Raw genomic sequence first — 57671 nt, 5'->3', positions numbered from 1 at the left:
CCCACGAGGGCACCGGCCGCAGTGCCGCCGCGCTGCCGCTCTACCGGGCCGTGCACCGGGTCGACCCCGCGTTCATGGACACCTCGGCCCGGCTGGCGGCCATCGCCGAGGGCGACGGCTACGACGAGGGCGACGAGTTCGGGGCCATGGGGGCCTCCCTCGGGGGCGACCTCGACGGGTTGGACGGGCTCGACCCGCTCTTCGGCACCGAGGAGCGCGATCTGAAGCTCTCCGGCACCGGCCCCTCCCCCGTGCCCGCGGCCCCGCCCGCCGGGCCGCCGGTGCGCGCCAAGGACGACGGCCCCGATCCGGCGCTGCCCACCGGCCCGACCGATCCCGCTCTGCTGGAGGACGCCCTCGCCCAACTGGAGCGCATGGTCGGGCTGGAGCCGGTGAAGCGCCAGGTCAAGGCGCTCTCCGCGCAGTTGAACATGGCGCGGCTGCGGGCCGGGCAGGGCCTTCCGGTCCAGCCGCCCAAGCGGCACTTCGTCTTCTCCGGCCCCTCCGGCACCGGGAAGACCACCGTGGCCCGCATCCTGGGCAAGGTCTTCTACGCCCTCGGTCTGCTCGGCGGCGACCACCTCGTGGAGGCGCAGCGGGCCGATCTGGTCGGCGAGTACCTCGGGCAGACCGCGGTGAAGGCCAACGAGCTGATCGACTCGGCGCTGGGCGGCGTGCTCTTCGTCGACGAGGCGTACTCCCTGTCCAACTCCGGCTACGGCAAGGGCGACGCGTACGGGGACGAGGCGCTCCAGGTGCTGCTGAAGCGGGCGGAGGACAACCGGGACCATCTGGTGGTGATCCTGGCCGGCTACCCGGAGGGCATGGACCGGCTGCTGTCCGCCAACCCCGGGCTGTCCTCGCGCTTCACCAGCCGCGTCGACTTCCCCTCGTACCGGCCGCTGGAACTGACCGCGATCGGCGAGGTGCTGGCGGGCGGCAACGGGGACACCTGGGACGAGGAGGCGCTCGACGAACTGCGGTCGATCGCCGGGCACGTGGTGGATCAGGGGTGGATCGACGAGCTGGGCAACGGGCGGTTCCTGCGGACCCTGTACGAGAAGAGCTGCGCCTACCGGGACCTCCGGCTGTCCGGGTACACCGGTGAGCTGACCCGGGGCGATCTGGCGACGCTGCGGCTGCCCGATCTGATGCAGGCGTACGGGGAGGTCCTGTCGGGCCGGGGGCCGCAGGACCTGACGGGCCCCTGACCCCGGGCACCGCGCCCCCCGTCCCGACGGGCGGGGCGGGGGCGCGGCCGGCCGGATCAGGCGGGGACCTCCTCCGGCTCCCCGCTCGGCCGTGGGCCGTTCAGGCTCACCCCGCGGTGGGCGGGGTCGCGGACCTCGCCCACCAGGAGTTCGAGGACGTCCTCCAGGGCGACCAGGCCCAGGACCCGGCCGGAGGGGTCGGCCACCTGGGCGAGATGGGTCGCGGCGCGGCGCATCACGGTGAGGGCGTCGTCGAGGGGCAGTTCGGGGCGGAGCGTCGTCATGGGCCGCCAGAGGTGCTGCGGCACCGCCCGGCCGGAGTCCTCCAGGTCCAGCACGTCCTTGACATGGAGATAGCCCAGGAAGGCGCCCTCCCCCGCGGCCACCGGGAAGCGGGAGTACCCGGTGCGGGCGGTGAGCCCGACGATCTCGCCCGCGGTGGCCGAGGGCGCGACCGTCACCAGGGACGCGCGGTCCAGCAGGACGTCGGTGACCGGGCGGGAGCCCAGCTCCAGGGCGTCCTCCAGCCGCTCCTGCTCCTCGGGGTCGAGGAGTCCGGCCTGTCCCGCGTCCTCCACCAGCCGGTTGAGCTGCTCGCTGGTGAAGACGGCCTCGACCTCGTCCTTGGGCTCGACCCGGAAGATCCGCAGGATGGCCCGGGCGCAGGCGCCGAGGGCCAGGGTGACCGGCCGGCACAGGCGGGCGAAGGCCACCAGACCGGGCGCGAGCCAGAGCGCGGTGCGCTCGGGCGCGGCCATCGCGAGGTTCTTCGGGACCATCTCGCCGATGACGAGGTGGAAGAAGACCACGACGGCCAGGGCGATCACATAGCCGAGGGGGTGGATCATCCCGTGCGGCAGCATGATCCACTCGAAGACCGGCTCCAGCAGCCGGGCGACGGTGGGTTCGGCCACCGCGCCGAGCGTCAGCGAGCACACGGTGATGCCGAACTGGGCCGCGGCCATCATCTGCGGCAGCCGCTCCAGCCCGTGGAGCACCTGCCGGGACCGGGCGGTCCCGAGCGGCTCGATCTGGCTGCGCCGCACGGAGACCAGCGCGAACTCGGCGCCCACGAAGAAGCCGTTGGCGAGCACCAGCAGGGCGGCGAAGAGGAGTTGGAGGACGCTCACCGGGCGGCCTCCAGGGCGGGAACCGGCACCGTGCGCACCAGCCGGACGCACTCGGCCCGGTAGTGGCCGACCCGGCGCACGGAGAGCCGCCAGCCGGGCAGCTCCGCCCGGTCCCCGACGGCGGGGATGCGTCCCAGCAGGTCCGCGACCAGGCCGGCGACCGTCTCGTACGGCCCGTCGGGGGCGGCGAGGCCGATGCGGCGCAGGGCGTCGACGCGGCAGCTCCCGTCGGCGTCCCAGGCGGGGCGGCCGTCCTCCGGGGGCGCGGCGGCCAGCTCTGGGGCGTCCAGCCCGTCGTGCTCGTCGCGCACCTCGCCGACGATCTCCTCGACGATGTCCTCCAGGGTGACGACCCCGGCGGTGCCGCCGTACTCGTCGACGACGACCGCGATGGGCTGCTCGCTGCGCAGCCTGGTGAGCAGGGGCCGTACCGGGAGGGTCCGGGGGACGAGCAGGGGCGGGCGGGCGATGCCGCCGACGGTGGTCCGCAGCCGGTGGCGGGCGGGGACGGCGAGGGCGTCCTTGAGGTGCACCATGCCGGTGATCTCGTCGATCCGCTCCCGGTAGACGGGGAAGCGGGACAGTCCGGTGGCGCGGGTCAGGTTGACCACGTCCTCGGCGGTGGCGGAGGTCTGCAGGGCGCTGACCCGCACGCGGGGGGTCATGACGTGCTGGGCGGTCAGTCCGCCGAGCGAGAGGGTGCGCACGAAGAGGTCGGCGGTGTCCTGCTCCAGGGCTCCGGCCCGGGCCGAGTGACGGGCCAGGGAGACCAGTTCGCCGGGGGTGCGGGCGGAGGCCAGTTCGTCGGCGGGCTCGATGCCTAGCAGGCGCACCAGCCGGTTGGCGACCGTGTTGAGCCCGGCGATGACCGGGCGGAACAGCCGGGCGAAGGCGTTCTGCGGACCGGCGACGAAACGGGCCACCTGGAGGGGCCGGGAGACCGCCCAGTTCTTGGGGACCAGCTCGCCGATCACCATCTGGACGGCGGAGGCCAGCAGCATCCCGACGACGACGCCGACGCCGGGCACGGCCGCGCGGGGTATGCCGAGCGCGGTGAACGGGCCCCGCAGGAGACGGGCGAGGGCCGGTTCCGCGAGCATGCCGACGACGAGCGAGGTGAGGGTGATGCCGAGCTGGGTGCCGGAGAGCTGGAAGGACAGCTCCCTCAGCGACGCCACGACCCGGCGGGCGCGGCGGTCCCCGTCGGCGGCGGCCCGCTCGGCCTCCGGGCGCTCGACCGTGACGAGGCCGAACTCGGCCGCGACGAAGAAGCCGTTGGCGAGGATGAGCAGGAGCGCGGCTGCCAGGAGCAGCAGGGGGGTGGTCATGATGCCGCCGCCTCCGCACGGTCGCGGAGCGCACGGATGCGTTCCGTGCGGTGTCGGGAGGGGGCGGCGCAGGTACTACAGGACGGTCCGTCCATCGCCGGAGGGGGTCACTCCTCGGATAGCTGGAACCCCCGTGGTCCGGGCGGAGCGACGGGGGCGGAGCCGCGACGGCCGCGGCTCCGTTCCCAGATTAATCACGAAAAGGGTGCCCGCGGCAGGGTGGATGCCCCCGATCCGGCCCTGATTCACCCCGGGCCGGCCCCTGCCGGGCCCCTATGCGGTCCTCGGCGGTCCTCGGCGGCGGCAGAGGGCCGTCCCCGGGGCAACGGGACCCGCCCCTGACCGGACCCCGGCCGTCCGGGACACGGCCGTCCCGGCGACGGGGCCTCCCGACGGGACGCACCGGGGGCCTCCGGCGGGCGCGGATGGGGGCCGGGCCCGGGCACAGCCTCCTGGATGTCCCGGACGGGGGCCCTTGGGCGTCCCGGGCAGGGACCCGGACACACCCCCTACGGGATCCGCGCAGGCTCCGGCCCCGCGGATCCCGCGGTGCGGATGCGGGCGCGGTTCCGGCCCGCCCCGTGTGCCGGCGCCCGTCCCGACACCACCGGGGCACGGCACGCGGACGGGCCAGGACCGGAGGGCGCGGGAACCGCGCCGGTGGGACCGGGGCCGTGGAGCCGCTGGGTCACGAGGCGGTCCGAGCAGGTTGAGCGACCGGTGGTGCGGAGGGCGGCGGGTCCGTCGGGCGGCCGGAGGGCGCGGGAAGGACGGAGTCGCGGGGCGCCAGGAGGAGCGGGGCGGCCGAATGCCTTGGGGCGGCTCGGCCCGAGGGGGCCCGGCGGCCCCGTCCGAGCCGGGTGCGGTGGGCCCCGGCACAGGGTGAGGGTGCACCCCGGTCCGGGGAAGGCCCCGCGCCAGACCGGTCCGGCCAGGCGCGCTCCCGGCTCCTGGTTCCTGGTTCCGGTCCGTGCGGATCTCGTCCCCGGGCCCGGCCCCGGACAGGCGTGGGCCCCGCGATTCCGGGGCGCCCCGGGGCCAGGTGGCTCCCGGCACCGTGCCGGTCCCGGGTCGTCCCGGGTTCCGGGTCGTCCCGGACCCAGGCGGGCCCAGTCCCGGGAGGGTCCGGGTCAGCCTCGGGAGGGTCCGGGTCAGCCTCGGGACGGGCCCGGGTCGGCCGCGCTGCGGCTCTCGACCAGGGCCCGCAGGGCCCGCGCGTCAGCGAGGGCGCGCTCCCGGGCGATGCCCGGCTGGATGCCCAGCGCGGGCAGGCTGGTGCCGTCGCTGAGGTTGAGGAACACCCACGGGTCGCCGGCGCGAAGGGTGACCTGGACGATCTCCGCCCATTCCAGGCGACGGCGGCTCATCAGGTTGACGACGGTGACGCCGGACTCCTCCGCGACGACCTTGGGCCGGGCCAGCACCCACAGGACCCAGTCGAGGAGCAGGGCCGTCACCACGAAGCTGAGCCGCTCCCCCGTGCTGAGCCCCGGCAGCAGCACGGCGACCGCCGTGATGGTCAGGAGGACGGCGACGGCGGCACCGAGCAGGACGGCACGGGTGCGGCCCGGCTGGAAGGTGACGGGCAGGGCGGGCAGGGCCGGTGCGGTGTCCGGGGTGCTGTCGGGCATGGTGGTGCTCCGGGTGGTGCTCAGAGGCGGCAGGCGTGGATGGCCGTGGTCAGGATGGCCCTCGCGCCGATGTCGTAGAGGTCGTCCATGATCCGCTGGGCCTCCTTGGCCGGGACCATGGCGCGGACGGCGACCCAGCCCTCGTTGTGCAGCGGGGAGACGGTCGGGGACTCCAGGCCGGGGGTGAGGGCGACGGCCTTCTCCAGCTGCTCGACCCGGCAGTCGTAGTCCATCATCACGTAGGTCCGGGCGACCAGGACGCCCTGGAGGCGCCGCAGGAACTGCTGCACCTTGGGCTCGGCGGACTCGTCGGAGGCCGCGCCCGCGCGGCGGATGACGACGGCCTCGGACTTCATGATCGGCTCGCCGAAGACCTCCAGGCCCGCGTTGCGCAGCGAGGTGCCGGTCTCGACGACGTCCGCGATGACCTCCGCGACCCCCAGCTCGATGGCGGTCTCGACGGCGCCGTCGAGGTGGACGACGGAGGCGTCGATGCCCCGGTCGGTGAGGTGGCGGGCGACGATGCCCTCGTAGGAGGTGGCGACGGTGCGGCCCTTGAGGTCCTCGTCGCCGGCGGCGGTGCCCGGCTTGGCGGCGAAGCGGAAGGTCGAGCGGGCGAAGCCGAGCGGGAGGATCTCCTCCGCGTGGGCGCCCGAGTCGACCAGCAGGTCGCGGCCGGTGATGCCGATGTCGAGCCGGCCGGAGGAGACGTAGATCGCGATGTCGCGGGGGCGGAGGTAGAAGAACTCCACCTCGTTCACCGGGTCGACGATCCGCAGCTCCTTGGACTCGCGGCGCTGCTGGTAGCCGGCCTCATGCAGCATGTCCGCCGCAGGGCCGGAGAGGGAACCCTTGTTGGGGACGGCGATGCGCAGCATGAGGTCGGCTTCCTTTGCGTGGTGGGGTGCGGGAGGGGCGGTCGGGCTCAGTCGGACTTCACAGATGGGCGTATACGTCGTCCAGGGAGATCCCGCGGGCGACCATCATCACCTGGATGTGGTACAGCAGTTGGGAGATCTCCTCGGCCGCCGCCTCCTTGCCCTCGTACTCGGCGGCCATCCAGACCTCGGCGGCCTCCTCGACGACCTTCTTGCCGATGGCATGGACGCCCTTGTCCACCAGTTCGGCGGTTCGGGAGGTGGCGGGATCGCCGTGCGCGGCCTTGTGCTGGAGCTCGGTGAACAGCTCCTCGAACGTCTTCTTGGACATGGTGGCGCCCACTTTACGCGTAGTGCCGGCCGGGCTGGCGCCACGGTTCGGATACTGAGCGGAGCGTGGCCGCGGTGGCGACCGCCGCGGTCACCGCCTCGTGTCCCTTGTCCTCGTTGGAGCCCGGCAGACCCGCCCGGTCCAGGGCCTGCTCCTCGGTGTCGCAGGTGAGCACCCCGAAGCCGATGGGGACACCGGTCTCGACGGAGACCTGGACGAGGCCCTGGGTCACTCCCTGGCAGACGTAGTCGAAGTGCGGGGTGCCGCCGCGGATGACGACGCCGAGGGCGACGACCGCGTCGTAGCCCCGGCCCGCGAGGACCTTGGCCACCACCGGGAGCTCGAAGCTGCCGGGGACCCGCAGCACGGTCGGCTCGTCGATGCCGAGGTCGCGCAGGGCGCGCAGGGCGCCGTCCACCAGTCCGTCCATCACCCGGTCGTGCCACTGCGCCGCGACGACGGCGACCCTGAGGTCCCCCGCGTCGTGTACGGACAGTTCCGGTGCGCCGTTCCCGCTCACCATGTCTCCTTGGTTGCCGTGCCTGAACCGCTGCTACTGGTCGCCGAGGCCGGACACGGCGACCGTGTCCAGCCAGGGCAGGTCGTGCCCCATCCGGTCCCGCTTGGTGCGCAGGTAGCGGAGGTTGTGCTCGCCCGCCCGGACGGGCATGGGCTCCCGGCCGGTGACCGGGATGCCGTGCCGCAGGAGGGCGTCGGTCTTGTCGGGGTTGTTGGTCATCAGCCGTACGGTGCGCACCCCGAGGTCCGCGAGGACACGGGCCCCGGCGCCGTAGTCGCGGGCGTCGGCGGGCAGGCCGAGTTCGAGGTTGGCGTCGAGGGTGTCCCGTCCGCGCTCCTGGAGCTCGTAGGCGCGCAGCTTGGAGAGCAGGCCGATGCCGCGCCCCTCGTGGCCGCGCAGATAGACGACGACGCCCCGGCCCTCGTCCCGGACGCGGTCGAGGGCGGCGTCGAGCTGGGGTCCGCAGTCGCAGCGCCGGGAGCCGAAGACGTCGCCGGTGAGGCACTCGGAGTGGAGGCGGACCAGGACGTCCTCGCCGTCACCGAGGTCGCCGTGGACGAGGGCGACGTGCTCGGCGCCGTCGGCGGCGGCCCGGTAGCCGTAGGCGGTGAAGTCGCCGCGGCGGGTGGGCAGACGGACCTCGGCCTCCCGGTGGACGACGGGCGCGGGCGCGTCGAGGGGGGCGGGGCCGTCCTCCTCGCGGGGGGCGGGCTCGGTGGCGCGGCGGTGGGCGATCAGGGCCTCGATGGAGATGATCGTCAGGCCGTGCTTGCGGGCGAAGGGGATCAGCTCGGGCAGCCGCAGCATGCGCCCGTCCTCGCCGGCGATCTCGACGATGGCCCCGGCGGGGCGCAGTCCGGCGAGGCGGGCGAGGTCGACGGCGGCCTCGGTGTGGCCGTCGCGGACGAGGACACCGCCGGGGCGGGCGCGCAGCGGGAAGACGTGGCCGGGCCGGACGAGGTCGGAGGGCCCGGCGGCGCCGCCCGCGAGGAGGCGGAGGGTGGTGGCGCGGTCGGCGGCGGAGATGCCGGTGGTGACGCCGTGGGCGGCGGTGGCGTCGACGGAGACGGTGAAGGCGGTCTTCATCGACTCGGTGTTGTCGTCGACCATCTGCGGCAGGCGCAGCCGGTCCAGCTCCGCGCCCTCCATGGGGGCGCAGATCAGGCCGCGGCACTCGCTCATCATGAAGGCGACGATCTCCTCGGTCGCCTTCTCGGCGGCGATCACGAGGTCGCCCTCGTTCTCCCGGTCCTCGTCGTCGACGACCACGACGGGGCGTCCGGCGGCGATGTCGTCGATGGCCCGGGCGACCGGGTCCAGGGTGAGGCCGTCGGGGTCGTCGAGCCGGTCGAGCCGGCCGAGGCCGTCGGCGGTGCCGAGGAGGGGTGCGATGGTCATGCGGGCGCTCCTTCCGGGGCGGGGCGGGTCGCGGCGCGGGAGCGCAGCCACCAGTCGCGCAGGCCCCAGAGGACGAGCGCGCCGTAGAGGACGTAGACGAAGCCGGAGAAGGCGAAGCCGTTGGCGAAGTTCAGCGGGACGCCGACGAGGTCGACGAGGAGCCAGGCGAACCAGAACTCGACCATGCCGCGGGCCTGGGCGTACATGGCGACGACGGTGCCGACGAAGATGTAGGCGTCCGGCCAGGGGTCCCAGGACAGGGTCGGGAAGGCGGTGAACAGGCCGCCGACCGCGAGGGTGCCGGCAGCGGCGAGGCCGAGCAGGGCGCCGCGCTCGCGCCAGGTGGCGAAGCGGACGTCGATGGAGCCGTCCCCGCCCCGGCGACCGCGGCTCCACTGCGCGAAGCCCCAGGCGGCGACGGCCATGACGACGATCTGCTTGCCGGCGCTGCCGGAGAGGTGGGCGGTGGCGAAGGCGGTGAAGAGGATCAGGCCGGAGAGGAACTGGGCGGGCCAGGTCCAGATGGAGCGCCGCCAGCCGAGGGCGAGGCCGAGCAGCCCGATGACGTTGCCGATCATGTCCGACCACATGATGCGCTGGCCGAGGAGGGCGAACGCCTCGGAGTTCAGCCAGTTCACCGGGGATCCCCCTGTCCGGCGGGCCCGGCGCCGAGCAGCCGCTCGACGTACTTGGCGATGACGTCCACCTCCAGGTTGACCGGGGCGCCGGGCTGCTTGAGGCCGAGCGTGGTCAGGGCGAGGGTGGTGGGGATGAGGCTGACGGTGAAGAAGTCGGGGCCCGCCTCGACGACCGTGAGGCTGATGCCGTCGACGGTGATGGAGCCTTTCTCGACGACGTAGCGGGAGAGGCCGGCGGGCAGGGAGATCCGCACCACCTCCCAGTGCTCCGAGGGTTCGCGGGCGAGGATCTCTCCGGTGCCGTCCACGTGGCCCTGGACGATGTGACCGCCGAGCCGGGCGCCGACGGCGGTGGGTCGCTCCAGGTTGACGCGGGAGCCCACGGCGAGGGCGCCCAGGCTGGAGCGGTTCAGGGTCTCGGCCATCACGTCGGCGGTGAACTCGTCGCCCTCGTGGTCGACGACGGTGAGGCACACCCCGTTGACGGCGATGGAGTCGCCGTGGGCGGCGTCCTCGGTGGCGACGGGGCCGCGCAGTCGGAAGCGACAGGCGTCGCCGAGGTTCTCGACGGCGGTGATCTCGCCCAGCTCTTCGACGATTCCGGTGAACACTTCCCGGGTCCTCCTGCCTCGTGGGGCACGGACTCCGGGGCCGCCCGAGAGGGCAGGAACCGCGGGAGGACACCGGGGGCGACGCCGGAGAGGGGCCGCCCGCGAAGGACGTCCCACTGGTCGGCGGCGCGCACGAGTGCTCGCCCGCCGCGCACTGCCTCCCATCCGGACTTTAACCGTCGGTCCAGGAATTTCACCTGGTCAACCGGTCGCTGGAGGCGACCGGGTCGCGGACTGTAACCGCCGGTTCGGACTTTCACCGACCCCGGAGTGCGCTGCTTCTGGTAGGGCCAGTGTGCCACGACCGCGGGGCGTCCATGCGGGCGCACCGTGTGGGCTGGCTCACAGAACGCGACCGGAGGGGCCGCGCCGGAACGAGGAGGCGTCCCATTCATGCCGTATCGCCCTCAACTCCCCCATGTTCACGCAGCCTTGATATTGGTCCATACCTATTGACTCACTGGTCTAGTCCTCTCTACTGTCTGGCCAACTTCCGTGGAGAGGAACCACCTGTGCCTTCCCCCTCGCCCTCAAGATCCCGCCACCGCGCGGGACCTGCGCTGTTCGCCGGAGCCGCCGCCGTCGCCGGACTGCTCCTCGCCGGCCTCCCCGCGACCTCCCAGGCCGCCGACCAGACCTCCTGTCGCCCCGACGGGCTCTACCAGACGCCCGGCGTCGACGTCCCCTACTGCTCGGTCTACGACGCCGACGGCCGCGAGAAGATGGGCGCCGACCATCCCCGCCGTGTGATCGGCTACTTCACCGGATGGCGCACCGGCAAGGACGGGAAGCCCGCCTACCTCGCCTCCGACATCCCGTGGGACAAGATCACCCACATCAACTACGCCTTCGCCCACGTCGACGGCTCCAACAAGCTCTCCGTGGGCGGCGACGGTCCCGACAACCCCGCGACGGGCATGACCTGGCCGGGCGTCAGCGGCGCGGAGATGGACCCGCAGCTCCCCTACAAGGGTCACTTCAACCAGCTCACCAAGTTCAAGAAGCAGCACCCGAACGTCAAGACCATGATCTCGGTGGGCGGTTGGGCCGAGACCGGCGGCTACTTCGCCGACGACGGCTCCCGGGTGAACTCCGGCGGCTTCTACTCGATGGCCACCAACGCCGACGGCTCGGTCAACACGGCCGGCATCGAGACCTTCGCCAACTCGTCGGTCGACTTCATCCGCAAGTACGGCTTCAGCGGCGTCGACATCGACTACGAGTACCCGACCTCGATGAAGGACACGGGCAACCCGCTCGACTGGTCCTTCGCCAACGCTCGCCGGGCCGGTCTGGTCAAGGGCTACGCGGTGCTCATGAAGACGCTGCGCGAGAAGCTCGACCGCGCGGGCGCCGCCGACGGCAAGCACTACCTCCTCTCCGTCGCCGCCCCGTCCTCCGGCTACCTGCTGCGCGGCATGGAGACCTTCCAGGTCCAGAAGTACCTGGACTACGTCAACATCATGTCGTACGACCTCCACGGCGCCTGGAACGAGCACGTCGGCCCGAACGCCTCGCTGTTCGACGACGGCAAGGACTCGGAGCTGGCCGGCGCGGGCGTGTACACCACCTCGCAGTACGGCGGCATTGGCTACCTCAACACCGACTGGGCGTACCACTACTTCCGCGGTTCGATGCCCTCCGGGCGCATCAACATCGGCCTGCCGTACTACACGCGCGGCTTCAAGAACGTCACCGGCGGCACCAACGGCCTCTGGGGCAAGGCCGCCGCGACGACCTGCCCGGCCGGTTCCGGCCTGACCAAGTGCGGTGACGGCGCCGTCGGCATCGACAACCTCTGGCACGACCTGGACGACAACGGCAAGGAGTCCCCGGCGGGCTCCAACCCGATGTGGCACGCCAAGAACCTGGAGAAGGGCATCGTCGGCGACTACGTCACCGACTACGGCTTCCCGGCGAACACCGCGCTGACCGGCACCTACGCCCGCAACTACAGCTCGACCCTGGTCGCGCCGTGGCTGTGGAACGCCGAGAAGAAGGTCTTCCTCTCCACGGAGGACGAGCAGTCGGTGAAGGCCAAGGCCGACTACGTGGTCGACCGCGGCATCGGCGGCACGATGATCTGGGAGCTGGCGGGCGACTACGCCTGGAACACGTCCAAGGGCCAGTACGGTCCGGGCACGACGCTGACCGACACCATGTACCAGACCTTCAAGTCGGCCACCCCGTACGGCGCCAAGCGCGCCACGACCACCCTGCCGACCGAGGCGCTGAACGTGGACGTGGAGTTCGGGCAGTTCCCGCTCGGCGACTCCAACTACCCGATCGGCCCGAAGCTCAAGATCACCAACAACACCAGGACCACGCTGCCCGGCGGCACGGAGTTCCAGTTCGACTACGCCACCTCCGCGCCCGGCAACGCCAAGGACCAGTCCGGCTGGGGCACCTCCGTGGTCCGCAGCGACCACACCGACGGCAACGTGGGCGGCCTGAAGGGCGACTACCACCGCGTCTCGCTGAAGCTGCCGGCCTGGCAGTCGCTCGCCCCGGGCGCCTCCACCACCGTCGACTTCGTGTACTACCTGCCGGTGTCCACGCCGTCGAACTGGACGGTCACCTTCGGCGGCAAGTCCTACGCCCTGGCCGGCGACCTGGCCCGCGGCACCACCACGGTGGAGCCGGGCACGACCCCGACGCCCGACCCGACCGAGAGCGGCGGCACGGGCGGCAACACGGGCGGCGGAAGCTGCACCAACCCGGCGTGGAACACGGCCACCGAGTACGGCAGCGGCAGCACGGTCTCCCAGGACGGCCACAACTGGAAGGCCAAGTGGTGGACGAAGGGCGAGAAGCCCGGCACCACCGGTGAATGGGGTGTCTGGCAGGACCTCGGCGCCTGCTGATCCCGCGACCAGACCGGCCCGGCGGCGGTGACGACGGCCCTTGCCCGCCGCCGGGCCATCCAGAGCGCACCATCCGTTCCGCCCCCGCCCGCGCGGGGCACTCCCTCCGGGGAGCGCGCCTCACCGAAGGGGACGGAAGCATGACCACCATCCTGGTGACCGGCGGGACCGGCACACTCGGGCGGCTCGTCACCGAACGGCTGCACACGGACGGCCACGAGGTACGGGTGCTCAGCCGGCACTCTCCGCCCTACGCCGTCGACCTGCGCGAGGGCGGCCCCGTACTGGACGCCGCCCTCGACGGCACAGAGGTCGTCGTGCACTGCGCCACCACACCCCGCGGTGGCGACGAACGGGCCGCCGCCCACCTGATCGCGGCGGCCCGTCGAGCCCGGGTACGGCATCTGGTCCACGTCTCGATCGTCGGCGTGAACCGGGTGCCGTTCGGCTATTACCGGTCCAAGCTCGCGGTGGAGCGGCTGGTGGCGGAGTCGGGGACGGACTGGACCCTGCTGCGCGCCACCCAGTTCCACGAACTGCTGGTCGCCCTGTTCGGGGCGCTGGCGAGACCGCCGGTGATGCTGCTCCCGGCCGGGGTGCCGGACCAGCCCGTCGCGGCGTCGGAGGTCGCCCGGCGGCTCGCCCGGCTGGCCGCGGGCCCGCCCGCCGGCCGCGTCGAGGACCTGGGCGGCCCCGAGGTCCGCTCCCTTTCCTCCCTGGCCCGCGCCTATCTGGCCGCCACCGGCCGCCGCCGCCCCGTGCTGGACGTGCCCCTGCCGGGCCGGGCCTACCGCGCCTTCCGCGCGGGCGGTCACCTCGCCCGGGGACGCGCCCTGGGCACCCCCACCTTCGAGGACCACCTCGCGGCACGGTTCGGGGACCCCGGGCGGCGGTAGCCCGGGGGGACGGACCCCACGGCGGCCCCGAGCCGGTGGTGTGCCGTCCGGGCCCGACGGCGCACTCCGCGCCCACGACGGGGCGGAGCGGACCTGGCACGGGTTCCGGCCGGGCGGGGCGGGCAGTCCGCCGGTCGGCGCGGGCTCCCGTACCGGCCGGAGCGGGCCCGCACGGTTTCCGGCCCGTTCCTGCGGGCTGCCCCGACCTCCCGGATACGCGCGGCAGCGCGGGCCGCGGCCGGGCCGCACGACGTCACGGGTCCCGCCCCGGCCCCGCCCCCGATCGCGGCGGCCGGGTACGCGGTCGTCAGCCGCCCCTCGGGGCGAACAGCTCGTCCTGGGCCCGGTCGCGCGCGGTCAGCAGGGCGCCCCGCAGCACCGCGTCACCGCCCAGCGCGGTGGGGCGGACCTCGGTGGCCAGCGGGGACATCTCCGCCAGGCGGTGCCGGACCCGGTCGGCCAGCGCGACGCCGCCCGCCCGGCCGATCTCCCCCGCCAGCACCACGCAGCCGGGGTCGAGGACGGACGCCACGGCGGCCGCGCCCACGGTGATCCGGTCGGCCAGCGCGTCCAGGAAGCGGCCCGGCGCCGGGTCCCCGGCGGCGCCGGGCCCCTGCGCGCGCACCGCCGCCCGCACCAGCGCCGCCGCCCGGACCTCCCGCCCGGCGTCCGGTGCGGTCAGCCCGTGCTCCGCGGCGAGGGCGGTCACCGCCGACGCCCCGGCCAGCCCGTGGAAGCCGCCGCCGCAGTCGGTGGCCGAAGGCAGCCCCGCCGTGCCCGGCACCGGCAGGAAGCCCAGCTCACCCGCGCCGCCCGAGGCGCCCCGGCGCAGGGTGCCGTCGAGGACGAGGGCGGCGCCGATGCCGAGGCCCAGCCAGAGCAGGACGAAGGAGTCCCGGTCACGGGCCGCGCCGTCGCGCTGCTCGGCGAGGGCGGCGAGGTTGGTCTCGTTCTCCACGCCGACCCGCGCCGCCGGGAACCGCTCCTGGAGGGCCGCCACCAGGCGGCGGTGCCACTCGGGCAGCCCCGTGGTGTGGTGGAGGTCGCCGGTCGCCGGGTCGATCAGGCCGGGCGCGCCGATGGTGACGGTGTGCGGCTGCTCCGCCCCCGCCTCCTTGACCGTCCGCTCGACCAGGGTGACCGTGCGCTCCACGGCCGGTCCGGTGGCGGTGTCGGGGCCGACGGGGACCGAGCCCTCCGCGAGCATCCGGCCCAGCAGGTCGGCGACGGCCACCGCGACGCCCTCGGTGCGCACGTCGAGCGCGGCCAGATGGGCCCGGTCGGCGACGATGCCGTACAGCCTGGCGTTGGGGCCCCGGCGCTGGGCGCGCGACTCCCCGGCGACCTCGATCAGGCCGGCGGCGGCGAGGCGCTCGACGAGGTCGGCCACGGTCGGCCGGGAGAGCCCGGTGAGCTGCTTGAGCTGGGTGGCCGTCAGCGGGCCCTCGCTCTGGAGCAGGCGGAGGGCGAGCCGGTCGTTGATGGCCCGAGCGGTGCTCGGCGATGCGCGCATGCCGGAATCCTTCCAGACCGACGGGCGCGGCAGCCCGTCACCGGGTCCTCTATATATCAGGCAAGGTTCCTGATAGTTTACGCCGACCAGTCTGCGAGAGTGGTGCCGATCCCACGGGGAGGACCCTGCCTTGACCACCGAGAGCCACGCGCCGGAAGAGGTGAGGCGCGCCCGGTACGCCGTGGCGGCCGTCTTCGCCGTGCACGGTGCCGTCACCGGGTCGTTCGCGACCCGCGTCCCGTGGATCCAGGACCACGCCGGGGTCGGCGCGGGCCAGCTCGGACTGGCGCTCGCCTTCCCCGCGCTCGGCGCCTCGCTCGCCATGCCGCTGGCCGGCCGGATCACCCACCGCTTCGGCACCCGCAGCGCGCTGCGCGGCCTGCTGGCGCTCTGGACGCTGGCCCTGGTCCTGCCCGCCCTCGCCCCGAACCTGCCCACGCTGTGCCTCGCCCTGTTCGTCTACGGCGCAACGGCGGGCATGTCGGACGTGGTGATGAACGCCCTCGGCGTCGAGGTGGAGAACCGGCTGGACAAGTCGATCATGTCCGGGCTGCACGGCATGTGGAGCGTGGGCGCCCTCATCGGCTCGGCGGCCGGGACGCTCGCCGCCCATCTGGGCGCGGACGCCCGGGTGCACCATCTGCTGGCCGCCGCCGTGCTGACCGCGGCGGGCCTGATCGCCTGCGCCTGGGTGCTCGACCTCCAGCCCGCGGCCGACGAGGAGCCCCCGCCGCGGTTCGCGCTGCCCCCCAGGTCCGCGCTGCTGATCGGCGCTGTCGGGTTCTGCGCCGTCTTCGCGGAGGGCGCCAGCCTGGACTGGTCGGCGGTCTACCTGCGGGACCAGCTGGAGACCTCGGCCGGGCTCGCCGCGGCCTGCACCACGGGCTTCACGCTCACCATGGCGGTGGTCCGGCTGGCCGGCGACCGGGTCGTGGACCGCTTCGGGGCGGTGCGCACCGTGCGGGTGAGCGGGATGCTGGCCACCCTCGGCGGCCTGCTGATCGTCCTGGGCGGCCACCCGGCGGTGGCCATGACCGGCTTCGCCCTGATGGGCCTCGGGATCGCGGTGGTCGTCCCGCTGTGCTTCGCGGCGGCGGGCCGCAGCGGCTCCAACCCGAGCCTGGCCATCGCCGGGGTCGCGACCATCACCTACACCTCGGGCCTGGTCGCCCCGGGCGCGATCGGCGGCCTGGCCCAGCTCACCAGCCTGGTGGTCTCCTTCGGCCTGGTGACGGTGCTCGCCGCCGGTCTCGCGGCCTTCGCCGGGGTGCTGCGGGCGGGCGACCGCGACCGCCCGGTGATCACTCGGCGGGACGCAGCAGTTCCCGACCGGCACTCCTGAAGACGTCGCTCCACGGCGCCGGGCGCAGCGTCGCGGGGTCCAGCCGGACCAGCACCCGGGTGCCGCGGGCGTGGGTCACCGCACCGTCCGCCGAGCAGAACCGGAAGCCGTAGGTGAGCCCGGTCGTCCCGAGCCGCTCCAGCCACAGGTGGACGGCGTACTCGCCGGTCCGGGTGACCGGCACCTCGTAGCCGACCGTCAGCTCCCTGACCGCGTTGCAGGCGTCCCCGGCCGCCGCCCAGTCGCCCTCGAACCGGAAGCCCCGGCCCTCCCAGAGCGCGGCCCAGGCGCGTTCGACCAGTACCGGGTAGCGGGCGTTGTGCAGCAGGCCGAGGGCGTCCAGGTCGTCGAAGTGGACGGTGACCGGGACGAGCCGGCCGAAGGGCGGGGCGGGGTGAGCGGGGGCTTCGGCGGTCACGGGGACTCCTGGTGCGGTCGGCGGGCGTACGGCCCCGCGCGCGAGGCGGGGGCACGGACGGCCGGGGCGGGTGCGGCGCCGGGAGTACGGGGCGCCGCACGGCGGTGGCCGGGCGGGGCGGTGGCCTCGCGCGGCGGGTCCGGGCCATCCTAAGCGGACGCTCAGCCGGTTCTTCGGGAGGGGTCCCGAAGGCCGCGGAAGCGACCGGGGCCGCCCCGGGAACCACCGCGACGTCCGCGGACGGGCCCGCCCGGTCCGCGCGGGAGGGGGCGGGGCACGGTCGATTACCGGCCACCCCGACAATGTTCCGGACACCTCACGTACAGAGAAAGCGAAACCACCATGGACCTCGGCGTGCGCTGGAAGCTGCACGGTGACGGGAAGGTACCCGCGCCCGGTGCGGTGGTCCGCCCCGACGAACGGCTCACATGGCCCCGCACGGCCGGGCTCGGCGCCCAGCACGTGGTGGCCATGTTCGGGGCGTCCTTCGTGGCTCCGGTCCTGATGGGCCTGGACCCCAACCTCGCGATCATGATGTCGGGTGTGGCGACCGTCATCTTCCTGCTCGCCACGCGCGGCCGGGTGCCCAGCTACCTCGGCTGCTCGCTCTCCTTCGTGGGCGTGGCCGCGGTGATCCGGGCGCAGGGCGGCACCAGCGCCACGGTCACGGGCGCGGTCCTCGTGGTCGGCGCCGCGCTGTTCCTCGTCGGGCTGGCGGTGCGGCGGTTCGGGGCGCGGATCATCCACGCCGCGATGCCGCCGGTCGTCACCGGCGCGGTGGTCATGCTGATCGGCTTCAACCTGGCCCCGGTCACCGCCTCGACCTACTGGCCGCAGGACCAGTGGACGGCCCTGCTGGTGATGCTGTTCACCGGCCTCGCCGTGGTCTGCCTGCGCGGCTTCTGGTCGCGCATCGCGATCTTCCTCGGGCTGGTCTTCGGGTACGTGCTGTCCTGGGGACTGGACCGGGCCTTCGGCATGATCCACTCGGCCGACGGCAGCGGGAAGGTCACCGACCACTGGCGGCTGGACTTCTCCGCCGTGGGCCGGGCCGACTGGATCGGGCTGCCCTCCTTCCACGGGCCGTCCTTCGAGTGGTCCGCGATCCTGGTCGCGCTGCCCGTCGTCATCGCGCTGATCGCGGAGAACGCGGGGCACGTCAAGGCCGTCGGCGAGATGACCGGCGACTCCCTCGACGACAAGCTGGGCACCGCCCTCTCCGCCGATGGCGTGGGCTCGATGCTGTCCACCGCGGTCGGCGGTCCGCCCAACACCACGTACTCCGAGAACATCGGCGTGATGGCCGCGACCCGCGTCTACTCGACGGCCGCCTACTGGGCCGCCGCCGGCTTCGCCCTGCTCTTCGGACTCTGCCCGAAGTTCGGCGCGGTCGTCGCCGCGATCCCCGGCGGGGTGCTCGGCGGCATCACCGTCATCCTCTACGGCATGATCGGCCTGCTCGGCGCGCAGATCTGGATCAACGCCAAGGTGGACCTGCGCAATCCGCTCAACCTGGTCCCGGCCGCCGCGGGCATCATCATCGGCGTCGGGAACGTCAGCATGGAGTTCAGCGACACCTTCCAGCTCAGCGGGATCGCCCTGGGCACGCTGGTGGTCATCACGGGCTACCACGTGCTGCGGGCCTTCGCCCCGCCCCACCTCAAGACGCAGCAGCCGCTGCTGGACGAGGGCACGTCCTCCTACGACACGGCGGGCACCGCGGCGGACGACGGCACGGTCGGCACGGCGGGCGGCACGGGCACCGACGGGACGCGGGCCGGGCAGTAGCCGCCCGGCAGTCGCACGACCCGGCGGTGCGGGCGTCCGGGTGCCGCAGCGGCGCGACCACCGGGTGACGCGCGGTCCGGCAGACACGGCGATGCGACGGCCCGGAGGCACGGCGGCGCCACGGCCGGGTCGCCCGGCGACACCGTGACTCGGCGGCGCCGTGGGCCGGACCACCGCACCGCCGGGTCTCCGGGAGCGGGCCGCCGCGCCGTCGGACCGTCGGCCGCGGCCCCCGCTCCTCTCGGCCCTACGGCCGCGTTCCCCCGTTCCGGGCAATCCCGGCCCCGCCGCCCCGCTCGCCGACCCGGAGCTGCCACTCTGGCCGCCATGGCGCACCACGAGCACGCCCCGACGGCCGTCCGGCCGGGCCGGAAGCCGCGCCCGGCGACCCTCCGGCCCTCCGTCCCCGGCCCACGGCCCACGGCCCACGGCCCACGGCCCACGGCCGGAGTGTCGGCACGGTCCCGGGCCGGAAGCACGCCCCCATGGCTGCGGTGCCCGCCGGGGAAGGGGGTCACCCCTCCCACCCGTGGGTGCCCCGCAGTCGCCGGACGCGTCCGCGAGGAGCCTCCGCCGGGTCCCGTCCTCCCCTCGGCCGGCCGACCCGCCGCCCCTCCCCACCACTTCCCGGGCCCGGGAGTGCGCCCGTGACACACCCCGGGCGGCGCCCCGCGCTCCGGGTGCCTCCCCCGGACGTCGTGGCCGATCGGGGTGCTTCACGAACCGCCGGCCCCGAGGACGGTGGTACCGGCAGCCGGACGCCGCTCACCCAGGTCCCCCGGCCCCCGCCCCCCACTGATCGTCAACTCCCGTACGCTCACTGCTTGTTGAGCCTCGGACACACATGGGTGCCCCCACTGCGAACAGGAGCGACGGACATGGCGACACGACTCGGACTCGGACTGCCCCAGACGCGGCGGTTCGACCTCGGCAGGGACGTCCCGGACGTGGCCCGCGCCGCGGAACGGACGGGGTACGACAGCCTGTGGGTCTTCGAACGGGCCCTGTTCCCGGAACCGGCCACCCAGGGCCTCTACGGCATCGAGGGCCTGCCCTGGCCCGAATCCTACCGCGGGGTGGCCGAGCCGCTGGTCACCCTCACCCTCGCCGCCGCGGCCACCGAACGGGCGGAGCTGGGCACGAGCGTGCTGGTCGCCCCGCTGCACGTGCCGTTCCAGCTCGCCCGGACGCTCGCCACCCTGGACGCCGCGGCCGGGGGCCGGGTCGTCGCCGGATTCGGCACCGGCTGGTCCCACGACGAGTACGCGGCGGCGTCCATCCGCCCGTTCGCCGAGCGCGGCGCGGTGCTGGACGAGCTGCTGGAGGTGTGCCGGGCGGTGTGGGGACCGGACCCGGTGGCCCACGAGGGGCCGACCACCCGGATCGCGCCGTCCGCGGTCGGCCCCAAGCCCGCCCGGCCGATCCCGGTGCTGCTGGCCGCGGCCGGTCCCCGGGCCCGGCGCCGCCTGGTCGACCACGCCGACGGCTGGATGCCGGTGGGCGCGGGCGCCGCGCCCTGGCCGGGGAGTGGCGGTCGCTGCGCGAGCTGGCCGCCGAGCGGGGCCGCACCCGGCCGCTGCGCACGGTGCTGCGCGCCAACGCCCGCTGGTACCCGGCCCCGCTCGGCACCGCGGAGCGGCCCCCGTTCCACGGCAGCACCGGCCAGATCGCCGAGGATCTGGCGGCGCACGCGGCGACCGGGATGGAGGAGATCCTGATCGACGTTCAGGACAGCGCGCGCGACGCCGCGGAGCTGACGGACCTGGCCGCCGCCCTCTACGAGGCGGCGCGCGCGGCCGGGGTGTGAGGGGGGTCCGACGGGGCGGGGATCAGTCCTCGGGGAGTTCGACCGGCGCGATCTCGTCGTAGAGGTCGCCCGGCCCGGGGTTGGTGGGGTCCGTCCGGCCGCCGAGGTGGTGCATGACCCCCCAGACGGCGTTCAGGGCGGTCTGCACCGCGCCCTCGGCCCATCCGGCCGTCCAGGAGATGTCGTCACCGGCGAGGAAGACGCCCCGCTTGTCCTCGGGCAGCCGGTCCTGCATGAAGTGGGTGAACAGCCGCCGCTGGTAGCGGTAGTGGCCGGGGAGGTTGGCCTTGAAGGCGCCCATGAAGTAGGGCTCGTCCTCCCAGGAGACGGTCACCGGGTTGCCGATGATGTGCCCGCGGATGTCGACGCCCGGATAGATCTCCCCGAGCGAGGCCAGCATGACCTCCATCCGCTCGTTGGGGGACAGCGGCAGCCACTTCAGGCTGTCGTCGCACCAGGTGTAGGAGAGGCAGATGACGGCGGGACGGCCGGGTCCGTCGTCGAGGAGGTAGGTGCCCCGGGTCATGCGGTCGGTGAGCGTCATCGACATCACGTCCCGGCCGGTGGCCGGGTCGGTGTCCCGCCAGAACGGCCGGTCGACGGGGACGAACAGCTTGCTGGACTCCATGTAGTGGGTGCGCTCGACGGCCGTCCAGTGGTCGATCGGGAACAGCTCGTCGTCGCAGGCGATCTTGGAGAGCAGCATCCAGGACTGCGCCGTGAACACGGCGGCGCGGTAGGTGCGGATGTCGCCGCCCGCGTCGGTGACGGTGACGCGGTTGCCCGCGGTGCGGCCGAGCCGGGTCACGGCGGGACGGGGCGCGCCGCCCGGGTGCAGGGCGCTCAGCGAGGTGCCGTCGGGCCAGTGGACGGTCTTCTTCGGCTCGCGCTCCCAGAGGCGCAGCGGCAGTTGCTGGGAGCCGCCGACGATGCCGCGGTGGTGGTCGTCGGCCTCGGTGTAGACGACGCGCAGGATCTCCAGGATGGAGTTGGGGAAGTCGGTGTCCCAGCCCCCGGTGCCGAAGCCGACCTGGCCGAAGATCTCGCGGTGCCGGAAGGAGGAGAACGCCTCGGAGCCGCAGAGGAAGCCGTAGAAGGTCTGGTCGTCGAGCTTCTCGACCAGCCGGGCCCAGATCGCGCGGATGCGCGGCACGTCCCGTTCGCGCAGGGCGCGGTTCATCTCCGGGAAGTCCGCGTCCTCCGCGAGGCAGCGGGCCCAGGCGTCGGCCACGTCGCGGTAGACCCGGGGCAGGTCGTCGAGGGTCCTCGCGTAGTGGGACTCGCCCTTGAGGTCGACGACGGTGGACGGGGTCGTCTCGGCGAGCGGGTTGGGGAAGGGCCTGGTCTCCAGCCCGACGAGGTCGATGTAGTGCTGGAGCGCGGTGGAGGAGGGCGGGAAGCGCATCGCGCCCATCTCGGCGGTCAGCGCGGGGTCGCAGCCCTCGAAGCCGACGGTGCGCAGCCGGCCGCCGATCCGGTCGGCCTCGTACACCACCGGCCGCAGGCCCATCCGCATCAGCTCGTAGGCGGTCACGATGCCGGACAGTCCGCCGCCGATCACCGCGACCTCGGTGCCGTGCTCGGTGGCGGGGACCTGGCCGAGGCCCGCGGGGTGGGCGAGGAAGTCGTCGTAGGCGTACGGGAAGTCCGGGCCGAACATGGTGATCGGGGGCTGCTGACCGGCGGCGGGCTCAATATCGCGGGGCACCGTGGACGTCATGGGGTGCGGGCTCCTTGCGGGTGGAACGGGGGGTGCGGGGGTGCGGGAGGGGGTCCGGGCGGGTCAGACGCCGGTCCGGGAGAGGGCGCCGTAGAGGCCGGGGCGGCGGTCGCGGAGGTACGGGTTGGCCGCGCGGGACGCGGCGAGCGCCGCCGGGTCCGCCTCCGCGAGCAGCAGTTCCTCGCCGGATCCGGCACGGGCACGGGCGATGCCGTCGGGACCGGCGAGGACGGACAGCCCGAGGAAGTCGAACTCCCCCTCGCGGCCCGCCCGGTTGACGTAGGCGATGTACATCTGGTTCTCGAAGGCGCGGACCGGGACGAGGGAGCGGGCGACGAAGGGGAAGGGGTGCATCAGGGCCGTCGGCACCAGCAGCAGGTCGGTCCCGGCCAGGGCGTGGGCGCGGACGTTCTCCGGGAACTCCACGTCGTAGCAGATCAGCAGGCCGACGGTGAGCCCGTTCAGCCGGGCCTGGACGACGGGGCGGTCGCCGGGGGTGAAGTGCTCCTCCTCGAAGGCGCCGAAGAGGTGGGTCTTGCGGTAGTCGGCGAGGCGGGTGCCGTCGGGGGAGACCAGTTGGAGCGCGTTGTGCACGGCGTCCCCGGCGCGCTCCGGGTAGCCGTGGGCGAGGGCGATCCGGTGCCGGGCGGCGATCCGGGCGACCGCCTCGGCGGCGGGGCCGTCGGCGCGCTCCGCCAGCCGGGCCACGTCGTCGCCGATGGCGTAGCCGGTCAGGAACAGCTCGGAGGTGACGAGGAGTCCGGCACCTGCGGCGGCGGCCCGCTCCGCCGCCCGGTCGAGCACCTCCAGGTTGGCCGCGACGGAGCCGGGGCGTCCGGAGCTCTGGAGCAGGGCGGTGCGCATGCGGGGTCCTCGCCGGTCACGGGGGTTTCGGGGGGCACCGAAGACGCTACGGGCGCCCCGTGACGGCGACAAGAACCAGCCGTTGCGCGACGGCGCCCACTTCGTTGCGTCGCGGGCGCGGGGCGCGGCGATTCGTTGCGCCGCGCTTTCCCCCGCCGGGCCGTTCCCCGCCCGCACCGTGCCCGCTCGGCCCCTTTGGCCCGCCCCCGCTCCGGCCGCCCCCGCTCGGGAGCCGGTGGCCGCGCGGCGGGCCGCCGGTCACGCGGGTGAGCCCGAGGAGAAGCGGCGCAGCAGCGGCGACAGCACCAGCACCGACTTGGTCCGCTCGACGAAAGGCTCCCCGGCGATCCGCTCCAGGACCCGTTCGAAGTGCCGCATGTCGGAGGCGAAGACCTGCGCCACCGCGTCCGCGTCGCCGGTCACGGTGGAGGCGGCCACGACCTCCTGGTAGCGCTCCAGGCCCCGCCGGATGGTCTCCGGCGAGGTGTTGCGGCGGCAGAAGATCTCGACGAAGCCCTCCGTCTCCCAGCCGAGGGCGGCGGGGTCGACCCGGACGGTGAAACCGGTGATGGCCCCGGTCGCCCGCAGCCGGTCCACGCGCCGCTTGACGGCGGGCGCGGACAGGCCCACCGACTGGCCGATGTCCGCGTAGGAGCGGCGGGCGTCCTGGGCGAGGGCGCGCACGATGCGTTCGTCGAGGTCGTTCAGCACTGCGGGTGGTTCACTTCGCTTCCGGTACGTCCGTGGAACGGCCCGCGGCCCGGGCGGGGGGCGGCGGCCGTACCGGAAGTAGACCACGGGGGCGGGCGCGGTCCGAACAGCCCCGGGACCGGTCCGGCCCGCGCCACGCCGGGGGGTGCGGGACGGCACGCGGGGGCCCGGCCGGTCTCCCGGACGGGCCCGGCGGGATCAGGTCCAGCTCGCGTGCAGCGGCTTGCCCTCGGCGTACCCGGCGGCGCTCTGGAGGCCGACCACGGCCTTCTCCGCGAACTCCGCCAGGGAGGCCGCCCCGGCGTAGGTGCAGGAGGAGCGGACGCCCGCGATGATCGAGTCGATCAGGTCCTCGACACCCGGCCGGGCCGGGTCCAGGTACATGCGCGAGGTGGAGATGCCCTCCTCGAACAGCGCCTTGCGGGCCCGGTCGTACGACGACTCCTCCGAGGTGCGGTTGCGCACGGCGCGCGCGGAGGCCATGCCGAAGGACTCCTTGTAGAGGCGGCCGTCGGCGTCCTGCTGGAGGTCCCCGGGGGACTCGTAGGTCCCGGCGAACCAGGATCCGATCATCACGTTGGAGGCACCGGCGGCCAGGGCCATGGCCACGTCGCGGGGGTGGCGGACACCGCCGTCGGCCCACACGTGCTTGCCGTGCTTCCTGGCCTCGGCGGCGCACTCCAGCACCGCGGAGAACTGCGGCCGGCCGACGCCGGTCATCATCCGGGTGGTGCACATGGCGCCGGGGCCGACCCCGACCTTGACGATGTCGGCGCCCGCCTCGATCAGGTCGCGCACGCCCTCGGCGGAGACGATGTTGCCCGCCACCACCGGCACCCCGGGGTCGAGGTCGCGCACCAGCTTGACGGCGCTGATCATCGACTCCTGGTGGCCGTGCGCGGTGTCGATGACCAGCGTGTCCACACCGGCGGCGAGCAGTTGCGCCGCCTTGCCCGCCACGTCGCCGTTGATGCCGACGGCGGCGGCGACGCGGAGGCGGCCGTCGGCGTCGGTCGCCGGGGTGTAGAGGGTGGCGCGCAGGGCCCCGGTGCGGGTGAGGATGCCGGCCAGGCGGCCCTCGGCGTCGACGGCGGGGGCGTAGCGGCGGTTGGCTCCGTCGAGCGTGTTGAACGCCTCGCGCGGGTCCAGGGCGGCGTCGATGAGCAGCAGGTCCTTGGACATGACCTCTTCGAGCTGGGTGAAGCGGTCCACGCCGGACAGGTCGGCGTCGGTGACCACGCCGACCGGCCGGTGCGCGTCGTCGACGACGACCCCGGCGTTGTGCGCGCGCTTGGGCAGCAGGGCCAGCGCGTCGGCGACGGTCTGGTGCGGGGCGAGCACGATGGGGGTGTCCAGGACGTGGTGGCGGCCCTTGACCCAGGAGACGACCTCGGTGACGACCTCGATCGGTATGTCCTGCGGAATGACCACGAGCCCCCCGCGGCGGGCCACCGTCTCGGCCATGCGGCGGCCGGCTATGGCGGTCATGTTGGCCACGACCAGCGGGATGGTGGTGCCCGTTCCGTCCGGGGAACTCAGGTCCACGGCCTGCCGCGAGCCGACGGCGGAACGGCTCGGCACCATGAAGACGTCGTCGTACGTCAGGTCGTGCGAGGGCCGGATGTCGTTGAGGAAACGCACGTGCTGCACATCCCAGTCGTTCAGAGGTGGCCCCCCGACAGGTCAGCCAGGGGGAAAGAGCACGTACCTCATTGTCCCACGGACCGGTCCCGTCCGGCCCCGGGCGGATCGTCCAGGACCATCGGGACCGGCCTTGGAGAAACCTCCACACCCCTTGCCACCAGGGGTTTCGCGGGTCGCCGCGCTAGCGGGCGGCCCCGGCGCCGGGTCCCGGGGGGCCCAGCGTGACGAACAGCCCGGGACCCCGGTCCGTCGCCTCCGCGAAGACCTCCTCCGCCACGGCCCACTCCTGCGGTCGCGCCTCGGCGTACGCCCTCCACCCCCGGACCAGGAGCAGCAGCCCCCGCTCGGCGGCCTCCTCGGGCCAGACGGAGGGGTCGGCGAGGGAGTCCGCCAGCGCGTCCCAGTTGCGGCCGAACCAGTCGGGCAGGCCGAGGTCACGGACGCAGCGGTCCATCAGGCCCGCCTTGTCCGTGACCCCGTCCAGGTCCAGCGTGACCACGAGCCGTCCCGCGGGGTCGTCGGTCATGGTGCTCCTCCGCTTCGTCCGCGGCCCGTCACACGCCGTCCGGGTCGGTCCGGTTGAGTGTCGGCTTCGGCGTGCCGCCCGCGGTCATCAGGTAGTCCGCCGCCGAGGTGTCCGTCACCAGGCTGGTGACGAGCCCGGAGCGGAGCACCGCGTCGATGGCCGCCGCCTTGCGCTGGCCGCCCGCGATCGCCACGACCTCGGGGATGCGGCGGAGCTGGTCGGCCTTGACCGTGATGCAGCGCTCGCCCAGGTCCCGGCCCACCCGGCGGCCCTCGGAGTCGAAGAGGTGCGCGGACATCTCGGCGGCGACGCCCAGCGAGGCGTAGTGCGCGCGCTCCTCGTCGCTGAGCATGTCGTGCACCGTGGAGATGCCCGGCTCCCAGGAGCCGATGGAGACGCAGGCGACCGTGACCTTGTCGAAGTACTCGAAGGCCCGGGCGATCCCGGTCTGGTGGCGCAGCGCCGCCGCGGTGGCCTCGTCGGGCAGCAGCATCGGCGCGTAGATGGGGTGGGCGTCGCCGCCGGACACCTGGGCGGCGCGGCGGACGGCCTCGACGGAGCCGCGCTCGGCGGTCCCGGCGTCGTACACGCCGGTGAGCTGCACCACCGTGCAGGGCGGCAGCCGGTCCAGGGCCGCCGCCATGTGGATGGTGGAGCGGCCCCAGGCCAGGCCCAGGATGTCGCCCTCCTCGACCAGCTCGCCGAGCAGATCGGCGGCCACCTCGCCCAGGTTCTCGGGGTCGGGGTTCTCCTCCGCGTCCGCCGGGGACTCCACCACGACGGCGTGCCGGAGCCCGTAGCGGGCGCGCAGGGCGTCGGAGCGCTCGGCGTCCAGCTCGGCCGGCACCCGGATCTCGATTCGTACAAGGTCACGCTCGAGAGCGGTCTCCAGGACCCGGGCCACCTTGAAGCGGCTGACGCCGAACTCCTCCGCGATCTGGATCTTGGACTTGCCCTCGAGGTAGAAGCGGCGGGCCATGGCCGCCGCCTGGACCAGCTCAGCGGGTCCCATCCGCATGGCTGAACGGCCCGCCGACATACCCGACACGGCGTTCTCCTCACTGCTGTTCACACTCTGGATTCGCCGTTCATCCTCGCAGATCCGGCGCTGTTGATCAGCTCTGAAGGGAGCCGTTCACTTTCCGGTGGCTCAGTGGCCGCACGCCCAGGACGCCCCGGCGGTCGCCGCGCCGGCCTGTTCGCGCAGCGCGCGCACCGCCTCGGCCGGGTCGGAGGCCCCGTACACGGCGGAGCCGGCGACGAACACGTCGGCCCCCGCGTCGGCGCACCGCTCGATCGTGGAGGCCGAGACGCCGCCGTCCACCTGGAGCCACAGCTCCAGCCCGTGCTTGCTGATCAGCTCACGGGTGCGGCGGATCTTGGGCAGCATGATGTCGAGGAAGGCCTGTCCGCCGAAGCCCGGCTCCACGGTCATGATCAGCAGCATGTCGAGTTCCGGGAGCAGGTCCTCGTACGGCTCGACGGGCGTGGCGGGGCGCAGCGCCATCGAGGCGCGGGCGCCCTTGGCGCGGATCTCCCGGGCGAGCCGGACGGGGGCGGCGGCCGCCTCGACGTGGAAGGTGACGGAGCCGGCGCCGGCCTCCACGTACTGCGGCGCCCAGCGGTCGGGGGCCTCGATCATGAGGTGGCAGTCGAGCGGCGTGTCCGTCGCGCGGGCCAGGGACTCCACGACGGGGACGCCGAGGGTGAGGTTCGGGACGAAGTGGTTGTCCATGACGTCCACGTGGAGCCAGTCGGCTCCCTCGACGGCCCTGGCCTCGTCGGCGAGGCGGGCGAAGTCGGCGGACAGGATGCTGGGGCTGATCTGGGCGGGCATGGGGCCAAGCCTGCCATGCCCTCCGGGGGGTTGGGGGGGTGGGCCGTTCGTGGAGGGGGGTTCGTTGGCGGGTGCGGGTGCCCTGCCGGGCGGGGGGTGTTGTCCGGTGCGGGTGCGATGGGGTTCAGCGCGCAGTCCCCCGCGCCCCTCGTGGGCGGGTGCGGCCCCGCCCCTGGCCGCGAGCGGCGAGCCCCTGCCGGGCGAGGAGCATTGCCCGGCGCGGGTGCGATGGGGCTGAGCGCGCAGTCCCCCGCGCCCCTCAAGGCGGGTTCGCCCCACCTGTGGCTACGAGCGGCAGCCCCGCCGGGCCAGGAGCATTGCCCGGCGCGGGTGCGATGGGGCTGAGCGCGCAGTCCCCCGCGCCCCTCAAGGCGGGTTCGCCCCACCTGTGGCTACGAGCGGCAGCCCCGCCGGGCCAGGAGCATTGCCCGGCGCGGGTGCGATGGGGCTGAGCGCGCAGTNCCCCGCGCCCCTCAAGGCGGGTNCGNCCCNCCNNTGGCNNCGANCGGCAGCCCCTACCGGGCGAGGAGCGTTGCCAGGTGCGGGAGCCACGGGGCTGAGGGTGTGGCTCCCCCTTGCCCCTTCCGGGCGGGTGCCCGCCGTTTCCGGGGCGCGGGGCCGTTCCCGGCGGTGGGGGCTACGGGGCCGTTTTGCGGAGGAGGGTCAGGTACATCGCGTCCGTGGTGTGGAGGTGGGGCCAGAGCTGGATGTCGGGGCCCTCTCCCAGGTCGGGGACGCCGGGGAGCAGGGGGCGGGCGTCGATGGGGGTGACGCCGGGGTGCTGCTTGAGGACGTCGGCCACGACCGCACGGGTCTCGGCGAGGTGGGGCGAGCACGTGGCGTAGGCGACGACGCCACCCACCCGCACCGCTTCCAGGGCGCCGCGCAGCAGCCCCCGCTGGAGCGGGGCGAAGCCGTCCAGGTCCTCCGGGCGGCGGCGCCAGCGGGCCTCCGGACGGCGGCGCAGTGCGCCCAGGCCCGTGCAGGGCACGTCGACGAGGACCCGGTCGAAGCTGCCGGGCCGCCACGCCGGGCGGGTGCCGTCGGCGGTGATCACCTGGTACGGGCCCGGGTTGCCGGCCAGCGCCTTGGCGACCAGCCCCGCGCGGTGCGGCTGCTTCTCGGAGGCCAGCAGGAAGGCACCGCGCTCGGCGGCCAGCGCGCCCAGCAGCGCGGCCTTGCCGCCCGGTCCCGCGCAGCCGTCCAGCCAGCGCCGGTCCGGCCCCTCCAGCGGGGCGTTGGCCAGCGCCATGGCGACGAGCTGACTGCCCTCGTCCTGGACCCCGGCGCGGCCCTCCCGCACCGCCTCCACGGCGCCGGGCTCGCCGCCCTCGCTCAGACGCACGGCGTACGGCGACCAGCGACCGGGCAGGGCGGCGTCCTCGCGGAGGAGTTCCTCGGCGGTGGCGCGGCCGGGGCGGGCGACGAGGGTGACCTCGGGCCGCTCGTTGTCGGCGGCCAGCAGCGCCTCGATGCCCTCCCGGCCGCCGCCGAGGGAGTCCCACAGCGCGGAGACGACCCAGCGCGGGTGCGCGTGCACCACGGCGAGATGGTCCTCGGGGTCCTCGTCGTAGGGCGGCGCGACCCGCTCCAGCCAGCCGCCGAGGTCGTGCTGGGCGATCCTGCGGAGCACCGCGTTGACGAACTTGGCCCGCCCGTCGCCGAGCACGACCCGCGCCAGCTCCACCGAGGCGGACACGGCGGCGTGCGTCGGGATCCGCGTCCCGAGCAGTTGGTGCGCCCCGAGGCTCAGCACGTCGAGCACCGGCGGATCGACCTCCCGCAGCGGCCGGTCGACGCACTCGGCGATGATCGCGTCGTACGTCCCCTGGCGGCGCAGCGTCCCGTAGACCAGCTCGGTGGCGAGCGCCGCGTCCCGCGCGTCGAACTTCTCCGGCCCCTCCTTCTCGCGCGCCCTGCGCAGCAGCGGCGGCAGCACGAGGTTGGCGTAGGCGTCCCGTTCGTCGACGGCCCGCAGCGCCTCGAACGCCAGGACGCGGACGGGGTCCTTCTGGGGCCTGCGGTAGGGCTTGCCGGGCTTGCGGGTGCCGGTCCTGCGGGGACCACGAGGCTGTTCGCTCACGGAAAAGGTGCTCCGGGTGTGGGAGGGAATGCGCCCTCCAGCCTACGCGGACGGCCGGACCGCCGACGGCACAGGTCAGCCGCCGAGCCGCTCCCCCTCGGTGATCCGGACGCCGCGCGCCCAGTCCGCCGCCCGCATCGGCTTCTTGCCCTGGGCCTGCACCCACAGCAGCTCCACCGCGTACGAGCCGGTGCCGACGTGCACGCTGTTCTTCCCGGCCGCCAGCTCACCGGGGGCGAGCCCCGCGCGGTCGGGCACGGGCACGGCCTGCACCAGCTTGAGCCGCTCGCCCCGGAAGGTGGTCCAGGCGCCGGGGGCGGGGGTGCAGCCGCGCACCACGCGGTCCACCCGCAGCGCGGGCGCGGCCCAGTCGACCCTGGCGTCCTCGACGGTGATCTTCGGCGCGAGGGTGACGCCGTCGGCGGGCTGCGGCACGGCCTTCAGGGTGCCGTCCTCGATGCCGTCCATGGTGGCGGCGAGCAGCCCGGACCCGGCGAAGGCCAGCCGGGTCAGCAGGTCACCGCTGGTGTCGGTGGGGCGGACGGTCTCGGTGACCGTCCCGTAGACCGGTCCGGAGTCGAGCCCCTCCTCGATGAGGAAGGTGGACGCGCCGGTGATCTCGTCGCCGGCCATCAGCGCGTGCTGCACGGGGGCGGCGCCGCGCCAGGCGGGCAGCAGTGAGAAGTGCAGGTTGACCCAGCCGTGGACGGGGATGTCCAGCGCCACGCGCGGCAGCAGGGCGCCGTAGGCGACGACGGGGCAGCAGTCGGGCGCGATGGCGCGCAGCCGGTCCAGGAACTCCGGGTCCCGGGGCCGGGCGGGGCGCAGCACCTCGATCCCGGCCTCCTCCGCCCGCTCGGCCACCGGGGAGGCGACCAGCCGCCGCCCGCGCCCGGCCGGAGCGTCGGGCCGTGTGACGACGGCGGCCACCTCGTGCCGCCCGGAGGCGATCAGGGCGTCCAGGGCGGGAACGGCGACCTCGGGGGTACCGGCGAAGACCAGCTTCATGGGTGGGACGGGCCTCTCGGGCGGGGGCGGATGCGGGCGGCCCACCAGTCTACGAGCCCGTGATCGGCGGCGGGGCCGCGACGGCCGGGGAGCGGCGGACGGCAGGGCGAAGAGCACATGATGCCCGGACAGGGAGTCGCTGGGGCCGGGCGGAGAACGGCCGCGGGCCGGACGGGAAGCCACCGGGGCCGGACGGGGAGCGCCGCGCGGCCGGGCGGGCGGGCACCGGGCGGCCGAGCGGGCCGGGTGGCCGGAAAACGGCGGACAGCCGGACGCGGACCACCTGGTGGCCGAACAGGGAACGGCCAAAGGCCGCACGGGAATCCACCGGGCGGCGCGCGGGAAGCACCGCGCGGCCGGGCGGAGGGGGCACAAGGCGGCCGAGCGGGTGGGCACCGGGCTGCCGAGCGGGCCGGGCGAACCGGGAAACGGCGGACAGCCGGACGCGGAGCACCCGGTGGCCGAACAGGGAGCGGCCCGGGCCGGACGGGAAACCATCGGAGGTCGCACGGGAAGCGCCGCGCGGCCGGGCGGGTGGGCACCGCGCGGCCGGGCGGGCCGGGTGTCCGGGGGGCGCACATGTCAGAGTCCGCGCCCCCACCCCGTGACCAGCGGAGCGCCCACGCGTTGGTCAAGAAAGAGTTGACCACAGCGGGCCGTCCGCGCGGCCCGGTTCCTTTCAACGCCGGTTCGAGAGGCTTGTTCATGGCCGACCACGCAACCCACGACGCCCAGGCTCGGGCCAGCCTGCACCTGCTGGTGCGGGACATCGAGCGGGTCCGCCGGCAGGTGGACGCACTGCGCACCCTCACCGCCCAGTTGGGCAACGTCTACCGTCCGCGCCGCCCCGGCCCGTCCACGGGCTTCGTCGTCTACGGGCGCGCCCCCGCGCCCACGGTCCGCCTCGCCCAGGAGCTGCGGGACAGCGTCGAGACGCTGGTCACCGCCGCCGTGGACTTCGACCGCTCGCTCGGCTTCTCCTGGGACGCGGTGGGCTCCGCGCTCGGCGTCACCAAGCAGGCCGTGCACCGCCGCTACGGTGCCCGCCGCGCCGCGGCCCAGGCCGCCGCCGAGGCCGCCGAGCCGGCCGGGACGCGGACGGTCGACGTGAGCGGTCTGCCGTCCGGGGTGCCCACGGTGCCCGCGGCCCGCGCCATGCCGACCCAGCCGACGGCGGGCAGCCACGGCCTGCGGGACGAGGTCCGTCCGGCCCCGTTCCCGACCCCGCGCAACGGCTGACCACCGGCGGCCCTCCCGCCGTCAGGGGGCCGCCCCGCCCCGACCGGGCCCATGAGCAGCGCTCACGCAGGGTTCATGGCCCCTTCATGCCGGACCCCATGGCCCAACCGTGCCGGGTCCCTCCGCCCGGCCCACCGCGCCGGGCCCGCCCGACCTGCCCGGGGTCCCTCCGCCCACCCCTGTCCGGAGCCCCCTCCGCCCCGCCCCTCCCGGCACCACGCGCCGCCCACCTGGCCCCAGGCCGACCCACCTGCCTCACCCGGGGAACGCACACCGCCCCGCTCAGCCCCACCGGGAACCAGACGGCGCCCCACACAGCCCGACCAGGGAGCACACGTCGAGTCGCCCGTCCCACCGGGGGGTCATGCGCCCTGCCCCTCCCCACCGCAGGACCGCGCGTCACCCGCTCCACCGCGCTCGGGCCGCACGCCCCGGGCTCCATCCCGCCTCCCTCGGGGCACCGCGGTTCCCCCCGCCCCCGTCCGGAACCCCGCACCCCGCACCATCCGGCGGCCACGCGCCTGTTCACCCCGCCCGCACCGGACTACGCCCCCTCCAGGCCCCTTCCATCCGGGCCGCCTCCGCTTCCCCACCCGGTCCGGAATGCCTCACGAACCTCCCCGGGTGACGCCCGGCCACCTGTCAGTACCGCCCCGGCTCCGCCACGGGGCGCCGCGGAGCTCCGCCGCCCCGTGGCGGCGCCGTCCCCGGGCCCGGCAGGTGGTGGTCGCCGGGGTCAGCCGATGTCGAGGGGGTCGACGCGGACCCACACCCCGGCCCCCGGAGCCACGCTCCCCCGGACCGTCCGGGCGGCCCGCGCGGTCTTCAGGGCCGCCGCCAGCGCCGCCCCGCTGCCCGGCGGCACCCGGACCAGCGCCCGCTCCCAGTGCTCCCCCGGTGGTGGTCCCCCGGCCCGGCGCGGCCGGCCGGGGGGCGTGACGGGCAGCGGCACCGGTCCCAGCACCTCCGCCTCACGCGGCAGCGCCACGGTGCCGAGGAACTCCGCCACCGCCTCCGGCGGGCCCGCCACCGACGCCATCCGGGACACCGGGGGAAAGCCCAGCTCCGCCCGCTCGGCCAGCTCCCGCAGCGCGTGGCCCACCGGGTCCCAGCGCACCAGCGCCTGCACGGGACGCAGCGTCGGCTCGGCGACCACGACCACCGTGCCCCCGTCCGCCTGCGGACGCACCAGCGCGGCGGCGGCCAGCCAGCGCCGCAGCGCGTCCTCCCCCGCCCGCAGATCGGGCCGGCCGACCATCGCCCACCCGTCGAGCAGCAGCGCCGCCGCGTAACCGCCCTCGGCGACCGGCTCGGCCCCCGGGGTGCTCACCACCAGCGCCGGAGCCCCCGGCACCGTGTCCAGCACCTGCTCCCGCCCCGACGTACGGACCGGGACCGCGGGAAACGCCCGCCCCAGCTCCTCGGCCGTACGGCGCGCGCCCACCACCTGCGCCCGCAGCCGGAAGCCACCGCACTCCGGGCAGTGCCAGGCCCCCTCCTCGCGCCCGCACCAGCCGCAGCGCAGCGCCGCCCCGGACTCCCGCCCCTCCAGCGGCCCCGCGCACTGCCGGCATCGCGCGGGCGCCCGGCAGGAGGCGCAGGCCAGCCGGGGCACATAACCGCGCCGGGGCACCTGCACGAGCACCGGGCCGTGCCGCAGCCCCTCCCGCACCGCCTGCCAGGCCGGTGTGGGCAGCCGCGCGGCCCTGGCCGCCTCGTCCCGGGCCAGGTCGCCGTCCCCGACCGTACGCACCAGCGGCGCGGCGGCCCGTACCCGCTCCCGGGCGGCGACCAGCGGGCGGGCCCAGCCGTTCTCCACCAGCTGGGCGGCCTCCACGGTGCAGCCCCAGCCGCCGAGCAGGAACGCGCACCGGTCCTGGGCGGCACGCAGCAGGAGCACATCGCGGGCGTGCGGCTGGGGGGCGTGCTGCTCGCTGTGGCTGTCGTCCCCGTCGTCCCAGAGGGCGACCAGGCCGAGGTCCCGCACCGGGGCGAACATCGCCGCGCGGGTCCCGATCGCCGCCCGGACGCCGCCCCGCCGGACCGCGAGCCACTGCGCGTACCGCTTCTCGGGGCCCGCGTCGGCGGTGAGCACCGCGTGCCGGTCCTCTCCCAGCAGCCCGGTCAGCGCCGCGTCGACCCGGGCCACCGCGCGGCCGTCGGGCAGGACGGCCAGGGCGCCCCGGCCCGAGGCCAGCGTCGCCGCCATGGCGCGGGCCAGTTCGTCGGCCCACTCGGGGCCGGGCAGCGCGTTCCACACGGCGCGCGGCGCCTCGCCCGAGGCCAGGGCGGTGAGGAACGCGGCCCCCCGCTCGTACCGCTGCCAGGAGCCCGGTCCGGGCACCGGGGGCGGGGGCAGCGGCTCGGGGGACGGCCGCCGCTCGGCGCGTGCGTTGCGCGGCGGAACGGCCAGTTGCAGCACGTCGGCGAGGCTGCCCGCGTACCGGTCGGCCACGGCGCGGGCGAGGCCGAGCAGCTCCTCGTCGAGCACCCGCTCCGGGGAGACGACCTGGGCCAGCGCGGCCAGCGGCCCGGAGTAGTCGGACTCCGCGAGCCGTTCGATCAGGAACCCGTCGACGAGTCCCCCGCCCTCGCGGCGCCCTTCGCGCACCCGGTGGCGGCCGGCTCCGAAGCGCACCCGCACCCGCACGCCCGGCTGGGCGTCGGCGTCCAGCTCGCGGGGCACGGCGTAGTCGAAGTAGCGGTCGAGGTGGAGGACGCCCTTGTCGACCAGGACCCGGGCGACCGGCAGCTCCCCGGCGAGCGGGGCGCCGCGCCAGGTCCGGGGCTTGGCGCGGGGGACCTCGGCCCGGCGCACGGTCTCCCGGATGAGCGCGAGCTGCTCCGGAGGCGCCCGATGGCCGCCGTCCTCCGCTGGTTCGTTCCCGCCGCTCACGCCTGCATTCCTACCAAAGACCTCGGACACCGCACCCCGGGGACCGGCCGCCCGGACGCCGCCCCGGCACGCCGAGGCCCGGCGCCCCTCGGGAGGGCGCCGGGCCGGTGGCGGTGTGCGGGCTCACGCCCGGGAGCCCTGAGGGCCTTCGTTTGGATCGGGCCGGACCCCGCGAGCCCGGCATGACCCAGACGAGAGGTCCTAGACCCCCGCGGCCTTGCGCAGCGCGTCGACGCGGTCGGTGCGCTCCCAGGTGAAGTCGGGCAGCTCACGGCCGAAGTGGCCGTAGGCGGCGGTCTGGGCGTAGATCGGGCGGAGCAGGTCCAGGTCGCGGATGATGGCGGCCGGACGCAGGTCGAAGACCTCGTCGATGGCCTTCTCGATCCGCTCGGGCTCGATCTTGGCCGTGCCGAAGGTCTCCACGAACAGGCCCACGGGCTCGGCCTTGCCGATCGCGTAGGCGACCTGGACCTCGCAGCGGGCGGCGAGGCCGGCCGCGACGACGTTCTTGGCGACCCAGCGCATGGCGTACGCGGCGGAGCGGTCGACCTTGGACGGGTCCTTGCCGGAGAAGGCGCCGCCGCCGTGACGGGACATGCCGCCGTAGGTGTCGATGATGATCTTGCGGCCGGTGAGGCCCGCGTCGCCCATCGGGCCGCCGATCTCGAAGCGGCCGGTCGGGTTCACCAGGAGGCGGTAGTTCTCCGTGTCGAGCTTGATGCCGTCGTCCAGCAGGGCCTTCAGCTCCGGCTCGACCACGAACTCCTTGATGTCCGGGGCCAGCAGCGACTCCAGGTCGATGTCGCTCGCGTGCTGCGAGGAGACCACGACCGTGTCCAGGCGGACCGCCTTGTCGCCGTCGTACTCGATGGTGACCTGGGTCTTGCCGTCCGGGCGCAGGTACGGGATGGTGCCGTTCTTGCGGACGTCGGAGAGGCGCTTGGACAGGCGGTGCGCCAGGAAGACGGGCAGCGGCATCAGCGTCGGCGTCTCGTCGGAGGCGTAGCCGAACATCAGGCCCTGGTCACCGGCGCCCTGCCGGTCCAGCTCGTCCTCGTCGCCCTCGACCCGGTTCTCGTAGGCCGTGTCGACACCCTGGGCGATGTCCGGGGACTGCGCGCCGATCGAGACGGAGACACCGCAGGAGGCCCCGTCGAAGCCCTTCTTCGAGGAGTCGTAGCCGATCTCCAGGATCTTGCCGCGGACGAGCGTGGCGATGTCCGCGTAGGCCTTGGTGGTGACCTCACCGGCCACGTGCACCAGACCGGTGGTGATCAGGGTTTCGACGGCGACCCGGGACGCCGGGTCCTCACGCAGAAGCGCGTCGAGAATGGTGTCGCTGATCTGGTCAGCGATCTTGTCGGGGTGACCCTCGGTCACGGACTCCGAGGTGAAAAGGCGACGGGACACAACGCTCCCTGGGGTTGCAGCGGCTGCTGGCTGATCATTTGTGGACGGCACGGGGAGCTGCACCCGGCGACGTCCGAGAACAGTTTATCGGTCGCACTCGACCGCGGGCCCACCCGTCTCGACTCTCGGAAGGGCTGTGACCTGCGGCACGCGCATTCTGCCCGGAACGGGGTGCCGTTGGCCAGGGGCGCCACGCTCGAATGGCCGGTGTCGGTGACAGGGGTGGTGGTGAATGAGTCATTCAGCGCAACCTTCGGGCCACGAGGTCCCACACGATGCCCGCGAGATCCTCCTTGGGGCCGTGCGGGACGGGCGTCTCGGTGCCGTCGGCGCCGAGCACCACCGCCTCGTTCTCCTCCGAGCCGAAGGTCCGGTGTTCCCCCACCTCGTTCACCACGAGGAGGTCGCAGCCCTTGCGGCGGAGCTTCGCCCGGCCGTTGGCGAGCACCTCGTCGGTCTCGGCGGCGAATCCCACGACGATCTGCCCGGGCCGGGCACGGTCGGCGGAGACCTCGGCGAGGATGTCCGGATTTCGCAGCAGGGCGATCGGCTCCGGCTCCTGTCCGTCCTTCTTCTTGATCTTCCCGGTGGCGTAGACGGCCGGGCGGAAGTCCGCGACGGCCGCCGCCATGACGACCGCGTCGGCGTCGGCCGCGGCGCGCAGCACCGCCTCGCGCAGCTCGACGGCGGTGCCGACGGGGACCACGTCCGCCCCGGCCGGGTCCGGCAGGGCGGCGTTGGCCGAGACCAGGGTCACCCGGGCGCCCCGGGCGACGGCGGTGCGGGCGAGGGCGTAGCCCTGCTTGCCGGAGGAGCGGTTGCCGAGGAAGCGGACCGGGTCGAGGGGCTCCCGGGTGCCGCCGGCGCTGATCACGACGTGGCGTCCGGCGAGGTCGGGGGCGACCGGCCCGCGGGCGAGGACCAGGCGGCACGCCTCGAAGATCTCGCCGGGGTCGGGGAGCCTGCCCTTGCCGGTGTCGGCGCCGGTGAGGCGCCCGACGGCCGGTTCGATCAGCACGGCGCCGCGGCGGCGGAGGGTCTCCACGTTCTCCCGGGTGGCGGGGTGCTCCCACATCTCGGTGTGCATGGCGGGGGCGAAGACGACCGGGCAGCGGGCGGTGAGCAGGGTGTTGGTGAGGAGGTCGTCGGCGAGCCCGTGGGCGGCCCGGGCGAGGGTGTCGGCGGTGGCGGGGGCGACGACGACGAGGTCGGCCCGCTGGCCGATGCGCACGTGCGGCACCTCGTGGACGTCGTCCCAGACCTCTGTGGCGACGGGGTGGCCGGACAGGGCGGACCAGGTGGCGGCGCCGACGAAGTGCAGGGCCGAGGCGGTGGGCACGACGCGGACCTCGTGTCCCGACTCGGTGAACCTGCGCAGCAGCTCACAGGCCTTGTAGGCGGCGATGCCGCCACTGACCCCCAGAACGACCTTGGGCTTGTCCACCGCTTCTCCCGGACCTCGATGTCGCCTCGACGGCGCGTACGCCCCATCACACACCACAGGCCCGGCAGTGCGACTGCCGGGCCTGTGGAAAAGTCAGCTTCGAGCTGAAGATACTACCGCCGGTGGGGCATCCACCGCCGGTGTGTCCGCCGCTACTGCGCCGGGCCCTCGATGGCCTCGGACGTCAGCAGCCCCGCGTTGATCTCGCGGAGGGCGATCGAGAGCGGCTTCTCGTGCACATGGGTGTCGACGAGGGGGCCGACGTACTCGAGGAGTCCCTCGCCGAGCTGCGAGTAGTACGCGTTGATCTGGCGGGCCCGCTTGGCGGCGTAGATCACGAGGCTGTACTTCGAGTCCGTGGCCTCGAGCAGCTCGTCGATCGGCGGGTTGATGATGCCCTCGGGCGCGGAGATGGAAGAGGACACGCTCTACCTTCCGATGGATGGGAAAGATTCAGCCGGACGACGGGCCAGGATAAAAGGACCCGATCACACGACGTTCATTAAGGCTAGCAGCTCGCGGGCCACGTCCTCGACGGAGGTGTTGACCAGGGTGGCGTCGAACTCCGGCTCGGCGGCCAGTTCGACCCTGGCCGCGGCGAGCCGCCGCTCGATCACCTCCGGCGGCTCGGTGCCCCGCCCGGTGAGCCTGCGCACCAGCTCGTCCCAGGAGGGCGGCGCCAGGAAGACCAGATGGGCGTCGGCCATGGAGCCGCGGACCTGCCGGGCGCCCTGGAGGTCGATCTCCAGCAGGACCGGCTCGCCGGCCTCCAGCCGCTCCAGCACCGCCGCCCTGGGCGTGCCGTAGCGGTTGCCGGCGAACTCGGCCCACTCCAGCAGCTCGCCGTTGGCGATCAGCTTGTCCATCTCCTCGTCGCTGACGAAGAAGTAGTGGACTCCGTGCTCCTCGCCGGGGCGGGGCTTGCGGGTCGTCGCCGACACCGAGAGCCAGACCTCGGGGTGCGCCTTGCGCAGATGCGCGACGACCGTGCTCTTGCCGACCCCCGAGGGGCCGGAGAGCACGGTCAGCCGCGGACGTGCGTCCGGGGGTACGGGGGTCGTCCCCCGGGGTGTTGCAGCCATACGGCGATTATTCCAGTTGTGCCGGAGTGGTCCGGACTCAGCTGCCGGTGCTGCCGAACTCACGCTCCAGGGAAGCGATCTGGTTGGAGCCGAGGCCCCGCACGCGGCGGCTCTCGGAGATGCCGAGCCGCTCCATGATCTGCTTCGCGCGGACCTTGCCCACGCCCGGAAGGGACTCCAGGAGGGCGGAGACCTTCATCTTGCCGATGACGTCGTTCTCCTGGCCCTGCTTGATGACCTCGTGGAGGGAGGCGCCGGAGTGCTTGAGTCGATTCTTGACCTCGGCCCGCTCCCGGCGAGCCGCGGCGGCCTTTTCGAGCGCGGCTGCGCGCTGTTCAGGGGTAAGGGGCGGAAGAGCCACGCCTACGTCACCTCGGATGTCGAACTGTCGGATACGGACCGGTGAGGAACCTAGTCGCCCCACACCCGGGGAGCCACGAGCAACACGTGCCCGTTCTCCCCGCTGTCTTGCGATGCGGGAGGTGTTCCCACTCGACGGAGACTAGCGGTCATGTCCGCCGGAGTCAGCGAGAACAGCGGAAAAGTCCTGGTCAGCCTCCGCCAGGCCGGACATTCAGGGCAAAATTCCTTGGATTGCGGCCCGCGTCCGCACTCCGGACGGGCACGAAGCCCCTGGCCACGCCCCGGGACCGGCGGGCCGCGGCACCCGGGGCCCCTCCCCCACGGGGGAGGGGCCCCGGGTGCCGGGCACCGGGAAGGACCCTGGGCCTCGCGTTTGGATCATGCCGGGCTCGCGGGGTCCGGCCCGGTCCAGACGAAAGACCCTAGGCCCCCTCGATCGCCCCGCGGACCTCGTCCGCGAACCGGTCCGCCGCCGAGCGCAGCGCGCCCGCGGCGGGCCCGTGCCGCAGCACGCCCCGGCTGACGCTGGGCACCACGGCGCGCACCGCCGCCCCGAAGACCTTCGGCAGGTCGGCCGGCGTGGCGCCCTGGGCACCGATGCCGGGCGCCAGGAGCGGGCCGTTGACCGCCAGGTCGTAGGAGGAGAGGTCACCGAGCGTGGCGCCGACCACCGCGCCGAAGGAGCCGAGGGGGCTCTCCCCGGCGTTCTCGGCGGCCAGGTGCGCCAGCATGGTGGCCGCGACGTCCCGCCCGCCGGGACGCACCGCGCGCTGGACCTCGCCGCCCTCCGGGTTGGAGGTGAGCGCCAGCACGAACAGCCCCGCGCCGTTCTCCCGGGCCAGGTCGACGGCGGGCTTCAGGGAGCCGTAGCCGAGGTAGGGCGAGACGGTCAGCGCGTCGGAGAACAGCGGCGCGTCCCGGTGCAGAAAGGACTCGGCGTAGGCGGCCATGGTGGAGCCGATGTCGCCGCGCTTGGCGTCGGTCACGACCAGCGCCCCGGCCTCCCGGGCCTCGCGCACCGTGGCCTCCAGCACGGCGACGCCGCGCGAGCCGAAGCGCTCGAAGAAGGCGCTCTGCGGCTTCAGCACCGCGACCCGGCCGGCCAGGGCCTCGACCACGGTGCGGCTGAACCGCTCCAGGCCCGCCACGTCGTCGCCGAGCCCCCACTCGGCCAGCAGCGAGGCGTGCGGGTCGATGCCCACGCACAGGGGGCCGCGTTCGTCCATGGCGCGGCGCAGACGCGCGCCGAAGGGCTCGGTCACGCCGCGCTCCTCACATCGGCGCCGACCGCGTCGGCGAGGGTGGCGTAGGGGCTCTGCCGCAGGCGGGCGGCGAGGCCCTTGTGGACGGCGCGGGTCCAGAAGGGGCCCTGGTAGATGAAGGCGCTGTAGCCCTGGACCAGGGTGGCCCCGGCCAGGATGCGCTGCCAGGCGTCCTCGGCGGTCTCCACGCCGCCGACGCCCACCAGGGTGATCCGGTCGCCCACCCGGGCGTACAGGCGGCGCAGCACCTCCAGGGAGCGCTCCTTGAGGGGGGCTCCGGAGAGTCCGCCGGTCTCCTGGACGAGGCCGGGCGCGGAGGTCAGCCCGAGTCCGGCGCGGGCGATGGTGGTGTTGGTGGCGATGATGCCGTCCAGGCCGAGTTCGACGGCGAGGTCGGCGACGGCGTCGATGTCGTCGTCGGCGAGGTCCGGCGCGATCTTGACCAGCAGCGGGACGCGCCGGGCGGGGACGGCCCGGTCGGCGGCCTCGCGGACGGCGGTCAGCAGCGGGCGCAGGTGGTCCACGGCCTGGAGGTCGCGCAGACCGGGTGTGTTGGGCGAGGAGACGTTGACGACGAGGTAGTCGGCGTGCGGCGCGAGGCGCTCGGCGGACGTGACGTAGTCGGCGACGGCCTCCTCCTCCGGGACCACCTTGGTCTTGCCGATGTTGACCCCGACGACCGTGCGGAAGACGGCGGTGCGGGAGGCCAGGCGGGCGGCCACGACGCGCGAGCCGTCGTTGTTGAAGCCCATGCGGTTGATCAGCGCCCGGTCCCCGACGAGGCGGAACAGCCGCTTCCGGGGGTTGCCGGGCTGCGGCTCACCGGTCACGGTGCCGATCTCGACGTGGTCGAAGCCGAGCATCGCCAGGCCGTCGACGGCGGCCGCGTTCTTGTCGAAGCCCGCGGCGAGCCCGAAGGGGCCGTGCATGCGCAGGCCGAGGGCCTCGGTGCGCAGTTCCTTGTGGCGGGGGGCGAGGGCCGCGGCGGCGAAGGTGCGCAGCACCGGGACGCGGGCGGCGCGCTGGATCCAGCGGAAGGCCAGGTGGTGGGCCCGTTCCGGGTCCAGACGGGAGAAGACGAGCTTGAAGAAGATCTGGTACATGGTGTCCTCGTGAAGCCCGGGTGGCGGGCTCGGGTGAAGGGCTCATGAAGCGGGGGGACACCGTTTCCGGTGTCCCCCCCCGGGGGCGGCTAGTCGCGGGCCGCGATCAGGAACTCGGCGTGTTCCTGGAGCGAGCGCACGCCCACCTCTCCGTGGTTGAGCGCGTCGATGCCCTGGACCGCGGCGGCGAGCGCCTGGACGGTGGTCAGGCAGGGCACGGACCGGGCCACGGCCGCCGTGCGGATGTCGTAGCCGTCGAGGCGTCCGCCGGTGCCGTAGGGGGTGTTGACGATCAGGTCGACCTCGCCGTCGTGGATGAGCTGGACGATGGTCTTCTCGCCGTTGGGCCCGGGGCCCTCGGACTGCTTGCGCACCACCGTGGCGTTGATGCCGTTGCGCCGGAGCACCTCGGCGGTGCCGGAGGTGGCGAACAGCTCGAAGCCGTGGGCAACCAGCTCGCGGGCCGGGAAGATCATCGAGCGCTTGTCGCGGTTGGCGACCGAGATGAAGGCGCGCCCCCTGGTGGGCAGCGGCCCGTAGGCGCCCGCCTGCGACTTGGCGTAGGCCGTGCCGAAGACGGAGTCGATGCCCATGACCTCGCCGGTGGAGCGCATCTCCGGGCCGAGGACGGTGTCGACGCCGCGGCCGTGGATGTCCCGGAAGCGGGACCAGGGCAGCACGGCCTCCTTGACGGAGATCGGCGCGTCCAGCGGCAGGGTGCCGCCGTCGCCCTGCGCCGGGAGCAGGCCCTCGGCGCGCAGTTCGGCGACGGTGGCGCCGAGCGAGATCCGGGCGGCGGCCTTGGCCAGGGGCACCGCGGTGGCCTTCGAGGTGAAGGGCACGGTGCGCGAGGCGCGCGGGTTGGCCTCCAGGACGTAGAGGATGTCGCCGGAGAGCGCGAACTGGATGTTGATCAGGCCGCGGACGCCGACCCCGGCGGCGATGGCCCGGGTGGAGGCCCGCAGCCGCTTGATGTCGTGGCCGCCGAGGGTGATCGGGGGCAGGGCGCAGGCCGAGTCGCCGGAGTGGATGCCGGCCTCCTCGATGTGCTCCATGACGCCGCCGAGGTACAGCTCCTCGCCGTCGAAGAGGGCGTCGACGTCGATCTCGATGGCGTCGTCGAGGAAGCGGTCGACGAGGACCGGCCGGGAGGGGCTGATCTCGGTCGACTCGGCGATGTAGGAGCCGAGGCGGGTCTCGTCGTAGACGATCTCCATGCCGCGCCCGCCGAGGACGTAGGAGGGGCGCACCAGGACCGGGTAGCCGATCCGGTCGGCGATGGCCTTGGCCTCGGTGAAGGTGGTGGCGGTGCCGTGCTTGGGGGCCGGCAGCCCGGCCTCCTGGAGGACCCGGCCGAAGGCGCCCCGGTCCTCGGCGGCGTGGATGGCCTCGGGCGGGGTGCCGACGACGGGCACGCCGTTGTCCTTGAGCGCCTGGGCGAGGCCCAGCGGGGTCTGGCCGCCGAGCTGGACGATGACGCCCGCGACGGGGCCGGCCTGCTGCTCGGCGTGGACGATCTCCAGGACGTCCTCCAGGGTGAGCGGCTCGAAGTACAGCCGGTCGGAGGTGTCGTAGTCGGTGGAGACGGTCTCCGGGTTGCAGTTGACCATGACGGTCTCGTACCCGGCGTCGGAGAGCGCGAAGGAGGCGTGGACGCAGGAGTAGTCGAACTCGATGCCCTGGCCGATGCGGTTGGGGCCGGAGCCGAGGATGATCACGGCGGGCCGCTCGCGCGGCGCGACCTCGGTCTCCTCGTCGTAGGAGGAGTAGAAGTACGGGGTGCTGGCGGCGAACTCGGCGGCGCAGGTGTCGACGGTCTTGTAGACCGGGCGGATGCCGAGGGTGTGCCGGACCTCGCGGACGACGTCCTCGCGCAGGCCGCGGATCTCGGCGATCTGCTGGTCGGAGAAGCCGTGCCGCTTGGCCTCGGCGAGCAGGTCGGCGCCGAGTTCGGGGGCCGCGGCCAGGTCGTCCGCGGTCTCCTTGAGGAGGAAGAGCTGGTCGACGAACCAGGGGTCGATCCTGGTGGCGTCGAAGACCTCCTCGGGGGTGGCGCCGGCCCGGATGGCCTGCATGACGGCGTTGATCCGGCCGTCGGTGGGGCGGACCGCGTCGCGCAGCAGCGCGGCCTTGTCGCCGGGCTCGCCGACGAAGGTGAACTGGCTGCCCTTCTTCTCCAGCGAGCGCAGCGCCTTCTGGAACGCCTCGGTGAAGTTGCGGCCGATGGCCATGGCCTCGCCGACCGACTTCATGGTGGTGGTGAGGGTGGAGTCGGCGCTCGGGAACTTCTCGAAGGCGAACCGGGGCGCCTTGACGACGACGTAGTCCAGGGTCGGCTCGAAGGAGGCCGGGGTCTCCCGGGTGATGTCGTTGGGGATCTCGTCGAGGGTGTAGCCGACGGCGAGCTTGGCGGCGATCTTGGCGATGGGGAAGCCGGTCGCCTTGGAGGCGAGCGCCGAGGAGCGCGAGACGCGCGGGTTCATCTCGATGACGATGACCCGGCCGTCCTGGGGGTCGACCGCGAACTGGATGTTGCAGCCGCCGGTGTCGACGCCGACCTCGCGGATGACGGCGATGCCGATGTCGCGGAGGATCTGGTACTCGCGGTCGGTCAGGGTCATCGCGGGCGCCACGGTGATCGAGTCGCCGGTGTGCACGCCCATGGGGTCGAAGTTCTCGATGGAGCAGACGACCACGACGTTGTCGTTCCGGTCGCGCATCAGCTCCAGCTCGTACTCCTTCCAGCCGAGGATGGACTCCTCCAGGAGCACCTCGGTGGTCGGGGAGAGCGTGAGGCCCTGGCCGGCGATGCGGCGCAGCTCGTCCTCGTCGTGGGCGAAGCCGGAGCCGGCGCCGCCCATGGTGAAGGAGGGGCGGACGACGACCGGGTAGCCGCCGAGCGTGTCGACTCCGGCGATCACGTCGTCCATGGTGTGGCAGATGACGGAGCGGGCGGACTCGCCGTGGCCGGTCTTCCTGCGGACCTCCTCCACGACCAGCTTGAACTGGTCGCGGTCCTCGCCCTTGTGGATGGCCTCGACGTTGGCGCCGATCAGCTCGACGCCGTACTTCTCCAGGACGCCGTTCTCGTGCAGGGAGATCGCGGTGTTGAGCGCGGTCTGGCCGCCGAGGGTGGGCAGCAGCGCGTCGGGGCGCTCCTTGGCGATGATCTTCTCGACGAACTCGGGGGTGATCGGCTCGACGTAGGTGGCGTCGGCGATCTCCGGGTCGGTCATGATCGTGGCCGGGTTGGAGTTGACCAGGACGACGCGCAGGCCCTCGGCCTTGAGCACGCGGCACGCCTGGGTGCCGGAGTAGTCGAACTCGGCGGCCTGGCCGATGACGATCGGGCCGGAGCCGATGACCAGGACGGACTGGATATCGGTGCGCTTAGGCACGCTGGCCCTCCATCAGGACGGTGCTCATCAAAGACGTGAAGCGGTCGAACAGGTAGGCGGCGTCGTGCGGGCCGGCCGCGGCCTCGGGGTGGTACTGGACGCTGAAGGCCGGCCGGTCCAGCAGCCTGAGGCCCTCCACCACGTTGTCGTTGAGGCAGACGTGGGAGACCTCGGCGCGGCCGTAGGGGGTGTCGGAGACCCTGTCCAGCGGGGCGTCGACGGCGAAGCCGTGGTTGTGCGCGGTGACCTCGACCTTGCCGGTGGTGCGGTCCTGCACGGGCTGGTTGATGCCGCGGTGGCCGTACTTCAGCTTGAAGGTGCCGAAGCCGAGGGCGCGGCCGAGGATCTGGTTGCCGAAGCAGATGCCGAACAGCGGGGTGCCGCGCTCCAGGACGGCGCGCATCACGGCGACGGGGTGGTCGGCGGTGGACGGGTCGCCGGGGCCGTTGGAGAAGAACACGCCGTCCGGGTTGACGGCGTAGACGTCCTCGACGGTGGAGTCGGCGGGCAGGACGTGCACCTCGATCCCGCGCTCGGCCATGAGCTGCGGGGTCATGCCCTTGATGCCGAGGTCGACGGCGGCGACCGTGAACCTCTTCTCGCCCACGGCGGGGACGACGTAGGGCTCGGTGGTGGCGACCTCGGCGGAGAGGTCGGCGCCGGCCATCTCGGGGGCCTCGCGGACGCTGGCCAGCAGGGCGGCCTCGTCGCGGACGGCGTCGCCGCTGAAGATGCCGACCCGCATGGCGCCGCGCTCGCGCAGGTGGCGGGTGAGGGCGCGGGTGTCGATGCCGGAGATCCCGACGACGCCCTGGGCGGCCAGCTCCTCGTCGAGCGTGCGCCGGGAGCGCCAGTTGGAGGACACCCGGGCGGGGTCGCGGACCACGTAGCCGGAGACCCAGATGCGGCGGGACTCCATGTCCTCGTCGTTGACGCCGGTGTTCCCGATGTGCGGGGCGGTCATCACGACGACCTGGCGGTGGTAGGAGGGGTCGGTGAGGGTCTCCTGGTAGCCGGTCATGCCGGTGGAGAACACGGCTTCGCCGAAGGTGGCCCCCACGGCCCCGTAGGCACGGCCGCGGAAGGTGCGGCCGTCCTCCAGGACGAGTACGGCGGGAGTCTTGTCGGCTCCCCTGGTGGAGGTCGTCATCGTGCGCCTTCCGTTTCCGTCTTGTTGATCATGTCGTTCAGGGTCTCGACCCACTCGTTGTGCTCGGCCGCGTGGTCGGCGCGGAAGCCCGAGTCGATCAGCCGTCCGCCGTGCTCCCAGGTGATCACCAGCAGGCCGCCCTCGGTGAGGACCTTGCCGGCGATGCCCTTGTCGAGCCGGGCCCCGCGCAGCGCTGCGGCGGGGACGAAGAAGTCGTCGGCGCCGGGGCGGACGACGTCCAGGCCCGCGTCGGTGAGGCTCAGCTCGGCGCGGCTGCGGGTACCCAGACCGCGGGCGACGATGCGGTCGAGCCACTGCCCGGCGGTGGTGGAGCCGTGGTAGCGGCCGGTCAGGGCCAGCCGGACCGGGCCGGGGTCGCCGGGCGCGGCGGACAGCTCCGGGAGGTCGCCCTGGAGGGTGCCGCGCCACTTCCAGCCCTCGCGCATCAGCCAGTAGACGAGGGCGACGAACAGTCCGAGTCCGACGACCCAGCCGATGCGCGCGGCCCAGTCGGTCACTTGCGCCGATTCCTTCTCGGCGGCCAGCAGGATGAGAGGTGTCACGTGAGCTTCCCGTCGACGAGCGTCGCCTTGCCCCGCAGCCATGTGTGGGTGACACGGCCCGGCAGCTCGCGCCCCTCGTAGGGGGTGTTGCGGCTGCGTGAGGCGAAGCCCGCGGGGTCCACCGGTCCACGGTATGCGGTGTCGACCAGGGTGAGGTTGGCGGGCTCACCAGCCGAGACGGGGCGTCCGTGGCCGGCGGCCCGGCCGATGCGCGCCGGGGTGAAGGACATGCGGTCGGCGACGCCCGCCCAGTCCAGCAGGCCGGTCTCCACCATGGTCTCCTGGACCACCGACAGGGCGGTCTCCAGACCGACCATGCCCATGGCCGCGGCGGCCCACTCGCAGTCCTTGTCCTCGTGCGGGTGCGGGGCGTGGTCGGTGGCGACGATGTCGATGGTGCCGTCGGCGAGGGCCTCGCGCAGCGCCAGGACGTCACGCTCGGTGCGCAGCGGCGGGTTGACCTTGTAGACGGGGTCGTAGGAGCGCACCAGTTCGTCGGTGAGCAGCAGGTGGTGCGGGGTGACCTCGGCGGTGACGTCGATGCCGCGGGACTTGGCCCAGCGGACGATCTCGACGGAGCCGGCGGTCGACAGGTGGCAGATGTGGACGCGGGAGCCGACGTGGTCGGCGAGCAGCACGTCCCGGGCGATGATCGACTCCTCGGCCACGGCCGGCCAGCCGCCGAGTCCCAGCTCGGCGGAGACGACGCCCTCGTTCATCTGGGCGCCCTCGGTCAGCCGGGGCTCCTGGGCGTGCTGGGCGACGACGCCGCCGAAGGCCTTCACGTACTCCAGGGCCCGGCGCATGATCACGGCGTCGTGGACGCACTTGCCGTCGTCGGAGAAGACGGTGACGCCGGCCGCGGACTCGTGCATGGCGCCGAGCTCCGCGAGCTTGGCGCCCTCCAGTCCGACGGTGACGGCGCCGATGGGCTGCACGTCGCAGTAGCCGGACTCCTGGCCGAGCCGCCAGACCTGCTCGACGACGCCGGCGGTGTCGGCGACCGGGAAGGTGTTGGCCATGGCGAAGACGCTGGTGTAGCCGCCGGTGGCGGCGGCGCGGGTGCCGGTGAGGACGGTCTCGGAGTCCTCGCGGCCGGGCTCGCGCAGATGGGTGTGCAGGTCGACCAGGCCGGGCAGCAGGACCTTGCCGGCGGCCTCGACGACGGTCGCGTCCCCGGCGGGCAGGCCGGTGCCGACCCGGGAGACGGTGCCGCCCTCGATCAGGACGTCCCCGGGCTCGCCGCCGAGGATCTTCGCACCGCGGATCAGGGTTGCGCTCATGGTCTTACTTCTCCTCCGTGGTGCGGGCGTGGGTGAGGGCGGGTTCGTTGCCGCCGAGCAGCAGGTAGAGCACGGCCATCCGGATGGAGACGCCGTTGGCGACCTGCTCGACGGCGGTGCAGCGGCCGGAGTCGGCGACCTCGGCGGTGATCTCCATGCCGCGGACCATGGGGCCGGGGTGCATCACGATGGCGTGCCCGGGCATCTTGGCCATGCGCTCGCCGTCGAGGCCGTAGCGGCGGGAGTACTCGCGCTCGGTGGGGAAGAACGCGGCGTTCATGCGTTCGCGCTGGACGCGCAGCATCATCACGGCGTCGGAGCCGGGGAGCACCGAGTCGAGGTCGTACGAGACCTCGCAGGGCCAGTTCTCGACGCCGACCGGCAGCAGGGTGGGCGGGGCGACGAGGGTGACGGTGGCACCCAGGGTGTGCAGCAGGTCGACGTTGGAGCGGGCGACGCGGCTGTGGAGGATGTCGCCGACGAGGGTGATCCGGCGGCCGCCGAGGTCCTCGCCGAGCCCGGCGTCCCGGCCGACCAGGCGGCGGCGCATGGTGAAGGCGTCCAGCAGGGCCTGGGTGGGGTGCTGGTGGGTGCCGTCCCCGGCGTTGATGACGGCGGCGTCGATCCAGTCGGAGGTGGCCAGCCGGTAGGGGGCGCCGGACGCGCCGTGCCGGATGACGACGGCGTCGACGCCCATCGCCTCCAGGGTCTGCGCGGTGTCCTTGAGGGACTCGCCCTTGGAGACGCTGGAGCCCTTCGCGGTGAAGTTGATGACGTCCGCGGACAGGCGCTTCTCGGCGGCCTCGAAGGAGATCCGGGTCCGGGTGGAGTCCTCGAAGAAGAGGTTGACGACGGTGCGGCCGCGCAGGGTGGGCAGTTTCTTGATCGGCCGGTCCGCGACCCGGGCCATCTCCTCGGCGGTGTCGAGGATCAGGACGGCGTCGTCGCGGGTGAGGTCGGCGGCCGAGATGAGATGACGCTGCATCTGTCAGGCTCCGTAGGGCACGTGAGGCGGTTCGAGCGGGCGGGCGGGGGAAGCGGAATCGGGATGATCCGGGCGTCCGGGCGCGTGCGGGGGCACGCCGGGACGGCGCCCGGCGCGGGGGTGCGCCGGGGCGCCGGGCCGGGTCGCTAGGGCTGGGCGTCCGGGGAGGCCGGCTTGCCGCCGAGCAGCACCGTGTCGCGGCCGTCCTCCTCGGCGAGCAGGACCTTGACCGTCTCCCGCAGCGAGGTGGGGAGGTTCTTGCCCACGTAGTCGGCGCGGATCGGCAGCTCACGGTGGCCCCGGTCGACGAGGACGGCGAGCTGGACGGCGCGCGGGCGGCCGATGTCGTTCAGCGCGTCGAGGGCGGCGCGGATGGTGCGGCCCGAGAAGAGGACGTCGTCCACGAGGACGACCAGGCGGCCGTCGATGCCGTCGCCGGGGATCTCGGTGCGGGCCAGCGCGCGCGGCGGCTGCAGGCGCAGGTCGTCGCGGTACATGGTGATGTCCAGCGAGCCGACCGGGACGGTGCGCTCGGTGATCCGCTCCAGCTTCTCCGCGAGCCGCCGGGCGAGGAAGACGCCCCGGGTCGGGATGCCGAGGAGCACCACGTCGTCGGCGCCCTTGGCGCGCTCGACGATCTCGTGGGCGATGCGGGTCAGCACCCGCGCGATGTCGGGGGCTTCCAGTACGGGCCGCGTGCCGGGGCGGGCGTCCTGGTCGGCGCCGTTCTGCTTGTCCATGGGTAACGGACCTCCTTCTCCGCCTCACGGGACGGGGATTAAAGGACGTCGGATTTGCGCCACCTACGGTATCAGGTGGGCGGAGCGGCCCCCGGGCGGCCCCCGACACTCCCCCGTCACCCGGGCGCCGCACCGCCGCCACCCGCTCGCAGCAATCATCCCCGGGTACCACGGAAGCCCCGGTGCGGACCATTCGGCTTGACGCAGCAGAGTAACGCTGCGTAACCTCACAGTGAGTCACCAAGCCGCGGGGCGCGCAACACTGCGCGCCACGTCGACACCTTGTCCCGGGAGCCATATGTCCAGCGAATACGCCAAACAGCTCGGGGCCAAGCTCCGGGCCATCCGCACCCAGCAGGGCCTTTCCCTCCACGGTGTCGAGGAGAAGTCCCAGGGCCGCTGGAAGGCCGTCGTGGTCGGTTCGTACGAGCGCGGCGACCGCGCCGTGACCGTGCAGCGCCTCGCCGAGCTGGCGGACTTCTACGGCGTCCCGGTGCAGGAGCTGCTGCCGGGCACCACGCCGGGCGGTGCCGCCGAGCCGCCGCCCAAGCTGGTCCTGGACCTGGAGCGGCTGGCCACCGTGCCGGCCGAGAAGGCGGGTCCGCTCCAGCGCTACGCCGCGACCATCCAGTCGCAGCGCGGTGACTACAACGGGAAGGTGCTCTCGATCCGCCAGGACGATCTGCGCACCCTCGCCGTCATCTACGACCAGTCGCCCTCGGTCCTCACCGAGCAGCTCATCGGCTGGGGCGTCCTGGACGCGGACGCGCGCCGCGCCGTGGCGACCCACGAGGACGCCTGACGCCTGCTCCCCCCTGAGGAGAAACGTGCCGCCCGGGGTGGCGGGACCCATCGGGTTCCGGCCACCCCGGGCGTCTTCGTCGGGGCGTGCGCCCGGTCCCGCGCACGCCGAAGGGCCCGCAGCGGCGCGCTGCGGGCCCTTCGGCGTGGCAGAGGGTTCCCGGGGACTCCCGGACCCCGGGGGGCCCTCTCAGGCGCCCTCACGGCGCAGGGAGGGCTTGAGCTCCTTCAGCCGGCCGAGCAGGCCGTTGACGAACGAGGGCGACTCGTCCGTGGAGAACTCCTTGGCCAACTGCACCACCTCGTCCAGGACGACGGCGTCCGGGGTCGCGTCGACCCAGATCAGCTCGTACGCCCCGAGGCGCAGGAGGTTGCGGTCGACGACGGGCATGCGGTCCAGCGTCCAGCCGACGGAGTACTGGGCGATCAGCTCGTCGATCCGCGTCGCGTGCGCGGCGTAGCCCTCGACCAGCTCCATCGTGTACTCGCTCACCGGCGGCTGCCGGGTGTCGGACCGGGAGTGCCGGATCCAGTCCGCGAGGACGGTCAGGACGTCGGCGCCGCGCTGGTCGCCCTCGAAGAGGATCTGGAAGGCGCGTTTGCGGGCCGTGTTGCGGGCAGCCACGGTTAGCTGTTCACCCGGCCGAGGTAGTCGCTCGTGCGGGTGTCGACCTTGATCTTCTCACCGGTGGTGATGAAGAGCGGGACCTGGATCTGGTGGCCGGTCTCCAGGACGGCGGGCTTGGTGCCACCGGTGGAGCGGTCGCCCTGGACACCGGGCTCGGTCTCCTGGACGGTCAGCTCGACGGCGGCCGGCAGCTCGACGGAGAGCACCTCGCCCTCGTGCTGGGCGACGGTCGCCTCGAAGCCCTCGACGAGGAAGTGGGCGGCGTCGCCGACGACCTTGCGGTCGATGTGGAGCTGGTCGTAGGTCTGCATGTCCATGAAGACGAAGTAATCGCCGTCCATGTACGAGAACTGCATGTCGCGCCGGTCGACAGTGGCCGTCTCGACCTTGACGCCGGCGTTGAAGGTCTTGTCTACGACCTTGCCGGAGAGCACGTTCTTGAGCTTGGTGCGCACGAAGGCCGGGCCCTTGCCGGGCTTGACGTGCTGGAACTCGACGACGGACCAGAGCTGGCCGCCTTCGAGCTTGAGCACCAGGCCGTTCTTGAGGTCGTTCGTGGAAGCCACGGTTGCGGAATCTCCTGGACTGGACTGACGTGGACGACCCCGGGGCGGGCGCACAGCGCGAGGCTAGAGCGCGAGCAGCTCCTTGGTCGTGATGGTGAGTAGCTCGGGTCCGCCGTCCGCCTCGGGGCGCACGACGAGCGTGTCATCGATCCGGACCCCGCCCCTGCCCGGGAGGTGGACCCCCGGTTCGACGGTGACCGGCACGCAAGCGTCCAGTTTACCCATGGCCGCAGGGCCCAACTGCGGGTCCTCGTCGATTTCGAGTCCGACCCCGTGTCCCGTGAGGGCCGGGAGGTGCTCCGCGTACCCGGCCGAGTCCAGCGGCTGGCGGGCGGCGCGGTCCACGTCGCGGCAGGCGGCCCCGGGCACCAGGGCCTCCCGGCCGGCGCGCTGAGCGGCGAAGACGAGATCGTAGAGGGCGATCTGCCAGTCGGCGGGCGAGGTGCCGATGACGAAGGTGCGGCCGATCTCGCAGCGGTAGCCGCGGTAGGCGGCGCCCAGGCAGACGGAGAGGAAGTCGCCCTCCTCAACCCGGCGGTCGGTGGGGCGGTGGCCGCGGCGGCCGGAGTGGGGGCCCGTGCCGACCGAGGTGGCGAAGGCGGGACCGTCGGCGCCGTGGTCGACGAGGCGGCGTTCGAGCTCCAGGGCGAGGTGGCGCTCGGTGCGGCCCACGAGGATGGACTCCAGGAGTTCCCCGAGGGCCTGGTCGGCGATCTCCGCGCCGATGCGCAGGCAGGAGATCTCCTCCTCGTCCTTGACAACCCTGAGCTGTTCCACCGCCTGGCCGAGGTCGGACAGGCGCAGCCGGGGGGCGACGGAGCGGAGGGCGCGGTGACGGGCCACGGTGATGTGGTGGTCCTCGGTGGCCAGGGACTCGGCGCCCTGCGCGGCGGCGAAGCCCGCGGCGGCGACGGCGGGGTCGCCGCCGGGGCCGGGCAGGACGCGGACCGCGAGGGTGTCGTCGGGCCGGCCCTCCTGGGGACGGTCCTCCGGCCCACCGGCGCAGACCAGCATGTCCTCGGTGCGGCCGAGGAGCAGGACGGCGCCGCGCGGGGCGGCGCCCGCGAGGTAGCGGACGTTCGCGGGGCGGGAGACGAGGGCTGCCGCGCTGCCGACCGCGTTGCAGCGTTCTCTGAGGCGCGTTCGGCGGGCCGCGTGCGGGGCTGACATGTGACCGAGCGTAGGCGCTCCGCTGGGGGGGTGCCGCTTGGGAGGCGCCGAGTGGGTTCGGCGGATGGGATCGCGTGCGGGGTGGCTGCCCGCCGGGGGTTCGGTTTGTGGGTTCGCAGTGGGCCGGCGGGGGTTTGCGCAGTTCCCCGCGACTGTCCCCCCGGGGGGGCCTGTCCGTGGGGCGCTGCCGGAGCGTCGTGGGGTTTGCGCAGTTCCCCGCGCCCCTCCACACCCCGGGGGGGCCTGTCCGTGGGGCGCTGCCGGAGCGTCGTGGGGATTGCGCAGTTCCCCGCGCCCCTGTCCCCCGGGGGGGCCTGTCCGTGGGTCACCACCGGAGCGTCGTGGGTTTGCGCAGTTCCCCGCGCTCCTCCACACCCCGGGGGGACCAATCCGTGGACCACCACCGGAGCGTCGTGGGGATTGCGCAGTTCCCCGCGCCCATCCACACCCCGGGGAGCTACCAGGGTGGGGGGCTGGCTATGGCTCTTGTGAGGAGGTCGTTCAGGAGGTGGGCGGTTTCGGGGATGGTCAGCTGGGAGTTGTCGATGATGGGGAGGCCCGAGCCGTACCAGCCGGCCATGCGGCCGTGGATGCGGGCGACCTCCTCGTCGGTGAGGCGGCGGTTGCCGCTGCGCTCGGCGTTGCGCTCCAGGACGATGTCCAGGCCGGGCAGCAGGACGACCGGGAGCAGGCCGGGGCCGACGTGCCGCTTCCAGCCGCCGAGGCCGACCACCGGGCGGTCGGGGAAGACGGCGTCGTCGAGGATGCAGGAGATGCCGTTGGCCAGGAAGTTGCGCGCGGCGAAACCGCAGGTCCGGCGGGCCAGGCGGTACTGGGCCTCGGAGTTGTCGTTCCACCCGGACTGGGGGTCGGCGAAGCCGGAGCGGACCCATTCGCGGACGTCGTCCAGGCTGATGTGGGCGGTGGGCACCCTGCGGTGGTCGGCCCAGTACTTGGCGACGCTGGTCTTGCCCGCGCCCGCCGGGCCGATGAGCAGCACCGCGAGCGTGGCGGTGCCCCCGTCCGGCGGGGCGGGGGCGGGCGGCGCTCCGGCAGCGGCGACGGGGCCGCCGGGCGGCAGCGGGACATGGCCGGTGGCGTCCGGCACCGGCACCGGACCGGCGGGGTGGTGCGGGGCCGGCGGCTGGTGGCCGGGCGGCACGGGTGCCGGGGCCCGGGGCGGCATCCCCTGGGACGGCGGTCCCTGCGGGGCCGGGTGGGCGGCCGGGGGCCAGCCGAAGGCCGGCCCGTGCCCGGCTGGGCGGGGCGGCGGCAACGGAGAACCCCCTGCGTGCTGCATCCGGTGCCACTCCGTCTCGTCCGGGCTGATGGGCTCTGACAGCGGGGTCCGCCCGCCGTCAGCGAACGGTACCGTCCCCGGTCGTCGTTTGGTGAACGGCCGGGGGCGGCCCGAGGTGCCCGCACCATGAGAGGCGTGCCAGGTCATCCGGGTTCCCGGAGTGGACGGGTCGCCCAGACCGGCCGGCTTCCCCGAGCAGGCAGACCCCCTGGATCGGGCGGGTCCCGAGGCAGGCAGGTCCCGACCAGAATCGGGCAGGTCCCCCGACCGGACAGGTCCACTGGCCGGGCAGATCCCCAAACCGGGCAGGTCTCTGGGCCGGGCAGATCTCCGGAGCGGACGGGACGGAAGGGGAGCGGATCCGAAACCCGCCATCGGTCCCGGAAACCGTGGGCGCGCCCGCCCGGCTGCCGCAGCGCTCCCGTGTGCCGTCGCTGCCGTGTCACCGGCGGCCGACCGGGCCCGGGGCGGCGCGGGCGCGTCACCCCCGACGGATGCGCCGTCCTCCGGCGGGCGTCCCACCTCCCGGCGGGTGCCGTGCCCTACCTCCCCGCCGGGCCGCAACCGTTCCTGCGGACACGTAGCCCTTCCTGCGGGAACGGCGCCAGCGCCCCGGCGGGCGCGTCGGACCGGACCGGGACAATGCCGGGCCGGGACGTGCCGAACCGGGACCAGAACCGGACCGGGACCGGACCGGGCCGGAGGCCGATGGACCGGGCCGGGCCTTGCCGGGCCGGAGGCTGACCGAAGGGAGGAAGCGCGCTTCCTCCCTTCGGTCCGGCCCGGCGGCCGTTCCCAGTTCCTAGTCGGCCACCTCGCCGTAGGCGGCGAGGAGTACGGCGGGGTCGGGGCCCTCCAGGACGGTGGGGCGGGCCAGCCCGTCCAGGATGACGAAGCGCAGCAGGTCGCCCCGGGACTTCTTGTCGACCCGCATGTTCTCCAGCAGGCGAGGCCACTGGTCGTGGCGGTAGCGCAGCGGCAGCCCGACCGCTTCGAGGACGGCACGGTGCCGGTCGGCCGTCGCGTCGTCCAGGCGGCCCGCCAGGCGGCCCAGTTCGGCGGCGAAGTGCATGCCCACCGCCACGGCGGCGCCGTGGCGCCACTTGTACCGCTCGTTCTTCTCGATGGCGTGGCCGAGGGTGTGGCCGTAGTTGAGGATCTCGCGCGGGCCCGCCTCCTTGAGGTCCGCGGACACCACCTCGGCCTTGACCCGGATGGACCGGACGATCAGCTCGGCGGTGTGCGAGCCCTGCGGGGTGCGCGCCGCCTGCGGATCGGCCTCGATCAGGTCGAGGATCACCGGGTCCGCGATGAACCCGGCCTTGATGACCTCGGCCAGGCCCGAGACGTAGTCGTGCACGGGGAGCGAATCCAGCGCGGCCAGGTCGCAGAGCACCCCGGCCGGCGGGTGGAAGGCACCGACGAGGTTCTTGCCCTCGGCGGTGTTGATGCCCGTTTTCCCGCCCACGGCCGCGTCGACCATGGCCAGCACCGTGGTGGGCACGGCGATCCAGCGGACCCCGCGCAGCCAGGTCGCGGCCACGAACCCGGCCAGATCGGTGGTCGCGCCGCCGCCGACCCCGACGATCACGTCGGTGCGGGTGAAGCCGGACTGGCCCAGCGCCTTCCAGCAGTAGGCGGCGACCTCGGCGGTCTTGGCCTCCTCCGCGTTCGGCACCTGGATGGCGACGGCCTCGTAGCCCTGGTCCGCCAGGTCGGCGCGGAGCGCTTCCCCGGTCTCCGCGAGGGCCTCCGGGTGGATCACCGCGACCCGCTTGGCCCGGGGGCCGATCAGCCCGCCCAGCTCGCCCAGGAGCCGACGGCCCACCAGCACCTCGTACGGGTCGCTGCCCGCGCTGCCGCCGACCTCGATGCGTGTGACGTCCTCGCCGCTCATGCGTCCTTCTCCCCCAGTGCGTCCACGACCGCTCCGGCGACATCCTCGGGGGTGCGGTCGTCGGTCGGAACCACCACCGACGCCACCTCCTCGTACAGATGCCGGCGGGCCTCCATCAGCTCGCGCCACTGCTTGCGCGGATTGACCGCCAGCAGGGGACGCGCCACGCTCAGACCGGTGCGCCGTACGGCCTCCTCGACGTCCATCGAGAGGTAGACGACCGGCAGCCCGGCCAGCAGGGCGCGGGTGTCGGCGTCGAGGACGGCGCCCCCGCCGAGGGCGAGCACACCCGGGTGCTCCTCGACGGCCCGGCGCACCGCCTCCTTCTCCAGGGCGCGGAAGGCGTCCTCGCCCTCCTGGACGAATATGTCCGAGATGGCGCGCCCCTCGGCGGCGACGATGTCGTCGTCGGTGTCCCGGAAACCGACGCCCAGCCGTTCGGCCAGCAACTGCCCCACCACGGACTTGCCCACACCCATCGGGCCGACCAGGACGGCCTGTGGGGCACTCACCGGATGGCCAGGTGGTCGAGGTAGGAGCGCACGTTGCGGCGGGTCTCGGCCACGCTGTCGCCGCCGAACTTCTCCACCACCGCGTCCGCCAGCACCAGCGCCACCATCGCCTCCGCGACGATCCCCGCCGCCGGCACCGCGCACACGTCCGAGCGCTGGTGATGCGCCTGCGCCGGCTCACCCGTCGCCACGTCCACCGTCCGCAGGGCGCGCGGCACCGTCGCGATGGGCTTCATCGCCGCCCGCACCCGGAGCGGTTCGCCGGTGGACAGGCCGCCCTCGACGCCGCCCGCGCGGGCCGTCGCCCGGCCGATGCCCTCCGGCCCCGGCACGATCTCGTCATGCGCCTCCGACCCCGGCACCCGGGCCAGCCCGAAGCCGTCGCCGACCTCCACNCCCTTGATCGCCTGGATGCCCATCAGCGCACCCGCCAGCCGGGAGTCCAGCCGCCGGTCCCAGTGCACNTGCGAGCCCAGGCCCACCGGAAGCCCGTAGGCCAGCACCTCCACCACACCGCCCAGGGTGTCGCCGTCCTTGTGCGCCCGGTCGATCTCCTCGACCATCGCCCCCGACGCGTCCGGGTCCAGACAGCGCACCGGATCCGCGTCCAGCCGCTCCACATCACCCGGCACCGGCACCACACCGTACGGAGCCCGCGCACCCGCCAGCTCCACCACGTGCGACACCACCTCCGCACCCGCCACCTCCCACAGGAACGACCGCGCCACCGCACCCAGCGCCACCCGCGCCGCCGTCTCCCGCGCCGAAGCCCGCTCCAGCACCGGACGCGCCTCACCGAACCCGTACTTCTGCATCCCCGCGAGATCGGCGTGACCCGGACGCGGCCGGGTCAGCGGAGCATTGCGGGCCGACGCCGCCAGCACCTCCGGGTCCACCGGATCCGCCGACATCACCAGCTCCCACTTCGGCCACTCCGTGTTCCCCACCATCACCGCCACCGGCGACCCCAGCGACAACCCGTGCCGCACACCCCCCAGGAACGTCACCTCGTCCCGCTCGAACTTCATCCGCGCACCACGCCCGTACCCCAGCCGCCGCCGCGCCAGATGACCCGCGACCAGCTCCGTGGTCACCGGCACCCCGGCCGGAAGCCCCTCCAACGTCGCCACCAGTGCGGGACCGTGCGACTCCCCCGCCGTCAGCCAGCGCAACCTGCTCAAC

General features: G+C 74.0%; 48 protein-coding genes, 1 pseudogene and 1 riboswitch (1 of these 50 running past the window's edge). Of the genes and pseudogenes, 8 read left to right on the top strand and 41 right to left on the bottom strand.

The window, feature by feature from the left end; genetic code table 11:
• Positions 1-1211, top strand: the 3' portion of a protein-coding gene (locus GTY84_RS27925; protein WP_161229181.1) for an AAA family ATPase. 655 nt of this gene lie to the left of the window's left edge; only the last 1211 of its 1866 coding nucleotides appear in the window; the start codon falls outside the window, past its left edge; its stop codon occupies positions 1209-1211.
• 56 nt (positions 1212-1267) lie between these two features.
• Here GTY84_RS27925 and GTY84_RS27920 read toward each other — a convergent pair whose 3' ends face one another.
• The 9 genes from GTY84_RS27920 to GTY84_RS27880 form a co-directional block, all read right to left on the bottom strand.
• Complete coding sequence (locus GTY84_RS27920) at positions 1268-2341, bottom strand: hemolysin family protein (RefSeq protein ID WP_161229180.1); 1074 nt, start codon at positions 2339-2341, stop codon at positions 1268-1270.
• The gene (locus GTY84_RS27915; protein ID WP_161229179.1) at positions 2338-3669 is read right to left on the bottom strand and encodes a hemolysin family protein; all 1332 of its coding nucleotides are present in this window, start codon (positions 3667-3669) and stop codon (positions 2338-2340) included. Before GTY84_RS27915 ends, GTY84_RS27920 begins: the two co-directional genes overlap by 4 nt.
• 1151 nt (positions 3670-4820) lie before the next feature.
• Positions 4821-5300, bottom strand: coding sequence for a PH domain-containing protein (locus GTY84_RS27910; RefSeq protein ID WP_161229178.1), 480 nt, complete (start codon positions 5298-5300; stop codon positions 4821-4823).
• Between the two features lie 20 nt (positions 5301-5320).
• The gene (gene hisG / locus GTY84_RS27905; RefSeq protein ID WP_161229177.1) at positions 5321-6178 is read right to left on the bottom strand and encodes an ATP phosphoribosyltransferase; all 858 of its coding nucleotides are present in this window, start codon (positions 6176-6178) and stop codon (positions 5321-5323) included.
• Positions 6179-6236: 58 nt separating this feature from the next.
• A complete protein-coding gene (locus GTY84_RS27900) occupies positions 6237-6509 on the bottom strand; it encodes a phosphoribosyl-ATP diphosphatase (protein WP_161229176.1) in 273 nt (90 codons plus the stop codon).
• Positions 6510-6522: 13 nt separating this feature from the next.
• The gene (ribH, locus tag GTY84_RS27895; RefSeq protein WP_161229218.1) at positions 6523-7029 is read right to left on the bottom strand and encodes a 6,7-dimethyl-8-ribityllumazine synthase; all 507 of its coding nucleotides are present in this window, start codon (positions 7027-7029) and stop codon (positions 6523-6525) included.
• Between the two features lie 33 nt (positions 7030-7062).
• The gene (locus tag GTY84_RS27890) at positions 7063-8427 is read right to left on the bottom strand and encodes a bifunctional 3,4-dihydroxy-2-butanone-4-phosphate synthase/GTP cyclohydrolase II (RefSeq protein ID WP_161229175.1); all 1365 of its coding nucleotides are present in this window, start codon (positions 8425-8427) and stop codon (positions 7063-7065) included.
• On the bottom strand, positions 8424-9065 hold the full coding sequence (locus tag GTY84_RS27885) for a nicotinamide mononucleotide transporter family protein (RefSeq protein WP_161229174.1): 642 nt from the start codon (positions 9063-9065) through the stop codon (positions 8424-8426). Before GTY84_RS27885 ends, GTY84_RS27890 begins: the two co-directional genes overlap by 4 nt.
• The gene (locus tag GTY84_RS27880) at positions 9062-9676 is read right to left on the bottom strand and encodes a riboflavin synthase (protein ID WP_161229173.1); all 615 of its coding nucleotides are present in this window, start codon (positions 9674-9676) and stop codon (positions 9062-9064) included. The genes GTY84_RS27885 and GTY84_RS27880 overlap by 4 nt, the downstream gene beginning before the upstream one ends.
• A 147-nt stretch (positions 9677-9823) precedes the next feature.
• Positions 9824-9954, bottom strand: a riboswitch (FMN riboswitch).
• A gap of 282 nt (positions 9955-10236) precedes the next feature.
• Here GTY84_RS27880 and GTY84_RS27875 point away from each other — a divergent pair.
• Both GTY84_RS27875 and GTY84_RS27870 read left to right on the top strand, forming a co-directional pair.
• The gene (locus GTY84_RS27875) at positions 10237-12540 is read left to right on the top strand and encodes a glycosyl hydrolase family 18 protein (RefSeq protein WP_202551911.1); all 2304 of its coding nucleotides are present in this window, start codon (positions 10237-10239) and stop codon (positions 12538-12540) included.
• A 140-nt stretch (positions 12541-12680) separates the two neighbouring features.
• On the top strand, positions 12681-13436 hold the full coding sequence (locus tag GTY84_RS27870) for an SDR family oxidoreductase (protein ID WP_161229171.1): 756 nt from the start codon (positions 12681-12683) through the stop codon (positions 13434-13436).
• A 307-nt stretch (positions 13437-13743) separates the two neighbouring features.
• Here GTY84_RS27870 and GTY84_RS27865 read toward each other — a convergent pair whose 3' ends face one another.
• A complete protein-coding gene (locus GTY84_RS27865; protein WP_161229170.1) occupies positions 13744-14949 on the bottom strand; it encodes an ROK family transcriptional regulator in 1206 nt (401 codons plus the stop codon).
• Between the two features lie 130 nt (positions 14950-15079).
• On the opposite strand from GTY84_RS27865, the gene GTY84_RS27860 reads away from it, so the two are divergent.
• A complete protein-coding gene (locus tag GTY84_RS27860; protein ID WP_161229169.1) occupies positions 15080-16291 on the top strand; it encodes an MFS transporter in 1212 nt (403 codons plus the stop codon).
• Here the strand turns inward: GTY84_RS27860 and GTY84_RS27855 are convergent.
• Entirely contained in the window at positions 16251-16709 is a 459-nt protein-coding gene (locus GTY84_RS27855; protein ID WP_161229168.1) for a thioesterase family protein, read from the bottom strand. The two genes, GTY84_RS27860 and GTY84_RS27855, sit on opposite strands and share 41 nt — an antisense overlap.
• Before the next feature lie 342 nt (positions 16710-17051).
• Here GTY84_RS27855 and GTY84_RS27850 point away from each other — a divergent pair, with 342 nt between their 5' ends.
• Together GTY84_RS27850 and GTY84_RS27845 are read left to right on the top strand one after the other, a co-directional pair.
• Complete coding sequence (locus GTY84_RS27850; RefSeq protein WP_161229167.1) at positions 17052-18497, top strand: solute carrier family 23 protein; 1446 nt, start codon at positions 17052-17054, stop codon at positions 18495-18497.
• 878 nt (positions 18498-19375) lie between these two features.
• Positions 19376-20304: pseudogene (locus GTY84_RS27845) on the top strand (TIGR03619 family F420-dependent LLM class oxidoreductase).
• 22 nt (positions 20305-20326) lie between these two features.
• Here the strand turns inward: GTY84_RS27845 and GTY84_RS27840 are convergent.
• From GTY84_RS27840 to fmt, 9 genes are all read right to left on the bottom strand, one after another.
• Entirely contained in the window at positions 20327-22024 is a 1698-nt protein-coding gene (locus GTY84_RS27840) for an NAD(P)/FAD-dependent oxidoreductase (protein ID WP_161229166.1), read from the bottom strand.
• A gap of 63 nt (positions 22025-22087) precedes the next feature.
• Positions 22088-22888, bottom strand: a complete 801-nt coding sequence (locus tag GTY84_RS27835; RefSeq protein ID WP_161229165.1) for a carbon-nitrogen hydrolase family protein — start codon at positions 22886-22888, stop codon at positions 22088-22090.
• Positions 22889-23146: 258 nt separating this feature from the next.
• Positions 23147-23599 carry an Lrp/AsnC family transcriptional regulator gene (locus GTY84_RS27830; RefSeq protein WP_161229164.1) on the bottom strand — a complete coding sequence of 151 codons (453 nt, stop codon included), beginning with the start codon at positions 23597-23599 and terminating at the stop codon, positions 23147-23149.
• Between the two features lie 198 nt (positions 23600-23797).
• Positions 23798-25240, bottom strand: a complete 1443-nt coding sequence (locus GTY84_RS27825; RefSeq protein ID WP_161229217.1) for a GuaB1 family IMP dehydrogenase-related protein — start codon at positions 25238-25240, stop codon at positions 23798-23800.
• 184 nt (positions 25241-25424) lie between these two features.
• Complete coding sequence (locus tag GTY84_RS27820) at positions 25425-25769, bottom strand: barstar family protein (RefSeq protein WP_161229163.1); 345 nt, start codon at positions 25767-25769, stop codon at positions 25425-25427.
• Positions 25770-25797: 28 nt separating this feature from the next.
• Positions 25798-26841 carry a sugar-binding domain-containing protein gene (locus tag GTY84_RS27815; protein ID WP_161229162.1) on the bottom strand — a complete coding sequence of 348 codons (1044 nt, stop codon included), beginning with the start codon at positions 26839-26841 and terminating at the stop codon, positions 25798-25800.
• 78 nt (positions 26842-26919) lie between these two features.
• A complete protein-coding gene (gene rpe / locus GTY84_RS27810; protein ID WP_161229161.1) occupies positions 26920-27606 on the bottom strand; it encodes a ribulose-phosphate 3-epimerase in 687 nt (228 codons plus the stop codon).
• Between the two features lie 637 nt (positions 27607-28243).
• Positions 28244-29689: a transcription antitermination factor NusB gene (locus GTY84_RS27805; protein ID WP_161229160.1), complete on the bottom strand. Its 1446-nt coding sequence runs from the start codon at positions 29687-29689 to the stop codon at positions 28244-28246.
• 75 nt (positions 29690-29764) lie between these two features.
• Positions 29765-30697 carry a methionyl-tRNA formyltransferase gene (gene fmt / locus GTY84_RS27800; RefSeq protein WP_161229159.1) on the bottom strand — a complete coding sequence of 311 codons (933 nt, stop codon included), beginning with the start codon at positions 30695-30697 and terminating at the stop codon, positions 29765-29767.
• A gap of 705 nt (positions 30698-31402) precedes the next feature.
• On the opposite strand from fmt, the gene GTY84_RS27795 reads away from it, so the two are divergent.
• Positions 31403-31936 carry a hypothetical protein gene (locus GTY84_RS27795; RefSeq protein ID WP_161229158.1) on the top strand — a complete coding sequence of 178 codons (534 nt, stop codon included), beginning with the start codon at positions 31403-31405 and terminating at the stop codon, positions 31934-31936.
• A 736-nt stretch (positions 31937-32672) separates the two neighbouring features.
• Here GTY84_RS27795 and GTY84_RS27790 read toward each other — a convergent pair.
• From GTY84_RS27790 to pyrR, 14 genes are all read right to left on the bottom strand, one after another.
• Positions 32673-34832: a primosomal protein N' gene (locus GTY84_RS27790; protein ID WP_161229157.1), complete on the bottom strand. Its 2160-nt coding sequence runs from the start codon at positions 34830-34832 to the stop codon at positions 32673-32675.
• Between the two features lie 201 nt (positions 34833-35033).
• On the bottom strand, positions 35034-36242 hold the full coding sequence (metK, locus tag GTY84_RS27785) for a methionine adenosyltransferase (RefSeq protein WP_161229156.1): 1209 nt from the start codon (positions 36240-36242) through the stop codon (positions 35034-35036).
• 241 nt (positions 36243-36483) lie between these two features.
• Positions 36484-37686, bottom strand: coding sequence for a bifunctional phosphopantothenoylcysteine decarboxylase/phosphopantothenate--cysteine ligase CoaBC (gene coaBC, locus GTY84_RS27780; protein WP_161229155.1), 1203 nt, complete (start codon positions 37684-37686; stop codon positions 36484-36486).
• Between the two features lie 152 nt (positions 37687-37838).
• Positions 37839-38111 (bottom strand): DNA-directed RNA polymerase subunit omega, encoded by a 273-nt coding sequence (rpoZ, locus tag GTY84_RS27775; protein ID WP_003977348.1) that lies wholly within the window; start codon positions 38109-38111, stop codon positions 37839-37841.
• Positions 38112-38174: 63 nt separating this feature from the next.
• Entirely contained in the window at positions 38175-38768 is a 594-nt protein-coding gene (gene gmk / locus GTY84_RS27770; protein WP_161229154.1) for a guanylate kinase, read from the bottom strand.
• Positions 38769-38805: 37 nt separating this feature from the next.
• Positions 38806-39129: an integration host factor gene (locus tag GTY84_RS27765; RefSeq protein WP_003977346.1), complete on the bottom strand. Its 324-nt coding sequence runs from the start codon at positions 39127-39129 to the stop codon at positions 38806-38808.
• A 424-nt stretch (positions 39130-39553) separates the two neighbouring features.
• Entirely contained in the window at positions 39554-40393 is an 840-nt protein-coding gene (gene pyrF / locus GTY84_RS27760; protein ID WP_161229153.1) for an orotidine-5'-phosphate decarboxylase, read from the bottom strand.
• Positions 40390-41496 carry a quinone-dependent dihydroorotate dehydrogenase gene (locus GTY84_RS27755; RefSeq protein ID WP_161229152.1) on the bottom strand — a complete coding sequence of 369 codons (1107 nt, stop codon included), beginning with the start codon at positions 41494-41496 and terminating at the stop codon, positions 40390-40392. The genes pyrF and GTY84_RS27755 overlap by 4 nt, the downstream gene beginning before the upstream one ends.
• 89 nt (positions 41497-41585) lie before the next feature.
• The gene (carB, locus tag GTY84_RS27750) at positions 41586-44894 is read right to left on the bottom strand and encodes a carbamoyl-phosphate synthase large subunit (protein WP_161229151.1); all 3309 of its coding nucleotides are present in this window, start codon (positions 44892-44894) and stop codon (positions 41586-41588) included.
• A complete protein-coding gene (carA, locus tag GTY84_RS27745; protein WP_161229150.1) occupies positions 44887-46044 on the bottom strand; it encodes a glutamine-hydrolyzing carbamoyl-phosphate synthase small subunit in 1158 nt (385 codons plus the stop codon). The genes carB and carA overlap by 8 nt, the downstream gene beginning before the upstream one ends.
• Positions 46041-46607, bottom strand: coding sequence for a hypothetical protein (locus GTY84_RS27740; RefSeq protein ID WP_161229149.1), 567 nt, complete (start codon positions 46605-46607; stop codon positions 46041-46043). Before GTY84_RS27740 ends, carA begins: the two co-directional genes overlap by 4 nt.
• A complete protein-coding gene (locus tag GTY84_RS27735; RefSeq protein WP_161229148.1) occupies positions 46604-47890 on the bottom strand; it encodes a dihydroorotase in 1287 nt (428 codons plus the stop codon). The genes GTY84_RS27740 and GTY84_RS27735 overlap by 4 nt, the downstream gene beginning before the upstream one ends.
• Before the next feature lie 4 nt (positions 47891-47894).
• Positions 47895-48875, bottom strand: a complete 981-nt coding sequence (locus tag GTY84_RS27730) for an aspartate carbamoyltransferase catalytic subunit (protein ID WP_161229147.1) — start codon at positions 48873-48875, stop codon at positions 47895-47897.
• Positions 48876-49021: 146 nt separating this feature from the next.
• Complete coding sequence (pyrR, locus tag GTY84_RS27725; RefSeq protein ID WP_161229146.1) at positions 49022-49615, bottom strand: bifunctional pyr operon transcriptional regulator/uracil phosphoribosyltransferase PyrR; 594 nt, start codon at positions 49613-49615, stop codon at positions 49022-49024.
• A gap of 298 nt (positions 49616-49913) precedes the next feature.
• Here pyrR and bldD point away from each other — a divergent pair, with 298 nt between their 5' ends.
• Complete coding sequence (gene bldD, locus GTY84_RS27720) at positions 49914-50417, top strand: transcriptional regulator BldD (protein ID WP_161229145.1); 504 nt, start codon at positions 49914-49916, stop codon at positions 50415-50417.
• Positions 50418-50606: 189 nt separating this feature from the next.
• Here bldD and nusB read toward each other — a convergent pair whose 3' ends face one another.
• The 7 genes from nusB to aroC form a co-directional block, all read right to left on the bottom strand.
• Entirely contained in the window at positions 50607-51041 is a 435-nt protein-coding gene (gene nusB / locus GTY84_RS27715; RefSeq protein ID WP_161229144.1) for a transcription antitermination factor NusB, read from the bottom strand.
• 2 nt (positions 51042-51043) lie between these two features.
• Positions 51044-51610, bottom strand: a complete 567-nt coding sequence (gene efp / locus GTY84_RS27710; RefSeq protein ID WP_161229143.1) for an elongation factor P — start codon at positions 51608-51610, stop codon at positions 51044-51046.
• A 63-nt stretch (positions 51611-51673) separates the two neighbouring features.
• The gene (locus GTY84_RS27705; protein ID WP_161229142.1) at positions 51674-52780 is read right to left on the bottom strand and encodes an aminopeptidase P family protein; all 1107 of its coding nucleotides are present in this window, start codon (positions 52778-52780) and stop codon (positions 51674-51676) included.
• 457 nt (positions 52781-53237) lie between these two features.
• Complete coding sequence (locus GTY84_RS27700) at positions 53238-54080, bottom strand: Pro-rich N-terminal domain-containing protein (protein ID WP_161229141.1); 843 nt, start codon at positions 54078-54080, stop codon at positions 53238-53240.
• Positions 54081-54882: 802 nt separating this feature from the next.
• Complete coding sequence (gene aroB / locus GTY84_RS27695; protein WP_161229140.1) at positions 54883-55977, bottom strand: 3-dehydroquinate synthase; 1095 nt, start codon at positions 55975-55977, stop codon at positions 54883-54885.
• A complete protein-coding gene (locus tag GTY84_RS27690) occupies positions 55974-56456 on the bottom strand; it encodes a shikimate kinase (RefSeq protein WP_161229216.1) in 483 nt (160 codons plus the stop codon). Before GTY84_RS27690 ends, aroB begins: the two co-directional genes overlap by 4 nt.
• Before the next feature lie 29 nt (positions 56457-56485).
• Positions 56486-57670, bottom strand: a complete 1185-nt coding sequence (gene aroC, locus GTY84_RS27685; RefSeq protein WP_161229139.1) for a chorismate synthase — start codon at positions 57668-57670, stop codon at positions 56486-56488.
• Between the last annotated feature and the right edge of the window lies 1 nt (position 57671).

It is taken from the genome of Streptomyces sp. SID8352, from assembly GCF_009862265.1.
Taxonomy (GTDB): domain Bacteria; phylum Actinomycetota; class Actinomycetes; order Streptomycetales; family Streptomycetaceae; genus Streptomyces.
The sequence above is the reverse complement of the archived record's forward strand: the minus strand, read 5'-3'. Positions and strand labels throughout refer to the sequence as shown.

What these genes read in the sequence shown, in the direction of transcription:
- GTY84_RS27730 (WP_161229147.1), bottom strand. Translation starts at nt 48,875, where the DNA reads ATGCAGCGTCATCTCATCTCGGCCGCCGACCTCACCCGCGACGACGCC.
- GTY84_RS27870 (WP_161229171.1), top strand. Translation starts at nt 12,681, where the DNA reads ATGACCACCATCCTGGTGACCGGCGGGACCGGCACACTCGGGCGGCTC.
- GTY84_RS27850 (WP_161229167.1), top strand. Translation starts at nt 17,052, where the DNA reads ATGGACCTCGGCGTGCGCTGGAAGCTGCACGGTGACGGGAAGGTACCC.
- GTY84_RS27795 (WP_161229158.1), top strand. Translation starts at nt 31,403, where the DNA reads ATGGCCGACCACGCAACCCACGACGCCCAGGCTCGGGCCAGCCTGCAC.
- GTY84_RS27700 (WP_161229141.1), bottom strand. Translation starts at nt 54,080, where the DNA reads ATGCAGCACGCAGGGGGTTCTCCGTTGCCGCCGCCCCGCCCAGCCGGG.
- GTY84_RS27835 (WP_161229165.1), bottom strand. Translation starts at nt 22,888, where the DNA reads ATGCGCACCGCCCTGCTCCAGAGCTCCGGACGCCCCGGCTCCGTCGCG.
- fmt (WP_161229159.1), bottom strand. Translation starts at nt 30,697, where the DNA reads ATGAAGCTGGTCTTCGCCGGTACCCCCGAGGTCGCCGTTCCCGCCCTG.
- GTY84_RS27840 (WP_161229166.1), bottom strand. Translation starts at nt 22,024, where the DNA reads ATGACGTCCACGGTGCCCCGCGATATTGAGCCCGCCGCCGGTCAGCAG.
- GTY84_RS27865 (WP_161229170.1), bottom strand. Translation starts at nt 14,949, where the DNA reads ATGCGCGCATCGCCGAGCACCGCTCGGGCCATCAACGACCGGCTCGCC.
- GTY84_RS27735 (WP_161229148.1), bottom strand. Translation starts at nt 47,890, where the DNA reads ATGAGCGCAACCCTGATCCGCGGTGCGAAGATCCTCGGCGGCGAGCCC.
- GTY84_RS27900 (WP_161229176.1), bottom strand. Translation starts at nt 6,509, where the DNA reads ATGTCCAAGAAGACGTTCGAGGAGCTGTTCACCGAGCTCCAGCACAAG.
- pyrR (WP_161229146.1), bottom strand. Translation starts at nt 49,615, where the DNA reads ATGGACAAGCAGAACGGCGCCGACCAGGACGCCCGCCCCGGCACGCGG.
- GTY84_RS27690 (WP_161229216.1), bottom strand. Translation starts at nt 56,456, where the DNA reads ATGGGTGTGGGCAAGTCCGTGGTGGGGCAGTTGCTGGCCGAACGGCTG.
- GTY84_RS27915 (WP_161229179.1), bottom strand. Translation starts at nt 3,669, where the DNA reads ATGACCACCCCCCTGCTGCTCCTGGCAGCCGCGCTCCTGCTCATCCTC.
- rpe (WP_161229161.1), bottom strand. Translation starts at nt 27,606, where the DNA reads ATGCCCGCCCAGATCAGCCCCAGCATCCTGTCCGCCGACTTCGCCCGC.
- bldD (WP_161229145.1), top strand. Translation starts at nt 49,914, where the DNA reads ATGTCCAGCGAATACGCCAAACAGCTCGGGGCCAAGCTCCGGGCCATC.
- hisG (WP_161229177.1), bottom strand. Translation starts at nt 6,178, where the DNA reads ATGCTGCGCATCGCCGTCCCCAACAAGGGTTCCCTCTCCGGCCCTGCG.
- GTY84_RS27705 (WP_161229142.1), bottom strand. Translation starts at nt 52,780, where the DNA reads ATGTCAGCCCCGCACGCGGCCCGCCGAACGCGCCTCAGAGAACGCTGC.
- gmk (WP_161229154.1), bottom strand. Translation starts at nt 38,768, where the DNA reads ATGGCTGCAACACCCCGGGGGACGACCCCCGTACCCCCGGACGCACGT.
- carA (WP_161229150.1), bottom strand. Translation starts at nt 46,044, where the DNA reads ATGACGACCTCCACCAGGGGAGCCGACAAGACTCCCGCCGTACTCGTC.
- GTY84_RS27890 (WP_161229175.1), bottom strand. Translation starts at nt 8,427, where the DNA reads ATGACCATCGCACCCCTCCTCGGCACCGCCGACGGCCTCGGCCGGCTC.
- GTY84_RS27820 (WP_161229163.1), bottom strand. Translation starts at nt 25,769, where the DNA reads ATGACCGACGACCCCGCGGGACGGCTCGTGGTCACGCTGGACCTGGAC.
- aroB (WP_161229140.1), bottom strand. Translation starts at nt 55,977, where the DNA reads ATGAGCGGCGAGGACGTCACACGCATCGAGGTCGGCGGCAGCGCGGGC.
- GTY84_RS27755 (WP_161229152.1), bottom strand. Translation starts at nt 41,496, where the DNA reads ATGTACCAGATCTTCTTCAAGCTCGTCTTCTCCCGTCTGGACCCGGAA.
- GTY84_RS27910 (WP_161229178.1), bottom strand. Translation starts at nt 5,300, where the DNA reads ATGCCCGACAGCACCCCGGACACCGCACCGGCCCTGCCCGCCCTGCCC.